Origin of the sequence: Oleiagrimonas sp. C23AA (assembly GCF_011759385.1) — a bacterium.
Lineage (GTDB): Bacteria > Pseudomonadota > Gammaproteobacteria > Xanthomonadales > Rhodanobacteraceae > Oleiagrimonas.
The window spans coordinates 1-55,705 of the sequence record NZ_JAARLY010000008.1 but is presented as its reverse complement, the minus strand read 5'-3'; the positions used below and the strand labels follow the sequence as shown (position 1 = coordinate 55,705).

At 65.7% G+C, this 55,705-nt stretch carries 54 protein-coding genes, 1 pseudogene and 1 riboswitch (1 of these 56 cut by a window edge); of the genes and pseudogenes, 31 read left to right on the top strand and 24 right to left on the bottom strand.

Features of this window, described 5'->3' with window-relative positions:
• Together prpB and HBF24_RS13590 are read right to left on the bottom strand one after the other, a co-directional pair.
• On the bottom strand, positions 1–782 hold the 5' portion of the coding sequence (gene prpB, locus HBF24_RS13595; RefSeq protein WP_167173819.1) for a methylisocitrate lyase. Its footprint begins 103 nt before the window's first position; 782 of the gene's 885 nt are visible here — the first part of the coding sequence; its start codon is at positions 780–782; its stop codon lies off the left edge, out of view.
• Positions 779–1,885, bottom strand: coding sequence for a DUF2332 domain-containing protein (locus tag HBF24_RS13590; RefSeq protein WP_167173817.1), 1,107 nt, complete (start codon positions 1,883–1,885; stop codon positions 779–781). The genes prpB and HBF24_RS13590 overlap by 4 nt, the downstream gene beginning before the upstream one ends.
• A gap of 99 nt (positions 1,886–1,984) precedes the next feature.
• Between HBF24_RS13590 and HBF24_RS13585 the strand changes: the two genes are divergently transcribed.
• Positions 1,985–3,202: a citrate synthase family protein gene (locus HBF24_RS13585; protein ID WP_240922577.1), complete on the top strand. Its 1,218-nt coding sequence runs from the start codon at positions 1,985–1,987 to the stop codon at positions 3,200–3,202.
• A gap of 49 nt (positions 3,203–3,251) precedes the next feature.
• Here HBF24_RS13585 and prpE read toward each other — a convergent pair whose 3' ends face one another.
• A complete protein-coding gene (gene prpE / locus HBF24_RS13580) occupies positions 3,252–5,156 on the bottom strand; it encodes a propionate--CoA ligase (protein WP_167173813.1) in 1,905 nt (634 codons plus the stop codon).
• A gap of 150 nt (positions 5,157–5,306) precedes the next feature.
• Between prpE and HBF24_RS13575 the strand changes: the two genes are divergently transcribed.
• The 3 genes from HBF24_RS13575 to HBF24_RS13565 are packed head-to-tail and all read left to right on the top strand — an operon-like array spanning position 5,307 to position 7,209.
• Positions 5,307–5,804 (top strand): arsenate reductase ArsC, encoded by a 498-nt coding sequence (locus HBF24_RS13575; RefSeq protein ID WP_167173811.1) that lies wholly within the window; start codon positions 5,307–5,309, stop codon positions 5,802–5,804.
• A 38-nt stretch (positions 5,805–5,842) separates the two neighbouring features.
• On the top strand, positions 5,843–6,889 hold the full coding sequence (gene arsB / locus HBF24_RS13570) for an ACR3 family arsenite efflux transporter (protein ID WP_167174162.1): 1,047 nt from the start codon (positions 5,843–5,845) through the stop codon (positions 6,887–6,889).
• A complete protein-coding gene (locus HBF24_RS13565) occupies positions 6,886–7,209 on the top strand; it encodes a metalloregulator ArsR/SmtB family transcription factor (RefSeq protein ID WP_167173809.1) in 324 nt (107 codons plus the stop codon). The genes arsB and HBF24_RS13565 overlap by 4 nt, the downstream gene beginning before the upstream one ends.
• A 12-nt stretch (positions 7,210–7,221) precedes the next feature.
• On the opposite strand, the gene HBF24_RS13560 is transcribed toward HBF24_RS13565, so the two are convergent.
• Both HBF24_RS13560 and HBF24_RS13555 read right to left on the bottom strand, forming a co-directional pair.
• A complete protein-coding gene (locus HBF24_RS13560) occupies positions 7,222–8,367 on the bottom strand; it encodes a porin (protein WP_167173807.1) in 1,146 nt (381 codons plus the stop codon).
• Between the two features lie 76 nt (positions 8,368–8,443).
• The gene (locus tag HBF24_RS13555; protein ID WP_167173805.1) at positions 8,444–9,079 is read right to left on the bottom strand and encodes a TetR/AcrR family transcriptional regulator; all 636 of its coding nucleotides are present in this window, start codon (positions 9,077–9,079) and stop codon (positions 8,444–8,446) included.
• A gap of 118 nt (positions 9,080–9,197) precedes the next feature.
• Between HBF24_RS13555 and HBF24_RS13550 the strand changes: the two genes are divergently transcribed.
• The 4 genes from HBF24_RS13550 (at position 9,198) to HBF24_RS13535 (ending at position 14,652) form a co-directional block, all read left to right on the top strand.
• Entirely contained in the window at positions 9,198–10,748 is a 1,551-nt protein-coding gene (locus tag HBF24_RS13550; protein ID WP_167173803.1) for an efflux transporter outer membrane subunit, read from the top strand.
• A complete protein-coding gene (locus HBF24_RS13545) occupies positions 10,745–12,202 on the top strand; it encodes an HlyD family efflux transporter periplasmic adaptor subunit (RefSeq protein WP_167173801.1) in 1,458 nt (485 codons plus the stop codon). Before HBF24_RS13550 ends, HBF24_RS13545 begins: the two co-directional genes overlap by 4 nt.
• 9 nt (positions 12,203–12,211) lie before the next feature.
• Positions 12,212–13,756 (top strand): DHA2 family efflux MFS transporter permease subunit, encoded by a 1,545-nt coding sequence (locus HBF24_RS13540; RefSeq protein WP_167173799.1) that lies wholly within the window; start codon positions 12,212–12,214, stop codon positions 13,754–13,756.
• A 182-nt stretch (positions 13,757–13,938) separates the two neighbouring features.
• The gene (locus tag HBF24_RS13535; RefSeq protein ID WP_167173797.1) at positions 13,939–14,652 is read left to right on the top strand and encodes an arginyltransferase; all 714 of its coding nucleotides are present in this window, start codon (positions 13,939–13,941) and stop codon (positions 14,650–14,652) included.
• A gap of 193 nt (positions 14,653–14,845) precedes the next feature.
• Here the strand turns inward: HBF24_RS13535 and HBF24_RS13530 are convergent, their stop codons facing one another.
• Both HBF24_RS13530 and purT read right to left on the bottom strand, forming a co-directional pair.
• Complete coding sequence (locus tag HBF24_RS13530) at positions 14,846–16,462, bottom strand: FMN-binding glutamate synthase family protein (protein ID WP_167173795.1); 1,617 nt, start codon at positions 16,460–16,462, stop codon at positions 14,846–14,848.
• Between the two features lie 37 nt (positions 16,463–16,499).
• Positions 16,500–17,681 (bottom strand): formate-dependent phosphoribosylglycinamide formyltransferase, encoded by a 1,182-nt coding sequence (gene purT / locus HBF24_RS13525; RefSeq protein ID WP_167173793.1) that lies wholly within the window; start codon positions 17,679–17,681, stop codon positions 16,500–16,502.
• A 128-nt stretch (positions 17,682–17,809) separates the two neighbouring features.
• Between purT and HBF24_RS13520 the strand changes: the two genes are divergently transcribed.
• From HBF24_RS13520 to HBF24_RS13505, 4 genes are all read left to right on the top strand, one after another.
• Entirely contained in the window at positions 17,810–19,303 is a 1,494-nt protein-coding gene (locus tag HBF24_RS13520; protein WP_167173791.1) for a transglutaminase-like domain-containing protein, read from the top strand.
• Positions 19,304–19,366: 63 nt separating this feature from the next.
• The gene (locus HBF24_RS13515; RefSeq protein ID WP_167173789.1) at positions 19,367–20,233 is read left to right on the top strand and encodes an SPFH domain-containing protein; all 867 of its coding nucleotides are present in this window, start codon (positions 19,367–19,369) and stop codon (positions 20,231–20,233) included.
• A gap of 83 nt (positions 20,234–20,316) precedes the next feature.
• On the top strand, positions 20,317–20,508 hold the full coding sequence (locus tag HBF24_RS13510; RefSeq protein WP_167173787.1) for an Arc family DNA binding domain-containing protein: 192 nt from the start codon (positions 20,317–20,319) through the stop codon (positions 20,506–20,508).
• Positions 20,509–20,532: 24 nt separating this feature from the next.
• Entirely contained in the window at positions 20,533–20,925 is a 393-nt protein-coding gene (locus HBF24_RS13505) for a DUF3887 domain-containing protein (RefSeq protein WP_167173786.1), read from the top strand.
• Positions 20,926–20,941: 16 nt separating this feature from the next.
• Here HBF24_RS13505 and HBF24_RS13500 read toward each other — a convergent pair whose 3' ends face one another.
• Positions 20,942–21,493, bottom strand: coding sequence for a hypothetical protein (locus HBF24_RS13500; RefSeq protein WP_167173784.1), 552 nt, complete (start codon positions 21,491–21,493; stop codon positions 20,942–20,944).
• Between the two features lie 87 nt (positions 21,494–21,580).
• On the bottom strand, positions 21,581–21,964 hold the full coding sequence (locus HBF24_RS17370) for a DUF423 domain-containing protein (protein WP_343162768.1): 384 nt from the start codon (positions 21,962–21,964) through the stop codon (positions 21,581–21,583).
• A gap of 51 nt (positions 21,965–22,015) precedes the next feature.
• Between HBF24_RS17370 and HBF24_RS13490 the strand changes: the two genes are divergently transcribed.
• Both HBF24_RS13490 and HBF24_RS13485 read left to right on the top strand, forming a co-directional pair.
• Positions 22,016–22,654 (top strand): SCO family protein, encoded by a 639-nt coding sequence (locus HBF24_RS13490; RefSeq protein WP_167173780.1) that lies wholly within the window; start codon positions 22,016–22,018, stop codon positions 22,652–22,654.
• Positions 22,651–23,112 carry a copper chaperone PCu(A)C gene (locus HBF24_RS13485; protein ID WP_167173778.1) on the top strand — a complete coding sequence of 154 codons (462 nt, stop codon included), beginning with the start codon at positions 22,651–22,653 and terminating at the stop codon, positions 23,110–23,112. Before HBF24_RS13490 ends, HBF24_RS13485 begins: the two co-directional genes overlap by 4 nt.
• 38 nt (positions 23,113–23,150) lie before the next feature.
• Here HBF24_RS13485 and HBF24_RS13480 read toward each other — a convergent pair whose 3' ends face one another.
• From HBF24_RS13480 to HBF24_RS13450, 7 genes are all read right to left on the bottom strand, one after another.
• The gene (locus tag HBF24_RS13480; RefSeq protein ID WP_167173776.1) at positions 23,151–24,026 is read right to left on the bottom strand and encodes a cytochrome c oxidase assembly protein; all 876 of its coding nucleotides are present in this window, start codon (positions 24,024–24,026) and stop codon (positions 23,151–23,153) included.
• 61 nt (positions 24,027–24,087) lie between these two features.
• Entirely contained in the window at positions 24,088–25,968 is a 1,881-nt protein-coding gene (locus HBF24_RS13475; RefSeq protein ID WP_167173774.1) for a Gldg family protein, read from the bottom strand.
• Positions 25,965–26,699, bottom strand: coding sequence for an ABC transporter permease subunit (locus HBF24_RS13470; protein ID WP_167173772.1), 735 nt, complete (start codon positions 26,697–26,699; stop codon positions 25,965–25,967). Before HBF24_RS13470 ends, HBF24_RS13475 begins: the two co-directional genes overlap by 4 nt.
• On the bottom strand, positions 26,696–27,622 hold the full coding sequence (locus tag HBF24_RS13465; protein ID WP_167174159.1) for an ABC transporter ATP-binding protein: 927 nt from the start codon (positions 27,620–27,622) through the stop codon (positions 26,696–26,698). The genes HBF24_RS13470 and HBF24_RS13465 overlap by 4 nt, the downstream gene beginning before the upstream one ends.
• A 401-nt stretch (positions 27,623–28,023) precedes the next feature.
• Positions 28,024–29,526, bottom strand: coding sequence for a polyketide cyclase (locus HBF24_RS13460; protein ID WP_167173770.1), 1,503 nt, complete (start codon positions 29,524–29,526; stop codon positions 28,024–28,026).
• Between the two features lie 203 nt (positions 29,527–29,729).
• Positions 29,730–30,371: a response regulator transcription factor gene (locus tag HBF24_RS13455; RefSeq protein WP_167173769.1), complete on the bottom strand. Its 642-nt coding sequence runs from the start codon at positions 30,369–30,371 to the stop codon at positions 29,730–29,732.
• 63 nt (positions 30,372–30,434) lie between these two features.
• Positions 30,435–31,697 (bottom strand): sensor histidine kinase, encoded by a 1,263-nt coding sequence (locus HBF24_RS13450; protein ID WP_167173767.1) that lies wholly within the window; start codon positions 31,695–31,697, stop codon positions 30,435–30,437.
• A 281-nt stretch (positions 31,698–31,978) separates the two neighbouring features.
• Between HBF24_RS13450 and HBF24_RS13445 the strand changes: the two genes are divergently transcribed.
• From HBF24_RS13445 to HBF24_RS13425, 5 genes are all read left to right on the top strand, one after another.
• A complete protein-coding gene (locus HBF24_RS13445) occupies positions 31,979–32,569 on the top strand; it encodes a GNAT family N-acetyltransferase (RefSeq protein ID WP_167173765.1) in 591 nt (196 codons plus the stop codon).
• Positions 32,566–33,357 carry a septum site-determining protein MinC gene (minC, locus tag HBF24_RS13440; protein ID WP_167173764.1) on the top strand — a complete coding sequence of 264 codons (792 nt, stop codon included), beginning with the start codon at positions 32,566–32,568 and terminating at the stop codon, positions 33,355–33,357. The genes HBF24_RS13445 and minC overlap by 4 nt, the downstream gene beginning before the upstream one ends.
• Positions 33,358–33,508: 151 nt before the next feature.
• Positions 33,509–34,321 carry a septum site-determining protein MinD gene (gene minD / locus HBF24_RS13435; RefSeq protein WP_167173762.1) on the top strand — a complete coding sequence of 271 codons (813 nt, stop codon included), beginning with the start codon at positions 33,509–33,511 and terminating at the stop codon, positions 34,319–34,321.
• A gap of 3 nt (positions 34,322–34,324) precedes the next feature.
• Positions 34,325–34,588, top strand: coding sequence for a cell division topological specificity factor MinE (gene minE / locus HBF24_RS13430; RefSeq protein WP_167173760.1), 264 nt, complete (start codon positions 34,325–34,327; stop codon positions 34,586–34,588).
• Between the two features lie 10 nt (positions 34,589–34,598).
• Complete coding sequence (locus HBF24_RS13425; RefSeq protein ID WP_167173758.1) at positions 34,599–35,096, top strand: hypothetical protein; 498 nt, start codon at positions 34,599–34,601, stop codon at positions 35,094–35,096.
• 111 nt (positions 35,097–35,207) lie between these two features.
• Here HBF24_RS13425 and HBF24_RS13420 read toward each other — a convergent pair whose 3' ends face one another.
• The gene (locus HBF24_RS13420) at positions 35,208–35,672 is read right to left on the bottom strand and encodes a DUF3887 domain-containing protein (protein WP_167173757.1); all 465 of its coding nucleotides are present in this window, start codon (positions 35,670–35,672) and stop codon (positions 35,208–35,210) included.
• Between the two features lie 182 nt (positions 35,673–35,854).
• Complete coding sequence (locus tag HBF24_RS13415; protein ID WP_167173755.1) at positions 35,855–37,114, bottom strand: multidrug effflux MFS transporter; 1,260 nt, start codon at positions 37,112–37,114, stop codon at positions 35,855–35,857.
• A gap of 126 nt (positions 37,115–37,240) precedes the next feature.
• Positions 37,241–37,334: riboswitch (Fluoride riboswitch) on the top strand.
• A 79-nt stretch (positions 37,335–37,413) separates the two neighbouring features.
• Here HBF24_RS13415 and crcB point away from each other — a divergent pair.
• The 4 genes from crcB (at position 37,414) to HBF24_RS13395 (ending at position 41,175) form a co-directional block, all read left to right on the top strand.
• Positions 37,414–37,800, top strand: coding sequence for a fluoride efflux transporter CrcB (crcB, locus tag HBF24_RS13410; protein WP_167173753.1), 387 nt, complete (start codon positions 37,414–37,416; stop codon positions 37,798–37,800).
• Positions 37,801–37,816: 16 nt separating this feature from the next.
• Entirely contained in the window at positions 37,817–38,164 is a 348-nt protein-coding gene (locus HBF24_RS13405; RefSeq protein ID WP_167173751.1) for a DUF190 domain-containing protein, read from the top strand.
• A gap of 82 nt (positions 38,165–38,246) precedes the next feature.
• Entirely contained in the window at positions 38,247–39,365 is a 1,119-nt protein-coding gene (cfa, locus tag HBF24_RS13400; RefSeq protein ID WP_167173749.1) for a cyclopropane fatty acyl phospholipid synthase, read from the top strand.
• Between the two features lie 235 nt (positions 39,366–39,600).
• Positions 39,601–41,175: a GGDEF domain-containing phosphodiesterase gene (locus HBF24_RS13395; RefSeq protein ID WP_167173747.1), complete on the top strand. Its 1,575-nt coding sequence runs from the start codon at positions 39,601–39,603 to the stop codon at positions 41,173–41,175.
• Positions 41,176–41,306: 131 nt separating this feature from the next.
• Here the strand turns inward: HBF24_RS13395 and HBF24_RS13390 are convergent, their stop codons facing one another.
• The 3 genes from HBF24_RS13390 to HBF24_RS13380 are packed head-to-tail and all read right to left on the bottom strand — an operon-like array spanning position 41,307 to position 42,202.
• On the bottom strand, positions 41,307–41,627 hold the full coding sequence (locus tag HBF24_RS13390) for a hypothetical protein (RefSeq protein WP_167173745.1): 321 nt from the start codon (positions 41,625–41,627) through the stop codon (positions 41,307–41,309).
• A gap of 27 nt (positions 41,628–41,654) precedes the next feature.
• On the bottom strand, positions 41,655–42,038 hold the full coding sequence (locus HBF24_RS13385) for a cupin domain-containing protein (protein ID WP_167173743.1): 384 nt from the start codon (positions 42,036–42,038) through the stop codon (positions 41,655–41,657).
• Positions 42,035–42,202, bottom strand: a complete 168-nt coding sequence (locus HBF24_RS13380) for a hypothetical protein (RefSeq protein ID WP_167173741.1) — start codon at positions 42,200–42,202, stop codon at positions 42,035–42,037. Before HBF24_RS13380 ends, HBF24_RS13385 begins: the two co-directional genes overlap by 4 nt.
• Before the next feature lie 129 nt (positions 42,203–42,331).
• Here HBF24_RS13380 and HBF24_RS13375 point away from each other — a divergent pair, with 129 nt between their 5' ends.
• From HBF24_RS13375 to HBF24_RS13355, 5 genes are all read left to right on the top strand, one after another.
• Positions 42,332–43,225, top strand: coding sequence for a TraB/GumN family protein (locus HBF24_RS13375; protein ID WP_240922576.1), 894 nt, complete (start codon positions 42,332–42,334; stop codon positions 43,223–43,225).
• Positions 43,226–43,373: 148 nt separating this feature from the next.
• Positions 43,374–45,614 (top strand): DNA topoisomerase IV subunit A, encoded by a 2,241-nt coding sequence (gene parC, locus HBF24_RS13370; RefSeq protein WP_167173739.1) that lies wholly within the window; start codon positions 43,374–43,376, stop codon positions 45,612–45,614.
• A 141-nt stretch (positions 45,615–45,755) separates the two neighbouring features.
• On the top strand, positions 45,756–46,031 hold the full coding sequence (locus HBF24_RS13365) for a biotin--protein ligase (RefSeq protein WP_167173738.1): 276 nt from the start codon (positions 45,756–45,758) through the stop codon (positions 46,029–46,031).
• The gene (locus HBF24_RS13360; RefSeq protein WP_167173735.1) at positions 46,028–46,804 is read left to right on the top strand and encodes a biotin/lipoate A/B protein ligase family protein; all 777 of its coding nucleotides are present in this window, start codon (positions 46,028–46,030) and stop codon (positions 46,802–46,804) included. The genes HBF24_RS13365 and HBF24_RS13360 overlap by 4 nt, the downstream gene beginning before the upstream one ends.
• A gap of 14 nt (positions 46,805–46,818) precedes the next feature.
• Positions 46,819–49,176, top strand: coding sequence for a penicillin acylase family protein (locus HBF24_RS13355; RefSeq protein ID WP_240922575.1), 2,358 nt, complete (start codon positions 46,819–46,821; stop codon positions 49,174–49,176).
• Positions 49,177–50,394: 1,218 nt separating this feature from the next.
• Here the strand turns inward: HBF24_RS13355 and HBF24_RS13350 are convergent.
• Positions 50,395–50,883, bottom strand: a complete 489-nt coding sequence (locus HBF24_RS13350) for an 8-oxo-dGTP diphosphatase (protein WP_167173731.1) — start codon at positions 50,881–50,883, stop codon at positions 50,395–50,397.
• 139 nt (positions 50,884–51,022) lie between these two features.
• Here HBF24_RS13350 and HBF24_RS13345 point away from each other — a divergent pair, with 139 nt between their 5' ends.
• A complete protein-coding gene (locus HBF24_RS13345) occupies positions 51,023–51,844 on the top strand; it encodes a phosphodiester glycosidase family protein (RefSeq protein ID WP_167173729.1) in 822 nt (273 codons plus the stop codon).
• On the opposite strand, the gene dbpA is transcribed toward HBF24_RS13345, so the two are convergent.
• Positions 51,841–53,235, bottom strand: a complete 1,395-nt coding sequence (gene dbpA / locus HBF24_RS13340) for an ATP-dependent RNA helicase DbpA (protein WP_167173727.1) — start codon at positions 53,233–53,235, stop codon at positions 51,841–51,843. The genes HBF24_RS13345 and dbpA overlap by 4 nt on opposite strands.
• Positions 53,236–53,687: 452 nt before the next feature.
• Here dbpA and HBF24_RS13335 point away from each other — a divergent pair, with 452 nt between their 5' ends.
• The gene (locus HBF24_RS13335) at positions 53,688–54,944 is read left to right on the top strand and encodes a phospholipase D-like domain-containing protein (protein WP_167173726.1); all 1,257 of its coding nucleotides are present in this window, start codon (positions 53,688–53,690) and stop codon (positions 54,942–54,944) included.
• A gap of 7 nt (positions 54,945–54,951) precedes the next feature.
• Here the strand turns inward: HBF24_RS13335 and HBF24_RS17365 are convergent.
• Positions 54,952–55,169 (bottom strand): annotated as a pseudogene (locus tag HBF24_RS17365) (transcriptional regulator).
• Between the two features lie 321 nt (positions 55,170–55,490).
• On the opposite strand from HBF24_RS17365, the gene HBF24_RS13320 reads away from it, so the two are divergent.
• A partial coding sequence (locus HBF24_RS13320; RefSeq protein WP_206064338.1) for a transposase occupies positions 55,491–55,705 on the top strand: 215 nt, incomplete at its 3' end.

Sequence of the window (55,705 nt, the reverse complement as noted above, 5' to 3'; positions counted from 1 at the left end):
CGCTGATGGCCATCCTGACGAATGGCGCCGTACACATTGAGGGCGGCGCGCGCCATGGCGCGGAAAGCGGACAGCGGGTACAGCACCATGTCCACGCCCACTTCGCCCAGTTCCTCGACGCTCCACAGCGGGGTCTTGCCGAACTCGGTGATGTTGGCGAGCACCGGCACGCCCACGGCATCCTTGAACTGGCGGTACATGGGCAGCTCGGTCACGGCCTCGGCGAAGATCATGTCGGCGCCGGCCTCCACGCACAGCTTGGCGCGCTCGATGGCCGCTTCCAGGCCGTCGACGGCAATCGCATCGGTGCGCGCCATGATGACGAAATCATCGTCCTGGCGCGCATCTGCCGCGGCCTTGATGCGATCGGCCATTTCCTGCGCCGACACCAGCGCCTTGCCGGGACGATGCCCGCAGCGCTTGGCCGCGACCTGGTCCTCGATATGCACAGCGCCGGCGCCGGCACGCTCCATGGTGCGGATGGTACGGGCTATGTTGAAGGCACTGCCCCAGCCAGTATCGATGTCCACCAGCACCGGCTGCTCGACCACGCTGGCCAGGCGCTCGACGTCGATGGCGACATCTTCCATGGTGGTGATGCCAAGATCGGGAATGCCCCGGCTGGACGCGGCCACGCCCCCGCCGGACACGTACAGCGCCTTGAAGCCCTGGCTCGCGGCCAGAATGCCGGCGTAGGCGTTGATCGCGCCAACGATCTGCAGCGGAGATTCCTCGGCCAGCGCCGCGCGAAAGCGCGCGCCGGCGGACGGACGTTTGCTCATGGGGCGTCCTCCAAATGTTCGATGGTAGAAGAAGTTTCGACAAGCGGCTGTGCACGCCATTCAATGCGGCCGCCGTGGGCGTCGGTTTCGGCCAGCAGGCGCGTTTCGCCGCCGGGCCAGGTGGTCAGGGTCAGCTGCGGACGCGCCATGTCATCACCCGGCTCAAGACGCATCCAGGCCAGCGGCGCGCGGGCATCGGCGCGGCTGCCGGCCTGTGTCATGGCCGCCTGGATACGTTCGCGCGTGGCCTCGGGCAGGTAGTCCCAGACCAGCGAGTGGAACACCACGGTGAGCTGGCCGGGCACCGCAGTGGCCAGTTGCGACTCCAGCCACAGCGCGGCATCGGCACCTTGCAGCAACGGCAACTTGTCACCGACCTCATCCAGCGCCAGCTCCAGGCGGCGCAGGCGGGGGCGCTGATCGGCCCAGATGTAGGCGCGCAGGCGCAGCCGCGCTTCGGCCTCGGACACATCCACCGGGAACAGGTCGCAGCCGGCGCGCTGGGCCACGCGCAAGGGTGCACCCACATCCGGCAGCTCGCCCTCCCAGCGCGGACGCATGTGCACGCGGCTGCCGACCGGCCCCCAGTGCGCATCGCCCATGGAATAGCGATAGTGGTCAAACATCAGGTTGAGTCCGGCACTGGCGCCCAGCTCCAGCAGCCGCAACGGCATGCGGTAGCGACGGGCCAGATGCAGAAAACCACCGACGAACGCCGCCGAGCGCCCCACCTCGTTGGTCTGCGGCACGCTGGCCAGATAACCGGCAGCGTAGCTCACATGATTGCGCCAGGCCGACTCGATGCGAAAGCGCAGCGATTCATCATCGCACCAGGCTTCGGCGCCGCCGGGATAGACCTCGGCCAGCGCGGGGGCTCGCCCGGAAAGCACCAGGCCGTGCAGCGCCGCGGCAACGCGCAATGGCAGCGCGTCGTAACCACCGGCGCTGGGAAGCTCGGCCACCGACGCCATCGGTGAGGCAGGAGCCTGCAGCGACACCACGACCTGCCGCAGTACGCGGGCGGTAAACGGTGAACCCAGCCGCTCGCACCACTCGATCTGGCGCGTAAAGGCCTCAACAAGCGCATCGGAAACCGTAGACATGGAAAGCATACCCACTGTGATGGCGGCGAATTGCCATATTTACTATCGCGCCAACGAATAATGTTGATCAATCTTGATTGCATCAATCAATATGAATCCATGAGCGCTTACCTATCCGCCACTGAAGCGGCACGCCGACTGGGGGTCAGCAACGCCACGCTGTATGCCTATGTCTCACGCGGCCTGGTGCAGTCACGCCCTGGCACCGATCATCGACGCCGCGAATATCGCGCCGAGGACATCGAGCGCCTGTTGCGCAAGCGCCGCGCCGGCAGCGGCCCCTCGCAGGGCGCCGCGCAAAGTCTGAGCTGGGGCTTGCCGGTGCTTGAGACGCGCATCAGCGCGATTGGGCCGGATGGTCCGCACTATCGTGGCCAGTCGGCCTTGCAGCTGGCCGACAGCGGCGCCGGTCTGGAGCAGGTAGCCTGTCTGCTGTGGGATGCCTCGGGCGATTCGCCCTTCGCCGCCGAGCCACCCGGCCAGTGGCCCAGTGTGGTGCGTGCCCTGCTCGATGCGCCCGGTCGCTCGCCTTTGGCGCGCACGCAGGCGGCGATGCCCTTGCTGGAAGCCGGTTCCAGCCGGCACTTGAGTCCGGCGCCCGGCCCTCGGCAAGCTGCCGCGGCCACGCTGACCCGCCAGACCTGCGCTCTGCTGCTGGGGCGCACGCCCTCGGCCGAGCCCATTCACCAGCAATTGGCCGATGCCTGGCGTGCCGGTGACCAAACACTGGCCGAGCACCTGCGCGTGGCGCTGGTGCTGTGCGCGGATCACGAGTTGAATGCGTCTTCCTTTACCGCGCGCGTGGTCGCCTCCACGGGTGCCAGTCTGCACGCGGCCGTGGCCGCCGGACTTTCGGCGCTTTCCGGGCCACTGCACGGTGGTGCCACGGCCCGCGCCGGAGCGCTGATACGCGCCGCACAAGCCAGCCATGATGTGCATGCCATGGTGCTGGCGCGCTGGCAGCGTGGCGAACCGTTACCGGGATTTGGCCACCCGCTGTACCCGGCAGGCGATCCACGCGGCGCCATGCTGGTCGAACGCCTGCGCCATGGCGCCACACCCCATGACGGAGCACCGGTCTGGGCACTGCTCGATGCCGTCGAAGCGATCACCGGACACAAGCCCAGCATCGACTTTGGGCTGGCCGCACTGATGGCGCTTTACGGCCAGGCGCCGGAAATGGGCCTTAGCCTGTTCGCCGCCAGCCGCGTTACCGGCTGGCTGGCGCATGCCATTGAGCAGCAGGTGCAGGGCGACCGCATTCGCCCACGCGCGCGCTATGTCGGCCCCAACCCGCAGGCCGCCACCGACCACTAGAACGTCAGCACGGATGGTAGCCGGAAGCGCACTGCGCGGAACCAGAACTCTAACCGTGACGAAGATCGGGTCCGCGCGCCAGCGCCTTGCGCACCGCTTCCAGCGCGGACGGATCATCCAGCGTGGAAAGATCGCCCGGGTCGGCCTTCTGCGCCAACGCCGACAGCGAGCGGCGCAGCAGCTTGCCCGAACGCGTCTTGGGCAGCGCATCGACGATGTAGGTGCGCGCCGGCTGTGCGATCGGCCCCAGTTGCTCGACCACCCGCGCCTGCATGGCGCTGGCCGCACGCTGACGCTCACCGGCATCGCAGCTGGCCGCCTTGAGCGTGGCGAACACAATGGGCACCTGACCCTTGATCTCGTCGGCCACACCAATCACCGCGACCTCGGCCACCTCGCCGCAGCCGGCGACCACCTCTTCGATCTCGCGCGTACCCAGGCGGTGCCCGGCCACATTGATGACATCGTCGGTGCGACCAAGGATGTAGTAGTAGCCATCCTCATCGCGAATGGCCCAGTCCAGCGAGCTGTAGAGCAGCTCCTTGAAGTGGCTGAAATAGCTTTGCACATAGCGCTGGTCATCGCCCCATACGGTGCTCAGGCAGCCCGGCGGCAACGGCGGCTGGATGGTCAGCACGCCTTTCTCGTTGGCCGCGCAATCGGCCCCAGTCACCTCGTTCACCAGGCGCAGCTTGTAGCCCAGGTTGGGCAGGCCGGGCGAGCCCAATTTCACCGGCTTCATGTCCAGCCCAGGCAGCAAGGTCAGCACCGGCCAGCCGGTTTCGGTCTGCCAGTAGTTGTCGATCACCGGACGCTTGAGTCCGTCGGTGATCCAGTGCGCGGTCGGCTCGTCCAGCGGCTCGCCGGCCAGGAACAGCCATTTGAAAGCCGAGAGGTCGTATTTCCCAAGCCAGGTCTCGTCCTGCTTTTTCAGCACGCGGATCGCAGTGGGCGAGGAAAACATGGTGCGCACGCGATAACGCTCGCACAGCTGCCACCAGATGCCCGGATCGGGACGAATCGGCAAACCTTCATATAGCAGCGAGGTGGCGCCGACCAGCAACGGCCCGTACACGTTGTACGAGTGCCCCACCGCCCAGCCGACATCGGAGGTGGAGAACATCACTTGCCCCGGGCCGACATCGAACACCATGCGCATGGAAAGAGCCAGCGCCACGGCGTGACCGCCCACATCGCGCTGCACGCCCTTGGGCTTGCCGGTGGTGCCGGAGGTATAAAGCACGTAGCTGGGTTCGTTCGACTCCAGCCACGCCACCGGCACCTCGCTGTTGGCGTGGCGGGCGGCGGCACCGGCGTAGTCGACATCGCGCCCGGCCTGCATGACCAGCTCGCGGTCCAGTCCACGGCTGACCACCAGCACATGACGCGGCGGATGCACCGCTTCCTCGCAGGCGGCATCGACCAGCGGCTTGTAGGCAATCACCTTGCCGCCGCGCATGCCGGCATCGGCGCAGATCAGCAGCGCCGGCTTGGCATCGTCAATGCGCAGCGCCAGGTTGTGCGAGGCAAAACCGCCAAAGACCACTGAGTGAATGGCGCCGATGCGCGCGCACGCCAGCATGGCGATGGCCGCTTCGGCCATGTTGGGCATGTAGATCACCACACGCTCGCCGCGGCGCACGCCCAACTCGTGCAGCACGGCGGCAAAGGTCTGCACCTCGCGGTGCAGCTGGCGATAGCTCAGCTCGCGGGTCACGCCGGTTTCGGTCGATACCGCCACCAGCGCCAGTTGATCGCCGCGATCGACCAGGTGGCGGTCGATGGCGTTGTAGCAGAGGTTGGTCAGGCCGCCGCAGAACCAGCGGCGAAACGGCGGTGCACTTTGATCGAGGATGGCATCGGGCGCACGGCGCCAGTCGATGGCCGCGGCCTGCTCGGCCCAGAACGCTTCCGGCATCTCGACGGAGCGCCGGTACAGATCCTCGTACTGCATCGCTCTTTCCCTCTCCCAGCATGCTTTCGGGCAGCGTAGATCAAGGTCTTCGCGCGATCTGCGCGACCATGGTCGAAGCGCGCTCACGGGCTTTCTTTTGTCTTCATTTCGATTATCATGGAAATATCAAAATAAACGAGAAGCCACGCCATGACGCCCTATCGCGTGCTGTTTATCTGCACCGCCAACTCGGCGCGCAGCATTCTTAGTGAAGCGGTTTTGCGCCATCGCGGTGGCGCGCGCGTGGCCGCCTTCAGCGCCGGCAGCCAGCCCGGCGGACGGGTGCACCCGATGGCGCTTGAAGTGCTGCGCGATCACGGCATCGACACCGCCGACCTGCACAGCAAGTCGTGGCAGCGCTACACCGACGCCGGCGGCCCGCCGCTGGACTTGGTGGTCACCGTGTGTGATCGCGCCGCCAGCGAAGCCTGCCCGGTGCTGTTTGGCGATTTCATCCGCGTGCACTGGGGGCTGCCCGACCCGGCGGCAGTCACCGATCCGGCCGCCCAGCGAGCCGCTTTCGAGCAAGCGCTGGCCTGTATCGAGCAACGCACCGCAGCGCTGCTCAAACTGCTGGAAATGCATCCACACCCCAGCCACGACGCGCTGGCCGCAATCGGCCATCTGACGCCGGAGACATCCGCATGAGCACGCCCACCCACGCCACGCCGGAAAAGGCGCCCCGCATGGCTTTCTTCGAACGCTTTCTGAGCATCTGGGTATTGCTGTGCATGGCCGGAGGCACCCTGCTCGGCCAGGCGCTGCCGCACACCTTCGCCCGCCTTGGCGCCATGCAAGTGGCGCACGTCAACCTGCCGGTGGCGGTGCTGATCTGGCTGATGATCGTGCCGATGCTGCTGAAGATCGACTTCGCCGCGCTGGGCCAGGTGCGCCAGCACTGGCGCGGCATCGGCGTCACGGTGTTCGTCAACTGGGCAGTGAAGCCCTTTTCCATGGCGTTGCTGGGCGCGCTGTTCCTGCGCTATCTGTTCAAATCGTGGCTGCCTGCCGATCAAATAGACGCCTATATCGCCGGCCTGATCATCCTGGCCGCGGCGCCGTGCACGGCGATGGTGTTTGTGTGGAGCCGCCTGAGTGGCGGCGATGCCCCTTTCACCTTGAGCCAGGTGGCGCTCAACGACGCCATCATGGTGCTGGCCTTCGCGCCCATCGTCGCCGCGCTGCTGGGCCTGTCTTCGATCACGGTGCCCTGGGCCACGTTGATGCTCTCGGTGCTGCTGTACATCCTGGTGCCGGTGATCGTGGCCGCACTGTGGCGCCGGCACACGCTGGCGCGTGGTGGACAGGCGGCGCTGGAGGCGCTGCTGACCCGCCTCGGGCCGGTTTCCCTGTGCGCGCTGCTGGCCACGCTGGTGCTGCTGTTTGGTTTTCAGGGGCAGCAGATCCTGGCCCAACCGCTGGTGATCGCGCTGTTGGCGGTGCCGATTCTTATCCAAGTGTATTTCAACGCCGGACTGGCCTATTGGCTCAACCGGCGCTTTGGCGTGGCACATTGCATCGCCGCGCCCTCGGCACTGATCGGTGCCAGCAATTTCTTCGAGCTGGCCGTGGCCACGGCGGTGAGTGTGTTCGGCGTGCACTCGGGCGCGGCGCTGGCCACGGTGGTCGGCGTACTGGTGGAAGTGCCGGTGATGCTGTCGGTGGTGGCACTGGTCAACCGCAGCCGGCGCTGGTACGAGGTCGGCGCCCTCCGCCATGGAGCCAAGCCATGACGCTTAACAACCAGGACCAGGCTGTGCAAATGCTCGGCGCACTGGCGCAAGGCCATCGGCTGACCGTGTATCGACTGTTGATCCAGCACGCCCCCGATGGCCTGCCCGCCGGCGACATCGGCGAAAAGCTCGGGGTGCCGGCGGCGACGTTGTCGTTTCATCTGAAAGAGCTTAGCCACGCCGGTCTGGTGACGCGCCAGCAACGCGGCCGCCAGGTGATTTATGCCGCCGCCACCCAGGCCATGCAGGCGCTGATCGGCTACCTCACCGAGAACTGCTGCCGTGGCGAGCCATGTCTGCCCACGGCGGCATGCCGCTAGTGTCCTGATCAACTAGAACGCCAGTTGCGCACGCAGATCGAGCAGATGCGGCGATAGCGCCTGCCCACGCCGATCGCTGAAGGCGCGCACGTAATTGGCCTGCAGCTTGAAGCCGAAAGGCAGGTACCAGTTCACGCCAAAGGTCCAGTCGTGCTCGCTGCCGCCCAGCACGTCGGCGTGATCCAGGTCCAGCCTGGAGTAGCGCACGGCCAGCTCCAAGGCGCCCGTGGGCGCCGCTGGCTTGATGTTGCCGAAGCCCGATTTGGCATACGGGCGCACCTCGCCGGTCAGCACCCAACTGGCACTGACGTAGCCGCCGTGACCGCGCGCATCGGGCGCGCCCTGGCGCGCGGCGCGAATACCCAGGTACTCGCCCTGCAGCAGCAGCGGTCCGGACTCCCAGCCGGCCTCGGCGCCGCTGCGATCGATGTGATCGACGCCCTGCAGGCTGCCGGTATCGACCAGGCGCACCGGCGTCAACGGCACTTCTGGACGCGCCCGCACCCGTGCCGAACCCCGGTCGCGCTGCTCACGCGAGGCGGAAACGCCCAGATGCAGCACATGACCCTTGCTGCGCCACGGCGCATACACCAACCGGGCGGCCTCGGTGTTGCCCTGGGCCGAATGATTGAGGTCGGCGTGGCCGTACCAGGCCAGTTGCCACAGCCAGGCGCCCTGCGCGGCCGTATTGCTCCACTGCACGCCGGCACGGCGTCCTTCGTACACGGCCTGCTCGGGCAGACCACGCTCGGTGAACGTGGTGGCGCTGGCCGAGGTATTGCCATCCTCCCAGCCGACCAGGGTCTTCATCTGACCGACGGTGAACGCACCGGCGCGGGTCTTCAGCGACAGCTTCACATCCAGCCAGCTCTTGCTGGCATCGTTGTAACCGGCGGCAAACGACCAGCCACGGTCATCGGTTACGTACAGATACAGATCTTTGCGCCGCCAGTCGTTGATGTCACTGAAAGTGGTACTGCCATCGGCACGACGGTCGTGACTGATATCCAGGCTATCGTATTGCAGCAGCCCCTTGAATCCGATTTGCGTGTGCTGATCCAGCGGCACGGACAGTACATGGCCGGCAAAAGCCGGGGCACAGGCGAACGCACTCAGCGCCAGCGGTAGGGCGCACAAGCGCAAACGGGCTCGACTCATTGGATGGCTTCCCTTCACTCCCCAGACACCCGCCCATGGTAGGCGGGGCCATGTTGAGCGTGAAGTGAACCGGCTCTCAGCGACGATAAAAGGCCAGGAACAGCGCCACGTTCTCGCGCGTGGCCTGCGCCCGGCGGGCATCGGTCACGCAGCCGGCGCCAATCAGGCACTCTTCCTCAAAGCGCCCCTTGGCCAGACTGACGAACTGGCGCGCCGCCGACTCCACATCCGGCACGCGCAGCACACCACGGCGATCCCACTCGGCCAGGTAGCGTTCCACCGGCTCGAACAGGCGCCGACGCAACAAACCCATGATCACCTCGGACATGCCGGGCATCTTGCCGACCTCGGCGATTATCAGTCGCCGCAGCGCCACCAGGGGCGGCGATACCGCGGTCGCCATGATGCGCATGGAAAGCTCCGGCAAGGCCTGGTCTGGCGCTCGCGACAGCATGTCGGCAGAAAACGTATCGGCGTGCAGACGCTCGGAAGTCTCGTCGATCACCGCGCGCAACAGCCCTTCCTTGTTGCCGAACAATCGATAGGCCGTGGTCAGCGACCCTCCCGCCTCCTCGACGATGGCGTTGATGGAAGTGGCGTCATAGCCATCGCTCATGAAGCGGCGCGAGGCCACCTCCAGCAACCGTGCGCGTCGCTTCTGGCCTCGTGAAATGATCGGTTCACGTTCGTATTTCTGCGGGGTCGCGGACACGTCTGCTTCATTCAGGATAGGCACAATGGAGACTATATTGTACGAATTAGTAGTAAACGCTACAGTTTTGTATATGGCGGTCGTGGTGGCCGCCGTCCGTCCTTAACGGGAACACCCTATGTCGAGTAAGCCCAATCTTCCGGGCGCACCCGCGCGCGGTCTTGCGCGACGCCTGGCCGTGCCCGCGCTGGCACTGGGGGCAAGCCTTGCGCTGGCCGCATGCGCACCGCCAACGCGCCCACCCGATGTGCACCTGCGCGACAGCGCGCCCCTGGCCGGCATCGGCGCCAGCCAGCCGGGCTGGCCGGACGCCCGGTGGTGGCAACAGTTCGGTGACGCGCAACTGGATGCGCTGATGCAGCGGGCGATGCGCGAATCGCCCAGCATGACGCTGGCCAAGACACGCTACCGCCAGGCCCGCGCTGCCATCGCCCGGCAGCGCGCCAAGCTGAGTCCGGAAGTACGTGGCCGCCTCCAGGCCAGTCACAGTTATGCCAATCCCGACATTGACGTCAATAGCGGTTCTGCGCAGGGCCAGGGGCAGAGCCAAAGTCTGATCAACCTTCCCGACAGTTCCACGCAGAGCAACGTCGGCGTGGTCGGCGCCATGTTCACCTGGGATCTGGATCTTTGGGGCCGCACGCAGGCCGCGCTGGACAGCGCCATCGATTCGGCGCACGCCGCCGAGGCCAGCCGCGCCATGGCGGCAGCCTCGCTGCAATACAACGTGGCCAACGCTTACTTCGCCTGGCAGGCCGTGCAGGCCCGGCTGCAGGTAGCCAGGCACACCTTGGCGCGCGCGCAGCGCTACGTGAAGATCGAGCAGCTGCGCGTCGGTGCCGGTGTCGATGATCCCGACCAGCTCGACCAGGCCCGTTCACAACGGGCCCAGGCACGCCAGCAGCAGGCTCAGCTCGACGGCATGGCCCGCATCCGCCGCGCGCAGCTGGCCGCGCTGATCGGCATCTCCAGCGCTGACCTGGGCAAGCTAAAGCCGATGCCGCTACCGCACCCGGACGCACACCTGCCCAGCGATGCGCGCATCGGCCTGCTCGCACGCCGCCCGGACATCGTTGCCGCCCGCTGGCAGGTGGAAGCGGCCGCGCGCGGCGTGGACGAGGCGCATGCAGCCTACTACCCGGATGTCAGCCTGACCGGGCTGGGAGCCTACCTGCGCATGTACCCGAAGCTGGGCTCGGGCGACCATGTCGGCCTCACCCTTGGCAGCTTCGGCCCGGCCGTCAGTCTGCCGATCTTTGAAGGTGGGCGCCTGGACGCGGCCTACAATGCCAGCCGCGCCAAGCTCAACCAGGCCATAGCCAAGTACAACCAGACCGTGGCCGAAGCGGCCGGCAAGGTTGCCCGCCAGGTGCTGACCATGCGCCAGCTGGTCGATGTGTCGGCGCAGCAGCGCGATCAGGAGGCTGCGGCGGCGCGCTCGTACAAGCGCGCCCAGCTGCGGGTCGAGCGCGGCGTGGATGATCCGCGCCAGGCACTCTCGGCCGGCATGAAGCTGGATAGTCAGCGTGACCAGATGCTGCAGCTTCGCGCCCAGCGGCTGTCGACACAGCTGGCCCTGATCCACGAGCTCGGCGGTGGTTATACCGCCCCCCGTTCCCTGCCCGGAAACCGTCCGGCGCATGCCCAGAACCAGGAAGCTTCCCGATGACCCGTAGCGACGAACCGACTCTCGGCGCCGATCAGCCGCACCCGTACAAGTACAAGTTCAAATACATGTACCAGTACGCCCATCCCGGCTCGCCCGAGCAGCCGGACCCTGAGGCGGCCCAAGCGCAGGCGGCATCTCCAGCGGCGTCAGGTGATGAACATGGCGATGCCTCCCCGCACGGGAACAGCCAGGCACGCGATGGCGAGCAGGCGCCGGACGAAGACCAGGGCGCCTCCGCCGACGACAAATCGGGCGGTCAGGATGGCAACGGCAAGGACGATGACGACAAGGAGTCAAAGGAGGACGAACGTCGCCGCAAGCGCAAACGCAACATTGTGCTGATCGTCATCGCCTGCGTGTTCGTACTGGCCGGCATTGGCTGGCTGCTGTACGACCAGTTGGTGCTGCAATACGAGGCGACCACCGACGATGCCTACATCCAGGGTGATCAGGTGCAGATCTCCTCGCGCGTCAACGGCACCGTGGTGCAGGTCAATGCCGAAAACACCGATCTAGTGCACGCCGGCCAGGCGCTGGTGAAGCTGGACCCGGTCGATACCCAGGTCTCGCTGATGAACGCCCGCGGCAAGCTGGCCCAGGCCGTGCGCCAGGCTCGCCAGATGCAGGCCCAGGCTGCCGAAGCCGATGCCGCCATCGCCCAACGTCAGGCGGCCTATGAGCGCGCCCGCGCCGAGTACCGCCGCCGCCTGCCGCTGCTCAAAGCCAATGCCGCCTCGAAGGAACACGTCGACTCGGCCCGGCGCCAGATGCAGCAAGCCAAGGCCGCCTATGACCAAGCCCGCGAGCAGGCCAAGGCCGCGCACGCCTCGGTCGACGGCACCACCATCAGCGACTTCCCCGCCGTGCAGCAGGCGCGCGCCAACTTCATTCACGCCTGGGTCGATGCGCGCCACAACGCCATCATCTCGCCGGTGGACGGCTACGTCGCTCAGCGCCACGTGCAGCCGGGCCAGCACATCCAGGCCGGCCAGGCACTGATGGTGGTGGTGCCGCTGCACAACCTCTGGATCGATGCCAACCTCAAGGAAACCGACATCGCCGGCGTGCGCATTGGACAGCCGGTCACCATCACCACCGACGCCTACGACGACGTCACTTTCCACGGCAAGGTGGTGGGCCTGGCCGCCGGTACCGGCAGCGCGTTCTCGCTGCTGCCGCCGGAAAATGCCTCGGGCAACTGGATCAAGGTGGTGCAGCGTCTGCCCGTGCGCATCTCGCTGGAGCCCAAGGAGCTGGACAAGCACCCGCTACGCGTGGGGCTTTCGGCCTACATCAACATCAACACACATGATCGCGACGGCCAGGTGCTGGCCTCGGCACCGCGTCGCACGCCGCTGATGACCACCGCTGTATACAACCGCGAAATGCGTGATGCGCAGAAGGCCGCCGATGCGGTCATCGCCGCCAACGCCCATGCCGGCACCTCGTCGTAAGGACCGGTCATGTCGCTGTTCAACCAGGAGCTGAAGGGACAGCCCATCCGGGGCGTGGCGCTGGCGGTTCTTACTGCCGGCGTGGCGCTGGCCACCTTCATGGAGGTGCTGGACCTTTCCATCGTCAACGTGTCGGTGCGCACCATCGCCGGCAACCTGGGCGTGAGCTATTCGGAAGGCACCATGGCGATCAGTGCCTACGCCATGGCCAGCGCAGTGATGCAGCCGCTGACCGGGTGGATCTCCAAGCGCTTTGGTGAAGTGCACACGTTCTCGGTGTCCATTTCGCTGTTCGTGCTTTTTTCGCTGATGTGCGGGCTGTCGCGCAGCATGGACATGCTGATCGTGTTCCGCCTGTGTCAGGGCGCGGTGTCCGGCCCCATGGTGCCGCTTTCGCAGACGCTGCTGATGAACAGCTACCCGCCGCAAAAGCGCACCATCGCGCTGGCACTGTGGGCGATGACAGTGGTAGTAGCACCGGTGTTCGGACCCATCCTGGGTGGCTGGATCACCGACAACTACGAGTGGCCGTGGATCTTCTTTATCAATATCCCGGTGGGCCTGTTCGCTCTGGGCGTGACCCTGGCACTGCTGCGAAAGCGCGAGTCGCACACCAAGAAAATGCCGATCGACGCCATTGGCCTGGGGTTGCTGGCGGTGGGTGTGGGCTCGCTGCAGTTCATGCTCGACAACGGCAACGACAAGGACTGGTTCTCCTCGCCGATGATCACCACGCTGGCGATTGTCGCCACTGTCTGCATTACCTTCCTGGTCGCCTGGGAGCTGTTCCACAAACACCCGGTGGTGGAGCTCAAGCTGCTGGGCAAGCGCAACTTCCTGGTTGGTACCATTTGCCTGTCGCTGGGCATGTTCGCCTTCTTCGGCGGCACCGTGGTGCTGCCGACCTGGCTGCAGCAGACCATGGGTTACACTGCGACCTGGGCCGGCTTTGCCATTGCACCCATCGGCATCCTGGCCATTGTGATGTCGCCCATCATCGGCTCGGTGCAGGATCGCTTCGACCTGCGCATTCTCAACACCATCGGCTTTGCCATCTTCGCCATCGCCTCGTTCTGGATGGCTGGATCGGCCCTGAACATGACCTTTGCCGATGTGGCCGAGCCACGTCTGTTCATGGGCGCGGGCATCGCGCTGTTCTTCGTTCCGATCAACCAGATCATCCTGTCGGGCCTGCCTGATGATGAGATCGCCTCGGCATCCGGCCTGGCCAACTTCTTTCGCACGCTGGCAAGCTCGGTGGCCACCGCCGTCAGCACCACGCTGTTCGAGCATCGCACCACCTTTCACCATGCGGTGCTGGCCGAACACACCGAACCCTCGGCCCCGGCCACGCAGCGGTATCTGCAAACGCTGCACCAGATGGGCGCCGACGGCAAAACCGCCTACGCCGCCATGGAGCACCTGATTGACCAACAAGCGGCCACGCTGGCGCTGAACGACATCTTCTGGATGTACGGGGTGATCTTCATCCTGATCATGGTGGTGATTTGGTTCGCCAAGCCGCCCTTCGCCAGCGGCGGCATGATGCACTGAGGTGTGCGCTGCAGCGCACGCCTCAGTCATCGCAGAACGCACCGGCAAGCCGCTGGCTGCTTGTGATGAGGCGCCCGACTACGCCCCGTGCATACATTCAGCTGAACTGGCGGACAGATAGCAGCGAAGGTGTGACCGGCGCCGCGCTACCGATTGCCGCCCAAGGCTTCTAGAATGGAGCCATGCGTTCCGACCGCGTCCGCCTGTTTCAGACCCTGCCCCACTCGTGCGGCTATTACGCCGGTCGCACGGCGCAGAATCTGGTCATTGATCCGGCCGCGCCGAACCTGGACCGGCTGTATCCACAGGCGCTGGAGAGCGGCTTTCGACGCGCCGGCGGGCATCTTTACCACCCGCGCTGCGAAGGCTGTCGCGCCTGCGTGCCGTGCCGCATCCCCGTCGATCGGTTCACACCCAGCCGCAGCCAACGCCGCTGCCTGGCGCGCAACGAAGACCTGGCCGTGGTCGAGACCGCGCCCGGCTACAACGAGGAACGCTACGCGCTGTACACGCGCTACCTGCACTCGCGTCATCGCAACGGCGGCATGGACGATGCGGACCCTGAAGATTTCCAGCGCTTCCTGACCGCGCCGTGGAGCCCGACGGTATTCCTGGAAATTCGCCAGGGCCGCGAGCTGGTCGGCGTCGCCGTCACCGACGTCACCGAGCGCGGGCCCTCGGCCGTCTATACGTTCTTCGAGCCCGGCCTGGGCGCGCGCAGCCTGGGCACCTTCGCCATCCTCAAGCAACTGGAACTGGCCGCGCAGATGAAGTTGCCGCACGTGTATCTGGGCTTCTGGATCGAGTCGCACCCGAAGATGGACTACAAGCGCCGCTTTCACCCACTGGAAATTCTGGTCCGCGGTGGCTGGCGCGAACTGGCCCCGCCGCGCTGATACGTCATGCCGGCGAAAGCCGGGATCCAGCGCCTTTGACTTACCCGGCGACGTAGCAGCACATCGACAAGTCACTGCATGTCAGCTTGCGCTGGCATGACGGCGAGCGAGCGATGAGGCCGGCCGGCGGCAAATGGCGGCTCCCGGGGCGCTTGACCGGCATGCGGCGCCCACACCGACATGCGGCCGCTTGCTAGTCCACGTCCACCGGCGTGAAACTGCCTGCCTGCGCTGCCTTCCAGACGCCGGCATAGAACGCGCTGGGAGTGACGCCGTCGAGCAGCTCGCCCGGCTTCATCATGTAATGCAGCTGCGCGAACATGCGCACCTCGGTGTCGCTGACGCGGCGCACCAGATGCCGGGCTTCCAGCTGCTCGGGATGACGCAGGCCAGCGGCGGCCAATATCTCGGCCAGCTCGTGCAGTGTGTGGCGATGGAAGTTGTACACGCGCTGCGCCTTGTCCGGCACCACCAGCGCCCGCTGGCGCAGCGGGTCCTGCGTGGCTACACCGGTCGGACAGCGATTGGTATGGCAGCTTTGCGACTGAATGCAGCCCACGGCAAACATGAAGCCGCGCGCAGCGTTGGCCCAGTCCGCGCCCAGTGCCAGCACCGCAGCGATATCGAACGCGCTGATGATTTTGCCGCTGGCACCGATGCGGATTTTCTCGCGCAGGTTCAGCCCGACCAGCGTGTTGTGCACGAACAACAATCCCTCGCGCAGCGGCACGCCAATGTGATCGGAAAACTCCAAAGGCGCCGCGCCAGTACCGCCTTCCTTGCCATCGACCACGATGAAGTCCGGCGTGATGCCGGTCTCCAGCATGGCCTTGGCCATGGCCATGAATTCCCACGGCTGGCCGATGCACAGTTTGAAGCCGACCGGTTTGCCACCGGACAGCTCGCGCAGACGGGCGATGAACTGCATCATTTCGATCGGCGTCTCGAACGCCGAATGCGCCGCCGGCGACACGCAATCGCGGCCCATCGGGATGCCTCGCGTCGCCGAAATTTCCGCCGTCACCTTGCGCGCCGGCAGAATGCCGCCATGGCCCGGTTTGGCGCCCTGGCTGAGCTTGAGCTCGATCATCTTCACCTGAGGATCGCGCGCCTGTGCGGCGAAACGCTCGGCGTCGAAGCGGCCATCGTCGGTGCGACAGCCAAAGTATCCGCTGGCCACCTGCCAGACCAGATCGCCACCATGCTCGCGGTGATACGGGCTGATGCTGCCCTCACCGGTATCGTGCGCGAAGCCGCCCAGGCTGGCGCCCCGATTGAGCGCGCGGATGGCGTTGGCACTGAGCGCACCAAAGCTCATCGCCGAGATATTGAGCACCGAGGCGTCATAGGGCTGCGTGCAATCGGGGCCACCAATGCGCACGCGAAACGATTCCGGATCGACGCCACTGGCCGGACGCACCGAGTGGGCAATGAACTCGAAGCCGTTGCGATACACGTTCTGCGTGGTGCCGAAGGGTTTTTCCGAAGACACGTTCTTGGCACGCCGATACACCAGCGAGCGCTGTTCGCGCGAGAACGGCAGAGCCTCGTCATCGCCTTCCAGCAGGTACTGGCGAATCTCCGGGCGAATGGCCTCGAACAGATAACGCGCATGGCCCAGCACCGGGTAGTTGCGGCGCACGGCGTGCCGCGGCTGGGCCAGATCCCAAAGACCGATCAGGCTGAGCACGCCGGCGATCACCACCAGCACCCAGGCGTCGCTCCAATGTCCGATCAAGGCAATACCAAGCGCCGTGACGGCCAGACACAAAACAAAAAAGGCATAGCGGCTGAGCAGCGACAGCGACATCGGCAGATCCTGGGAAAGAAAGGTGAGCGGAGTTCGGTCAGAACGTGATGCGCAAATGCGATGCCGCGCGCACGGTCTTGTCCCGCGCCTGCTCGACACTGGCATCGCGCGCCAGCGTCACCGCCATGCGCCGACGCCCGGACACCGCCGGCTTGCCGAAAATACGAAGATCGGTGCCGGCTTCGGCCAGTGCCTCGGCCATGCCCGCATAGCGTGGCGCGCGGCCCTCGCCCTCCATCAGCACCGCGCAGGACGCGGCCGGGCCGTGCTGGACAATGGCCGGAATCGGCAAGCCGAGGATGGCGCGCACATGCAGCGCGAATTCGGACAGATCCTGCGAGATCAGCGTGACCAGGCCGGTGTCGTGCGGGCGCGGGCTCACCTCGGAGAAGATCACCGTGTCGCCCTTGACGAAGCACTCCACGCCGAACAGGCCATGACCGCCCAATGCCTGCGTGATGGCCTGGCCGATGCGTTGCGCCTCGGCCAGCGCCGCCTCGCTCATCGGCTGCGGCTGCCAGGATTCACGGTAGTCACCATCCTCCTGGCGATGCCCGATCGGTGCGCAGAAGGCGGTGCCATCGCGATGGCGCACCGTGAGCAAGGTAATTTCGTAATCGAAATCGACGAACCCTTCGACGATCACTCTGCCCTGCCCGGCGCGGCCACCGGACTGTGCATAATCCCAGGATGGCCCTACATCGTCAGCCGAGCGCACCACGCTCTGACCCTTGCCAGAGGAACTCATCACCGGCTTGACCACACACGGCAGCCCCAGCGCACCGATGGCCTGCTCGTATTGCTCGCGCGTATCGCAGAAGCGGTACGGTGAAGTCGGCAGACCCAGTTCCTCGGCCGCCAGGCGGCGGATACCTTCGCGGTCCATGGTCAAACGCGTGGCGCGGGCGGTGGGCACCACGGTGACGCCTTCGGCCTCCAGCTCCAGCAGTGTCGGTGTATGGATGGCCTCGATTTCGGGCACCACCAGATGCGGCTTTTCCTCTTCGATCACGCGGCGCAGCGCGGCGCCATCGAGCATGTCGATGACGTGGCTGCGATGGGCTACCTGCATGGCCGGCGCATGCGCGTAGCGGTCGACCGCAATCACTTCCACGGCCAGTCGTTGCAGCTCGATGGCCACTTCCTTGCCCAGCTCGCCCGAGCCCAGCAGCAGTACCCGAAAACCCGAATCGGTAAGCGGCGTGCCAAGGTGTGTCATGCGCATTTCACGTAAGAGGAACCGGCGTCCATTCTAGGCCAAGACCAGCCCATCCGCTGTGCGCTGCAGCTTGACCGGCCGTTTACCACAGCGTATGTCGGAAACGGACACAAGCCGTGGAGAGGCACATGCGTGGTTGCGTGGTGGTGCTGATGCTTGTCGTGCTGGGCGCGGTCGGGGTGGCTCACGCACAGGACACATGGATGAGTCTGACCCTGGACGGACGCAAGGTGGGCCATATGCACGTGCAGCGCCTGGTGCAAGGCCAGCACGTGGTCACCACCACCGACATGCTGTTCCGGCTCAATCGTACGCAACGCGAAGTACCCATCGCGCACCATCAACGCGCGGAAGAAACCCTCGACGGTCAGCCGCTGGCGTTTGAGGCCCGCACACGACTCTCGGCACAGGATGAAACAAGTTCCGGAAGGCGCACTGCCAATGGCAGTTTCCGGGTGCAGACCAGTGTGGGTGGCGAGCACAACCATTACTGGCTGATATGGCCGGAGGGCGCCCTGCTCAATGAGGGCCAGCGCCTGACGATGAAGCGCCATGGTATCGCTCCGGGCACGCACTACCGGATGCAGGTGTTCAACCCATCGACACGCCAGGCGACCTGGGCCGACATGCGCGTGATCGGTCCTGAAAGCGTGGTGTTGCCAACGGGGCCACGCCAGCTGGTGCACCTTTCCCAAACCGTTCATGGCGCCACCCACGATCAGGTCATGCAACTTTGGGTGAATCGGCAGTTCACCATTCTCAAGGCCAGCCTGCCGATGTTTGGCTTCACTCTGGAAATGCTGGCCTGTGACCAGGCCTGCGCCCTGTCCCCCGACCAGCCGATCGACCTGCTGGCGCACAGCATGGTTGATGCGCCAAGGCCCATGGTGGCCGCGATCCGCGCGCAACCGGTGCGCTATCTGTTGCGCATGACTGACACCGAGCAAATGCCGCTGATCCAGACCGACGAGCAGCAACTGACCCACCTGCGCGGCCACCTGTGGCAGATGGATGTCGGCATCGTTCGGCCAGGCGAAGTGGCTGCCCCCGACGTCCTCGACACCGCGCCCACACCTTGGCTGCAATCCAATGCGCCGGCGGTGCGCGCGCTGGCCCACGAAGCGGCAGGTCAAGCCATGGGTGATCGCCGCCGCATGATCAGGCTGAAGGAATTCGTGCATCACTACATCCGTCGCCGTGGACTGGACGTCGGTTATGCCTCGGCACTGGAAACGGTGCACAGCCGTCAGGGCGACTGCACCGAACACGCCGTGCTGCTGGCCGCGCTGGCGCGAGCGCTGGGTATTCCGGCGCGTATTGTCACCGGACTGGTGTACGTCGATCGCTATGCCGGACGTAGCCATGTCTTCGTACCCCATGCCTGGGTACTGGCCTGGATCGATGGGGCGTGGCGCAGTTACGACGCCATCCAGGGCCAATTCGACTCGACACACCTGGCCATGACCGTGGGCAACGGCGACCCCTGGCACTACTTCGCGGCCATGGATGTACTCGGCTCGTTGCGTATCGAACGAGCCACCCCCGCCTCGGAGCTGCTCGACACCGGACCACCTCCGGTAGCACCGCCCGCGCCAGCGGTATCGCCCGGAGGGCCTCCGTAACCGCTTGCCAATTGATATCAATTTGATATCTAATTCGTCCATCCAACGGGTGGGAGACTCGTCATGAACGAGCACAAGGGGTTTTCGGTGGCCGGCATGCCGGCCTTGCTGGTGTACCTGCTGGCGCTGGTGGCGATTGCGCTGGGCATTGTCGGCGCGCTGCGCCCGGAGCCGTCACCGGGCATGCTGATAGCGCTGGTGCCGGCATTCGTGCTGTGGCTTTTCTGCGGCAAGGGCTTTTTCCAGGTGCAGCCCAACCAGGGCCAGGTGATGCAGTTCTTCGGCCGCTACGCCGGCACGGTGCGTGACACCGGCCTGCGCTGGACCAATCCGTTCTACAGCCGACGGCCGGTGTCGCTGCGCGTGCGCAATTTCGAAAGCGGCAAGCTCAAGGTCAACGACAACGACGGCAACCCGATCGAGATTGCCGCCGTGGTGGTTTGGAAGGTGGTCGATACCGCCGAGGCGGTGTTCTGCGTCGATGACTACGAAAACTTCGTGCACATCCAGAGCGAGTCGGCACTGCGTCAGATGGCGCAAAGCTACGCCTACGACGGCGCCGAGGGCTCACCCTCGCTGCGCAGCCACGGCAACGCCATCAACGACCACCTGGCGCGCGAAATCCAGGAGCGCCTGGCCCAGGCCGGCGTGCAGGTGATCGAGGCGCGCATCAGCCACCTGGCCTACGCCCAGGAAATCGCCCAGGCCATGCTGCAGCGCCAGCAGGCCAGCGCCATCGTGGCCGCTCGCGAGCGCATCGTGCAGGGCGCCGTCGGCATGGTCGGCATGGCGCTTGCGCAGCTGCGTGCCGAAGGCGTGGTCGAGCTGGACGAAGAGCGCAAGGCGGCGATGGTATCCAACCTGCTGGTGGTGCTGTGCGGCGATCGCGCCACCCAGCCCATCGTCAATGCCGGCACCTTGTACAACTGAGGCCGGCGAACCTGTGAGCGCCTTTGCAGTCTCAACAACCATCGACCGGCGGCGCCGCGCATACGGCGCCGCCACGGAGTGACATGGCATCTTCGAAAAAAGCCTATCCGCTGCGTATCAGCGCCACCGTGCTGGAGGCCATGCAACGCTGGTCCGAAGACGAGTTGCGCAGCCTCAATGCGCAGATCGAATATGTGCTGCGCGACGCGCTGCGAGCCCAGGGCCGGCTGACCCCGACCCGGACCGATGCGCTGCCCGATGATCCTGTCGACTAAGCCTTTTGCCGGAGAACCCAACGCATGCTGCCCTCACTGATTGCCGCCCTTGCCCTGCAGGCCATGCCTGCCGCGCCGATGCCCGACCATGGCTCCGACGACCGCGCCGGACAGGCTTGCCTGGGCCGCTCGCAGGCACTGATCGAGCACATGGCGCACGGTCGTTTCGACCTGGCCCATCAGACCTTCAGCCCGAAACTGGCCAAGGCCGTCAGCGTGCAGAAGCTGACGCAGAACTGGCAGGGCGTGGAAAAAACCGCCGGCGGTTACCGTGACGTTGGCCAGGCCAAGCTCAGCACCGAACACCGCGAACCAATGGTCACCACCACCGTGGCCTTCGCCCGCGAGCCGATTGCCGTGAGTGTGGTCTGCAATGGCGCCGGCCAGGTCGAAGGCATCTACTTCCGGCCCGGCTGAGACACGGCGACGAAACTCAGCGCGCCGCCAGCGCCTGGCGCTGCCAATCCACATGCAGGCGGCGCGTGCCCGCTCCGTCCAGACGCTGCACCTGCACCTCCATGCGATAGCGCCCGGCCCCGGCCTGGCGCACACGAAGGTCGGTGGGCCAGGCCCGCGGCCCCAGATTCACCTTGGCTACCGGCTTGAGCGCCGGCCACGACAGCACCTGCACACGATGATTCTGGCGTTCGGCGACGAACACGAACGATCCGGCGCGGGCCAGCGCCGCGATCCCGGCAAAATGCAGCCGGCCTGCCGACCCCAGACGGCGCAGCGGCGCGCCGCTGGCGGCGTCGTAGACGGTCAGCGCATCACCGCCGGGCGCGGCCACCAGAAGACGCTCAGCACCCTGCGGCGCCCGCCAGTGCAGCACATCTCCCACATGCACGGTGGATGGCGGCGCCGGTTGGATCGGGCCCGGACCACGCGCAATCACCGCGATGACCAGCAGGGCGAGCACACTCAGCGCACCTGCCCACAGGCGCGGATGACCACGGTGAGCCAGGGCAGGGGAACGGGTTGACATCGCAAATGCACTCGAACGGTACATACGGCCATGCTGCGCCGAGCCGATGACAGCTGCGTGACGCGTGCCGGGCGGGGCTGAGCTGCCTTAGCGATCGCGCCGTGGCCACATCGCCACGCCGAACGCGATCCAGCCGACGATGAACGCGGTGCCGCCAAAAGGCGTGATGATGCCGACCCAACGCGGTGCGCCCAGCGCCAGCGCATACAGGCTGCCGCTGAAGGCCAGCACGCCGAAGGCAAAGGCCACCAGGCAGACGCTTCGCGCGCGCCCCACGGGCGCCGCCACCACAGCCAGAGCAAAGGCCAGCGCATGCCAGAAGTGGTAGTCGACGCTGGTGTGCCACACCTGCATTTGCCGCGCATCCAGACTGTGCGCCAGTGCATGCGCACCGAAGGCGCCACAGATCACCGCGCTGGCGCCCAATGCGGCGAGCCAGACGGCCTGCCAGGCCGGGACATGTTGTCGCACAATCACTCCTCGCGCATCGCATCGGGGGCAACTGGCGTATCCTGCCACCTGATGAATATCAAGCACAGCCCTCATCCCCTGCTCCGTCCTTTTCTCACCCTCGGCCCGTTGCTGCTGGTGCTGACGCTGCTGCTGGCGGCCTGCAGCCAGGCGCCCAAACCCAAGTGGCGTCTGACCGACATTCAGGGCCACATGCCGGACCTGAAGTTCCAGCTCACCAACGATGACGGCAAGGCCGTCACCGCGGCTGACTACAAGGGCAAGATCACCCTGCTGTACTTCGGCTACACGCATTGCCCGGACGTGTGCCCGCTGACCATGACGCGCATGCACGTGCTGATGCAGCGCCTGGGCAAGCTGGCCGATGACACGCAGTTTCTGTTTGTCAGCGTGGACCCGGCGCGCGATACCCCCAAGGTGCTGCACCAGTACGTCACCGCCTTCGACAAGCACGCGGTGGGCCTGACCGGCTCGCGCGATGCCATCCGCGCGCTGGCCAAGCGTTACCGAGCCGCCTTTGATCGCGGCAAGGAAAAGGATCACGGTGGCTACGACGTCAACCACAGCTCGGCCATCTATATCTTCGACGCCCAGGGCCACGCGCGTTTGCTGGCCACCCCCACCAGCAGCACCGGCGACATGGTCCACGACCTTCACCTGCTCATCCAGATGGAAAAGAACGGCTCATGAAAACGCTTCTTTCACTCGTCCTGGCAAGCACACTGGCCGTGACCGCGTCGGCCGTTGCCGCCGCGCCGCAGGCCCACTCGAACGTGAGCGTCAGCCACGCCTGGATTCGCGTGCTGCCCGGCGCCCTGCCCGGTGGCGGCTACGCGACCGTGCACAACCATGGTGAGCAGGCGGTGCAGCTGGTCGGCGCCGACAGCCCCGCCTATGGCCACATCATGCTGCACAAGAGCACCACCGAAGGCGGCGTCTCGCGGATGGCGGCCGTGAAGGCCATCACGGTGCCGGCCCATGGCCAGGTGGCCTTCGCCCCGGGCGGTTATCACCTGATGATGATGCAGGCCAAGACGCCGGTGAAACCCGGCCAGAGCGTGCCGGTCACACTGCACTTTGCCAGTGGCGCCACGCTCAAGGTGCCGTTCAAGGCCCGTCCGGCCAACGCCATCGACGACACGCACTAAGCGTTGCGGCCCGCTCTTCAGGGCAGGCACGCTCGTTTCTACGTGGCACTATCCGACGCGCGGTCCGCCTGACGGGCCGCGCGTTGTTGCGTGCGCTGGCGTGGCAGACGCTTGCGCGCCGACAGCGAGGTCCAGTTGCGCAAGGCAATCAGCGCCGCGATCACACTCATCATGGCGCTGGGAATCCACAGGATCAGCCCGCCGATGCGCTGCGACTCGGCGCTGCTGATGGACGGAAACGCACGTCCGCAAATGTCGTAGATCGGGTAGAGATCGTGCCGTGAGAACACGATGAACGCGCCCAGCAGGATCTGTGGCAGCGCCACCAGCAACGACACCATGATGCGCATGCCCGCGCCCAGACGCGCCGGCGGTTTGGGTCGGCGATCAAGCACCAGCCACCAGAACAGCAGGCCGTCGACGGTCACGCTCCAGTTCATCACCCGGTACAGGCGCCAGTCGAGCATGGCCACGAAGTGGATCGACGGCACCAGCCAGATGTAGATCACGCCGACGAACAGGAACGACGCCACCCATGGATTGAACAGCACGCGAAACAGCGCACGCAGCGGCCGCCAGGCCAGGCCTGGCTTCAGCCAACGGCAGCGCCAGGACAGCGGCAAACCTTCGCGCAGGGTCGGCCCGGGATAGGCCAGCGCAATCAGGAACGGCCCCAGGTGATGCAGCAGCAGGTGCTGCAGGCGATGGATGAAGAACTCGCGCTCGGCGTAGTAATCCATGCGCGTATGCAGGGCGATGTAGATCAGCACCATGCCGATCCAGAAGCTGATCTGGCGCCCCACCGGCGGCCGCCGACGCAGACTGCCGCGCAGATACAGCACCGCGCCCAGCGCCATCAGCACAATGACGGTGGGCGAAAATTCCCAGGGTTCGAGCAGATACAGAAAACTCATGGCGCGGGCATTAGACCAGACCGGCCGGCATCACGGCACCGGACGGTGAGTTTGTGTGCGCTTATGCCGCAGGCGGCCGGCGGCTGCGGCGCGCGCGGCGCCAGGCGAAAATCAGCCCGGCCAGCACCACCAGCGCCGGCACCAGCAGAATATTGATGGCCTTGATGCGCGCACCCAGTGCGTCGATCTCGGCATCGAGCTGATGCTGCACCTCGCGCAACTGCCGGCGAATCTCCAGCTTGCGTTTCAGGTACTGGTCGATCTGATGCTTGCGGTTGGGATCATCTGGCGCGTTGCTTGCCGAGTCCTTGGCCGGCTGCAACGCCGCCAGGCTGTGTTCGGTGGCCACCAGCTCCTTTTCCAGCTCGCGCTCCTTGACGCGGAATTTCTGGTCGGCCGCGCGCCGCAGTTGCTGCACCACGGTGAACGGCCGCTGCGAAATGGCGCGGCCACGCACCGACAGCAACGCCGAAGAGCCGCTCAGGTTGTCGATGATGTTGGCCACAAAATCGGCATTGTTGGCAAACGCACTCAACAGCTGCTCGCCCAGGAACGGCGTGGACTGCACCCAGAGCCGGTCCGACAGCAGGTCGGTATCGGCCACCAGTACCACCTGCTCGGGGCCCGGCGCCTTGGACAGATGATGCTTGCCGCCGTGATCGGGGAACGCACTGTTGAACGTGCCACGCAGGCGCGCGGCCAGCACGTAGTGCTCGCCGTTGGGCTGGTAGCCGGAGAACAGCGAGGTCGGGTCGCTGGTCAGGCGCACGCGCTCGGCCGGCACCACCATGGCATCGCCCGTGGTCTGGATCAGCGGCGTCAGCCGCGAGTTGCTGTTGGCGGCCAGTTCGAAATAGCCGGCCGAGGACACGTTGATGTTCTGCAGGCTGGCCGTGATCACGTCGTCGTGATTGAGCTCCTGGGAGGTCAGCCCCAGCATCGCCGGATGACGCAGCTGCTGCGAGTCCCCCGACAGCGAAATGGACAGCGCGCGCGAACGATCCAGCACCACGCGGTCCGGGTCGTAGGCCACACCCCAGGCCTTGAACAGACGCGGCAGGTCGGAAGAGGAGCCGGCTACGGTACCGGCGATCTGTCCCACCGGGCGGGCATCCATCTCGGCATCCGGATCGACGAACACCACCAGATGGCCGCCATGCAGCACGTACTGGTCGATGGCATAGGTGGCCTGGTCAGAAAGCTGCTTGGGGTGCACCAGCAGCAGCACCTGGATCTTGTCCGGATCGATGCGGTCGCCCACCTTGGACGGCGCGATCATCTTCACATCGAACAACTGATGCAGCTGGCGCATCAGCGCCCACGGCTTGGCGCCAGTCAACGGGTCGCCATCCATCGGCAGGCTGCTGATCACGCCCACCGTCGGCTTGCTGGGGGCGTTCAACTCGTAGATCAACTTGGCGATGTCGTATTCGAGAAATGCTTCCTTGCCCGGATCGAAGAACGGGATCGACAGCGTCTGCCCCGACGCGCTGCGCCCGGCCAGACCGAAGAACACGCGCTCGCCATTGCTGCCCCCGGGGACCGCAGTCAGGCCATCGCCGAAGGCGCGATCCTCGTCGTCCGAATACGGCACCGGATCGATCACCTTCAGGTGCAGCTTGCCGTGCGCACGCGCGGCCATCTCGCGCAGCATCTCGCGCACGCGCTGTTCGTAGCTGCGCAACTGCGGCAGGTCACGCGTGGCATGCTCGGAGAAAAACAGCGACAGCTGGATCGGCTTGTGCAGATGCCCGAGGATGTGCTCGGTACCTGGCGAAAGCGTGTACAGGTGGTCCTCGGTCAGGTCCACACGCTGGTCGCGCATCCAGTGGTGGCTGGCCAGCACCACGCCGACGTAGACCATGCCCAGCGCCACCAGGCCAAGCACGGTGAAAAATGAGCGGCGCAAGCGAAGGAACTGCCGCAGGCGGGGATGACTCATCGCGCCCTCCCCAGGTCCAACAGCCACACGCCGGCGGTCAGCCAGACCACGATCGAGATCAGGAAGTACACCACGTCACGCAGGTCCAGCACGCCGCGGGCGATGGCCTGAAAGTGCTGCAGGAAGCTCAGATCGGCCACCGCATTGACCAGCGACTGCGGCAGCACGCTGGAGGCGGCCTCCAGAATGATCGGCTGTCCGGCCAGCAGCAGCATGAAACACACCGCCGCGGTCAGGATGAAGGCCACCACCTGGCTGCGCGTCAGCGTCGACAGGCAGCAACCCACGGCGATGAAGGCACCGGCCATCAGCAAGCTGCCCAGATAGCCGGCCAGGATCACGCCGTTATCCGGATTGCCCAGGTAATTCACCGTCAGCCAGATGGGAAAAGTCAGCACCAACGCCAGCGCCACGAACAGCCAGGCGGCCAGAAACTTGCCCAGCATGGCCTGGGTCAGCGTCACCGGCAGCGTCAGCAGCAACTCCAGCGTGCCGGATTTGCGCTCCTCCGCCCACAGGCGCATGGACAGCGCCGGCACCAGAAACAGGTACAGCCAGGGGTGAAAGCGGAAAAATGGCTGCAGGTCGGCCAGACCGCGCTCGTAGAAATCCCCCACGTAGAAGGTCAACGCGGCGGCCAGCAACAGAAAGATGACGATGAACACGTACGCCAGCGGCGTGACGAAATAACTGCGAAGCTCACGACGCATGATGGCCAGCACCGCGTTCATAGACGCTCTCCGGTGGTGATGCGGCGAAACACTTCGTCCAGGCGCCCGCGCTCCAGTTGCAGCTCGTGCACGGCCAATCCCTGCTCACGCAGAATGTTCTGCACCGGGTCGAGAATGGCCTCGCCCGGGTGCGGAAACACCGTCATGCGGCCGCTGGTCGGATCCACCTCCACGTTGGACACCTGCGGCAGGTGCGCAATCATCGCCCGCGCCGCGCCCGCACCACTGGCACTGAAGGAGACCGCGCCGTGATAACGCGAACGCGCCTCCAGTTCGGCCGGCGTGGCATCAGCCAGCAGCTTGCCGCCAGCAATGATGACCACGCGGCTGCACAGCGCGCCGACTTCCTCCAGCAGGTGCGTGGAAATGATGATGGTGCGGTTGCGCGCCATGGCATCGATCAGGTCGCGCACCTCGTGCTTCTGGTTCGGGTCCAGGCCGTCGGTGGGCTCATCCAGAATCAGTACCGGTGGATCATGCAAAATCGCCTGGGCCAGGCCGACACGCCGGCGAAAGCCTTTGGACAACGTATCCAGATTCTGCTCCAGCACGGCCTCCAGCTGCAGACGCTCGACCACCTCGTCCAACCGGCGGAAGGCGGCCTCGCCCTTCAAGGCACGCGCGCGGGCAACGAAATCCAGCGATTCGCGCACCGTCAGCTCGCCGTAGCACGGCGCGCCCTCGGGCAGGTAGCCCAGTGAGCGCTTGGCCTTCAGCGGCTGGCGTTGCACATCGTAGCCGCACACACTCACGCGTCCCGACGTCGGCGCCAGAAAGCCGGCAATCATGCGCATGGCGGTGGTCTTGCCGGCGCCATTGGGCCCCAGCAGCCCCAGCACCTTGCCCGGCTCGGCGCGAAGGCTCAGCGCATCGACGGCCACCAGGCTGCCGTAACGGCGGGTCAGTTGCTCGGCTTCGATCATCGCGTACGGCTCGGCGGGAACAATGCCGCGTCCGGCCAGGGCCAGAACGCAGGCCCTCCAATGTACCGCATCGCGCCACCGCGATGACATGCCACGCGGCAAGATGCCGGCCAGGCTCAGCGCCTGACCGTTCTCGCCCGCCAGCAGACGCCGAGAATCCCCGGATCGTCCTTCGCGCGATGTGAACAGGCTTGCCTAGCCGCCGCTGGCCAGTCGCACGACCCACATCGTCGTCAGGCCGGAGCGCGTGGGAGTCTGCCGCCTCGGCACCCGTGGCAGATCCCATGCGACATCACGTATGCCCGGCCTGTCCGTCGACGTGTGCTCGGGCAAACATGCAAAGAAAAAGGCCCCTCATGCGAGGGGCCTTTCTGCTTTCAAGCCTTGGCGGCTGGCGCGATTTACTGCGCGGCGCTCTCGGCCGGCGTCGGCGCGCTGCCAGCGGCGCTGGGCGCGGTACCCGCCGGGGCCGGCACGCTGCCGGCACTGGCCGGGGCGCTGCTGCCTGCGGCAGCCGGGGCGTCCAGATCGTCGCCGTGCTTGCCGGCGGTGCCCGCCTGCTGCTCAGGCGTCTGATCCGGACCCCAGGTCAGCGGCAGGAACACCGCAAACTTCTGCTGGTCGTAGGCCACTTCCTTGCCGTCAGGACCCTTGCTGCCGTAGGCCACCAGCTGCTTGTCGTACAGGCGGTCCTGCACGTCGTCGAACTTGTAGCCGTGGGTCAGCGCGTAGGCTTCCAGCATCAGGCGGGTCGGCGGCACGCCGGCCGGCGAACCGGTCCAGGTACCCGTCAGCGCCTTGCCACCGAAGGCCAGCATCGCCTTGACGTTGTCGTTGACGATCAGGTGGTTGTACTTGTCGGTGCTGCCCGGCTTCGGACCGGTGTCCTGATCCTTCTTGGCCTTGTCGCCCGCCTTGCCGCTGTCGGCATCGGCCACGCTGTCGGCCGAAGCCGGTGCGCTGGCGGCGCTGGCGGTGGAGCCGGCACCGGCCACGCTGGAATCATCGGCCGGCTCGCCGGCCGGGTTCAGCTTCGGCACCACCGGCGACTGCAGGGTGTACTGCTGATCACCGATCTTCAGCGTGTCGCTGTCGATGGGCACGGCCACGTCGAAGCTGTACTTGTCGTTGCCGTAGTTGGTGGTGAAGGTGATGCGCGGACCGACCTGATGCACGCCCAGCTTCTTCATGGTCGCGTTCAGCTGATCCATGGCCTTGGACGTGGCCGCATCGACGTCATCCAGGGTGCGCTTGGCTTCGGTGGAGACAAACAGGACCGGGGTCTTGGTGGTCTGCACGATGGCCGGACGCAGATCGCTGTAGTCGATGTTCGGCACCGAGGCCAGCACGTTCTGCAGGTTGTCCAGGCTGTACTGGATCAGCTCGTCAGGCGCGCCGTGAATGTACAGGCTCGAATAACGGTTGATCAGGTTCCAGCCGTAGGTGACATCGTAGGACCAGGTCACCTTGACCAGCTTCTGGCCGCGACCGGTGCGCTCCATGTCGATGGTGAAGTGCTTGTCGGTGCCATGCCAGCCGTTGGTCAGGTTCCAAACGATCTCGCCATGGCCGTCGGTGCCGACATCCTCGTAACCGGGCTTGGCCGAGGCAATCTCCAGGCGACCCTGGCCGACCTTGCTGTTGTCGCCGCTCCAGGTAATGGCGGCGCCGGGGCCATAAGCCTTGCCCTCGAACGAATACTTCATGGTCGGATCCTCGGCACGCAGCGTGGCGTACTCGGGGAAACGATGGAAGTTGTTCATCAGGTCATAGACGTCGCGGATGTCCTTGCTTAGGACGACCGAGCGCTCGACATGACCCGAACTGGGCAGAAAAACGCCGACCACGATGCCGAGAATGGCAACCATGACCAGGGCGACAATGAACTCAAACAGACGCATCATTTCCAGAAGTCTCCGAACGTCTCTATCCGGCGCACCCCGGCATGGGCGCCGGAATACTCCCCAGGATTCAGGTCGCGACCGATCACGGCGCGACGCCGAAGAGACTGATGTTACTGGTTCGGAGGCCATGGGGCTAGGCCTGCCAAACCGATGAAAAGAAAGAAGCCTACACGGCCTGAAAAACGCCCGCGTTAAGGTCCTGTCTACACAATACCAAGCTCGAGCGCCTTGAGAACCGCACGCGTGCGATCACGCACACCCAGCTTGGAAAGGATATTGGACACGTGGTTTTTAACCGTGCCTTCGGCCACGCGCAATGAATTGGCGATTTCCTTGTTGCTGTAACCGCCGGCCAGTAAACGCAGTATTTCAGTTTCGCGCTCGGTGAGCGGGTCGGGCTGTTCCAGACTGGAGAACTGGTTCTGGATGCGACCGACACCGGCCAGCAGGCGCTGGGTGACCACCGGCGCCACCAGCGAGCCGCCACCGGCCACGGTGCGCACCGCTTCGACCAGCTGCTCCAGCGACACATCCTTCAGCAGATAACCGCGCGCGCCGGCCTTCAGGCCCGACAGCACCAGCTGATCGTCATCAAAGGTGGTCAGGATCACCGTCGGCGGCAGCTCGTTGCGAGCCGACAGTGTCTGCAGCACTTCGATACCGGTCATGTTGGGCATGCGAAGGTCCAGCAGGACCACGTCCGGACGCGCCTTGGGAATGGCTTCGACAGCCTGCTTGCCATCGGCGCACTCGGCCACGACACGAATATCGGGCGCCAGGTCGAGCAGTGAGCGGATGCCCTGGCGTACCAGGTTCTGATCGTCAACCAGACATACGGAAATCATAGGAATCCTCGAAGCGTCGCGTGCCGGCCCTGCATTGCATCGTCGGCACCTCCCCTGAAATGATCATGCGCCAGCGTCGGGCATCGGCGCGTCACCCACGCCCGACGCGCCCTCGCCGGCGCCTGCGGCCAATGAGCGTACCGCACCCGAGCGCGACGTGGCGGCCTCCAGCGGCATATTGAGGCGTAAATGGAAACCACGCGACTTGCCGGTGATCAGCTCCAGGGAACCGCCAAACTCGGCCAACCGCTCGCGCATGCCGGTCAGGCCATTGCCCGGGCGAAGATCGCGTGCGCCGCGACCGTCGTCATGCGCATCGATACCGAGTACGCCACCGTCGTCGATGCTGAAGGTCAACCACAGGTTGCGCGCATGGGCGTGACGAACCGCATTGGTGACGATCTCCTGCACGCAGCGCAACACCACCTGCGCGCGCTGGGGATCCTCGATGGCAAAACGCGGCGGCAGCTTCAGATGCACATGGAGCGACGGCACGCCCTCGATCAGGCTGCGCAGCGCCTGGGTCAGATCCAGCTCCTCGTCCTGACGCAGCTCGCTGACCACCTCGCGCACGTCGGCCAGCAGGTGCTTGGCCGTCTTGCGCGCCATACCCACGTGCTCGGCGGCCGGCGAGGTGACCAGATGACTGGCCACTTCCAGATTCAGGCTGAGCGCGGTCAGGTGGTGGCCGACCAGATCATGCAGATCGCGCGCGATGCGCATGCGCTCGGCAATACGGCTGGACTCGGCCAACAGCGCGCGCGTGGCGCGCAATTCAGAGTTGAGCTGGCGCTGGCGCTCGCGCTCCTCGGCCTGCTGGCTGGCCACCCAGGCGGCAACGAAGGTCAGCGCCGAGCTGCCCAGATAAATGAACGACTGCACGAAGGCCAACGTCAGGCTATGCCCGTATTCGGGAAAGGTGAAGAACACCATCACCAGGCTCAGGTTCTGCACCACCATCCAGGCCACGCCGATCCAGAACGGCACCAGCAGTGGCAGCACCACAGCCACCACCACCATCAGCATCGCCGACAGGCCGCTGTGGCTATACCAGCCCACCGCAATCGAGGCCATGGTCATCGCCGCCAGACCGATCAGCTTCAGCATCCAGTAGCGGCGCGAGCCCAGATTGCGCGTCAACAGCCAGTACAGCACGCCGAACAGCAGGTAATAGGCCACCCACCACAACAGCGCCATGTTCGGGCGATGCAACAGGTTCAGGCGATGATCGGCCCATGTCGTCACCAGCGGCATGCCCACACATACATAGGTGAACAGGCCGGCGTAACGCAGAAGGCGCAGGTGATTGAACTGGGACCAGGGCATGCCCCGCATCATAGGCGCCCGGCCGCGACACGCAATCGGCCCGAAGTCATGGCCCTACACCAAGTCATCAAAACAGGCTCTTAACGCGGCGAACGTTTTTATGTATGTGTACGGGAGGGCATGCGATAATGCGCGCCGTCCCACGTAAGGCCTGCGATGGATCGGGAGGCTCGGCAGGGCGATCCGTCGCGCGATGCACGTACGCCAGAGAAGGCGACTGCGTCCGGACGGTCGCGTCCCGACACGCCCTCGTCGCCAACGATTTTCAAGCGGAGCAACGAATGGTCCTGGCCATCCGTGACGTGCGCGAGCACGACCTGGAAGCAGTGCTGGCGCTCAACAACGCCGCCGGCGCCGGTATCTTGTCGATGAGCGAAGCGCACGCGCGCCATCTCTACGACATTGCCGACTATTTCCGTGTAGCCGAAGTGGACGGTAAGGTGGCCGGCTTCCTGATCGCCGTGCGCGAAGACGCCGATCACGACAGTCCCAATTTTCTCTGGTTTCGCGAACGTTACGAGCAGTTTGTGTATATCGATCGTATTGTGGTGGGCAGCGGCTGGCGCCGTCATGGCCTGGGTCGCGTGTTTTATTGCGACGTTCAAAGTTTTGCCGAAGTGCGCGTGCCGCACCTGGCCTGTGAAGTGTTTCTCGAGCCGCGCGACGACGCGACCCTGCTGTTCCACGGCACCTATGGCTTCCAGGAAGTGGGTCAGCAGGTGATGCCGGGCAACCAGCGCCGTGTCAGCATGCAGGCCAAGGCGCTGCCCAGCTTCGACTACGTGCGCGACACCTACGGCCACGCCCTGCCCGCTCAGCCCTGGCTGAGCGAGCGCGAGCACATCCAGCAGCGTCGGGAGGCTTCCGCATGAGCACGGCCGCCCCCGCCATGGAAGCGGCCGACCTGCGCTTTGGCCAGGTCGGCATCGCCTGCGTGCGCGTGCGCCATGCCGATCCGGCCGCGCTTTGCGCCGAGCTGGAACGGCGCGTGCAGGCCGCGCCCCAGTTGTTCACCCGCGCCGCCGTGGTGCTTGACTTAAGCCACCTGCTGGACCTGCCCGGCGACGGCATGGTCGATGCGCTGCTCGAGGCGGTGCGTTCGGCCGGCATGCTGCCGGTGGGCCTGGCCTACGGCACCAAGGACACCGAAGCCCTGGCACAGCGCATGGGCCTGCCGCTGATCGCCAAGTTCCGCGCCGCCTACGAGCGCGACAACGGCGAACTGGCCGCGGCGCCTCCGCCGCCGGCCGCGCCGGCGCCTGCCCCGGCACGCGCTCCCGCTCCGGCACCCACGCCGGCGCCTGCTGCACCGGCGGCCTCCAGCGAGGGCGCCAGCACCGCGCAGCGCCACAGCCAGCCGATCCGCTCAGGTCAGCAGGTCTATGCGCGTGGGCGCGATCTGGTGGTGTCCGCGGCAGTGGCCAATGCCGCCGAGATCATTGCCGACGGCTCCATCCATATCTACGGTCCGCTGCGTGGCCGTGCGCTGGCCGGTGCCCAGGGCGACGAGGATGCGCGCATTTTCTGCAGCGACTTCCGCGCCGAACTGGTCTCCATTGCCGGCCAGTACCGCGTCTTCGAGCAGATTCCGCCGGAACTGGATGGCCAGTCCGTGCAATGCTGGCTGGAAGACGGCAAGCTTTTGATCGAACGACTTTGATGGACCACGCGCACCGCAGGGGTGTGCGCGTGATCCACGCACCGGGGCCGGCGCCGGACAGCGGCGCTACCGGCACCGGTGACCTTGAAAACCTCAACATCGTCACAGGCCATCCAAGGCCGTTGCACCCAACATTTTCGGAGACACTCCCTTGACAGAGATCATCGTCGTCACTTCGGGTAAAGGCGGAGTTGGCAAGACCACCACCAGTGCCTCGCTGGCCACGGGCCTGGCACAGGCCGGCAAGAAGGTGGCCGTAATCGACTTCGACGTCGGTCTGCGCAACCTCGACCTGATCATGGGCTGCGAGCGCCGCGTGGTTTACGACTTCGTCAACGTCATCCAGGGCGAAGCCACGCTCAAGCAGGCGCTGATCAAGGACAAGCGCAACGACAAGCTGTTCGTGCTGGCCGCCTCGCAGACCCGCGACAAGGACGCGCTGACCCAGGAAGGCGTGGAAAAGGTCCTGGACGAGCTGAAGAAGGAAGGCTTCGATTACGTGGTCTGCGATTCGCCCGCCGGTATCGAAAAGGGCGCGCATCTGGCCATGTATTTCGCCGATCACGCCATGGTGGTGGTGAACCCGGAAGTATCCTCGGTACGCGATTCGGATCGCATCCTGGGCCTTCTGGCCAGCAAGACGCGCCACGCCGAAGGCGGCCAGGCCACCGTCAAGCAACACCTGCTGCTGACCCGCTACAACCCGGTACGCGTGGAAGCGGGCGAAATGCTCTCGGTGAAGGATGTGGAAGACATCCTGGGCCTGCCGGTGGTCGGCGTGATTCCTGAATCGGAAAACGTGCTGGCTGCCTCCAACGCCGGTGAGCCGGTGATCCTGGACGCCCAGTCGATGGCCGGCCAGGCCTACGCCGATGCGGTGGCCCGTGTGCTGGGCGAGGAGCGCCCGCTGCGCTTTCTGGAAGTACCCAAGAAGGGTCTGTTCAAACGCATGTTCGGAGGCTGATCCATGGGCATTCTCGACTTTCTGCGCGCCAAGCCGAAGAACACCGCCTCCATCGCCCGCGAGCGCCTGCGCATCATCGTGGCCCAGGAACGCAGCACCCGTGGCGGTCCGGACTACCTGCCGCTGCTGCGCAGCGAGCTTCTGGAAGTGATCCGCAAGTACGTCAATATCGATCCCGAAGCGGTGCAGGTGAACCTGGAAAGCGACACCGGCCACGACGTGCTGGAGCTCTCGGTAGCCCTGCCCGACGACGAAAAGAAGAGCTGAGCGCGATCGCATGACGCACGGCACGGCCGGCACCGACGAAGCCCGCGTCACCCGCGTGGGCCAGATCGGATTCCAGACCCCGGCGGCCCTGTTGGCCGGCTACGGCCTGCGCCTGCACAGGGTCGAGGATGGCCAGCCGATTCCCGGCAGCTATTGGGGTGAACCGGAAGCGGGCATCATCGGCTGCGATGTCTATGCGCGCGATGACACGCCGGTGCACTCGCTGCTGCACGAGGCCTGCCATCTGATCGTGCTGCCGCCGGAGCGCCGCGCGGCGGTGCACACCGATGCCACCGATTCCATAGAGGAAGAGGACGCCTCCTGCTACCTGCAGATCGTGCTGGCCGATGCCCTGCCCGGTGTCGGTCGCGCGCAGCTGATGGCCGACATGGACGCCTGGGGCTACAGCTTCCGGCTGGGCTCGACCCAGGCCTGGTTCAGCCACGATGCCGACGATGCGCGGCGCTGGCTGATCGGGCACCAGCTGCTACCCGCCGACGCCGCCTGAGCGTTACCGGCTCTCGGACCAAACAAAAAGCGCCGCCCGAAAGGACGGCGCTTTTTCGTTGTGGCTGCAGTTGCTCGCTCGGGAGCAACGACTCCGTTCAACGCCCGGTGATCAGGACTTGGACGGCGCCTTCTTCATCGCGCCAATGCGGAAGGCCAGCACCTTGCCCTTGCTGTTACAGGCCACTTGCGCGCCCAGCTGTGCCTTGTTGTAGCTCATCGGCACCATCACCAGGGTGTACTTTTTGACCTTGCGCGCCTGCGGCGTGCCCAGCTCGGGGTTCTTGCCGTACTTGTCGGTCAGCTTCTTCCAGCCGGCCTGCAGCTTGGCATCGGTCATCTTGGCGTGCAGACGCGGATCGAAGTGCGATGTGGCGGCCGACACATCACCGGCATCAAGCTTGTTGATGATGTCATCGGCGGCGTTGGTGCAGGCGGATTTCTCGGCCGGCGTCGGCATGCTCATGGCGGCCTTGGAGGCGGCCTGGCCCTTCTGCGCGTTCTGAGCGGCCACGGCCGGGGTGGCGACGGCGCCGCAAGCGGCCAGGGAAAGCATCATCAGAAGCGGTTTCTTCATAGGGCTTCAAATCTCCGTTCGTTGGGTGAGTGCGCACGAAACGACGAGTGTCGCCTCGCCCGTCGAACGCGCCGGCCTCACACCGGCACGCAAGGCTGAACCTTCTCCCTAGGCTCAAGCCCATGGCCGGCAATGTCAAAGAAGCCGCGTAGCCGCGGTTCACGTTCGTCGCGTCAGCCGACTCAGCCGGACTCGCTCTCGGCGACCACGTCGAAGGCCTCGCCGTGCACCGGCCGGTCGGCCTCGCGCCCGGCCATGTGCCGATAGCCCAGCCAGGCAACCAGGCCCGTACCGGTGATGGCGCAGGCGCCCAGCGCCAGGCTCAGCATGTGCGCCGACAACAGCGGCGAGAGCACACCGGCCACCACCGCGTTGAACATCAGATTGACGCAGGCCTGCACCGAGGAGGCCGCGCCACGCGCTGCCGGAAAGCGCTCCAGCAGCAACAGCGTGATGGTCGGGAAGGCCATTTGCACGCCCAGTCCCTGCACCACCAGCGGCAGCATCGACCACGGCAGCATGGCCTGCGGCAGCGCCAGTGCCAGCACCAGGTGCGCAGCGCACGCCACCAGCATCAGCGCATAACCGATACCCACCGTGCGCGCCGTGCTGATGCGCTCGGCCAGATGACCGGAAAACCAGCTGCCGCCGACCAGCCCTATCACCACCGGCACGAACAGCCACGGGAAGCCATCCGCCCCCAACCCCAGGTGCCGAGTCACGATCACCGGCGCCGAGGCGATGAACAGGAACAACGAGCCGAAATTCACCGTCGCCGCCACCGCCAGCGGCCAGTACAGGCGATCGCCGACAATGCTGCGATAGGCCGCAAACAGCGGGCCGGGACGGAACGGACTGCGCATCGCGGCCGGGTGCGACTCTTCCAGCAGCAGGCCGCAGATCACCGCCAACACCAGCGCGAACGCCGTCAGCGCGAAGAAAATGCCGCGCCAGCCATCGATACCCAGCAGCCACGCGCCGACGATCGGCGCCAGCGCCGGCGCCACGCCGAAGATCATCATCACCTTCGACATCAGCTTTTGCGCCGCCGCGCCTTCCAGGCGGTCACGCACAATGGCGCGCCCGACCACGATGCCGGCACCGGCGCAGCCACCCTGCAGCGCCCGGCACACCAGCAGCCAGGCAAAACTGGGCGCAAACGCGCCGCCCAGCGAGGCCAGTGCATACAGCGCCATGCCGATCACGATGACCGGCTTGCGCCCGTAGGCATCGGACAGCGCGCCATGGAACAGGCTCATGCCGGCGTAGGCCACCAGGTAGGTGGCCACGGTCTGCTGCACGGCGGCCTCGGTAACGGCAAAGTCGTGACCAATGCCCGGGAAACCGGGAAAGATGGCGTCGATCGAGAACGGCCCGATCATCGAGAGGCCGGCCAGAAGGAAGGCCAGCAGTCCATGGCCTTGGGCGCGATGGCGTGTCATCAGTTGCTATCCGGTCGCATGCGGCGGCGCCCCTTCCCCGGCGTCGCCATCGAAACAGCCGCGCATTGTACGCACTTGCCTTGTCGCCCGCCGTGGCGCTGCGACGCGGCTGCGGCTAACATCGACAGGCAAGCGGGAGATGGCATGCCTCCTGTCCGGTCACGTCAGGCCGGACGAACCGCCAGGGCGAAACCCTCTGGTTGATGATGCCTGCTCCACCGGATCTGCCGGAGGCGCAGGCGCGCACGCCATTCCTCTGGCCCGATTCGACTTGTTACCTTGCACTTGAAGGAGAGCCGATGGGCATCACTGCAATCATCGCCGTGTTCAGCGGCGCCGGTCTTGGCGCATTGCTGCGCTGGTGGCTGGGCGTCGCCCTTAACCATGTTTTCCCCACGCTGCCACCGGGCACCCTGGCGGCCAATCTGCTGGGCGGCCTGATCATGGGCTGCGCCATCGCCTTTGTGGCCCATCATCAGGGCGTTCCCGCCTTCTGGCGACTGTTCGTGATGACCGGCATGCTGGGTGGCCTGACCACCTTTTCCACGTTCTCGGCCGAGGCCACCACGCTGCTGCTGCGCCAGCAGTACATGTGGTTTGCCAGCCACGTGGCCGTCCACGTGATCGGTTCGCTGGCCATGACCGTGGCTGGCCTTACGCTGACCCGCGCGCTGCTGCGCAGCTGATCGACAAGGAGCCCCCATGAGCGAGATCAACCACACCACGCGCCAGGGCACCAACCTGCGCTTTTTCATGACCTCCAACGCCAAGCACAAAGGCAAGCTGCTGTACGAATGGCTGCTGGAACTGGCGCATGACAAGCGCCTGGCCGGCGGCTCGGTGTATCGCGCCATTGCCGGCTTTGGCCGCCACGGTGTGCTGCACGAGGAGACCTTCTTCGAGCTGGCCGGCGATCAGCCGGTGAAGGTGGAATTCATCCTCACCGACGGCGAAGCCGATGCCTTGCTGGAGTCGGTCATCGAGGCTGGCGTGGAACTGGTGTACGAACGTTCCCAGGTGGAATACGGCATGTTGACGAAAGCTAGCTGATAGTTGCCAGGCTAAACCCCAAGTCGCGGCGACCGGAGCGTTGCCGGTCGCCTCTTGAGCGTGTCCATTCGAAGGAGTGTCCATGAGTCAGGATTCATTGCGAGAACGCGCCGAGGCGCTGCTGGAACATGCCGGCATCCGCATCGACGGTGACAGCCCCACCGATATCCAGGTGCACGATTCGCGTGTGTATTCACGCGTGTTCGCGCACGGCTCGCTGGGTCTGGGCGAGGCCTACATGGACGGCTGGTGGGACGCCGAGGATCTGCCCGGCTTCTTCACCAAGGTGCTGGCCTCGCATCTGGATGAACACCTGAAAACCCTGGACACCCTGCTGGCGCATCTGAAGGCGCGCTTCATCAACCTGCAGCGCGGCCAGCACGCCTGGGAAGTGGGCGCCACCCACTACGACCTCGGCAATGACCTGTTCGAGGCCATGCTCGGCCAGCGTCTGGTTTATTCCTGTGGTTACTGGGCCAATGCCACCAATATCGATGAGGCGCAGGCGGCCAAGCTCGATCTGGTCTGCCGCAAACTGCGGCTCCAGCCCGGCATGCGTGTGCTCGATATCGGCTGTGGCTGGGGCGAGGCACTGAAATACGCGGCCGAGCACTACGGGGTGCAAGGCGTCGGCGTCACCATCTCCAAGGAGCAGGCCGAATACGCGCGCGCGCTGTGCCAGGGCCTGCCGGTGGAGATTCGCCTCACCGATTACCGCGACATGGACGAGCAGTTTGACGCGGTCTATTCCATCGGCATGTTCGAGCACGTCGGGCAGAAGAACTACCGCACCTACTTCGAAGTGGTGCGCCGCTGCCTGAAACCGGAGGGACTGTCGGTGCTGCACAGCATCGGCAGCAACGGCAAGCCGTCCCAGCCCGATCCGTGGATCGAGAAATACATATTCCCCAACTCGATGATCCCAGCCGCCAGCCAGGTCAGCGCGGCGCTGGAAGAGCTGTTCGTGGTCGAGGACTGGCACAACTTTGGCCCCGACTACGACACCACGCTGATGGCCTGGAAGGCCAACTTCGACGCCGCCTGGCCCGAGCTTTCCAAGAACTACGACGAACGCTTCCGGCGCATGTGGCATTTCTACCTGGCCTGCTCGGCCGCCGTGTTCCGCAGCCGTCGCGATCAGCTCTGGCAGCTGACGCTCAGCCCGGAGGGGGTTCCCGGCGGCTACCGGGTGCCGCGCTGACACAGAGCTACTCCTGGACTTACCTGGAATGGGGGACTCTGGTATTCAGGAAAGAGCCGGACTAGTCTTGAGTCGAGCGCGTCCATGGAGGACGGCGTTGGGGGGGGATATGCCGGAAACCTTGACCACGCGGTTGATGGTGGACGATGACGACCCGGGTACAACGGCAAGGGCCGGGTTCAACGCATCCAGCGGACCGCCATTTGCCGTCCCGACCTTTGACGCGGTCGCGCGCATGGTCGCCAGCAGCGTGCACGCCAACAGCGTGGTACTGGCACTGGCCGATGGCAGCGCCTTCTGGTACATCCCTGCCGATGTTCCGGGGGAGCGTGAGCAGCTTCATCCGCTGCTCATGGAGGCGGCGCGGCGCCACTTGCCTCATGTCATTGGTGACCTGTGGAGCGCAGGCATCTCCGCCGACCGCTGCAGGACGGTGCGATTTTTCGCCAGCGAGCCGATCATCACACTGACCGGCACCCATGCCGGCGCCCTGTGCGTGCTGGACGAACAGCCACGCCCACGGCTGGAACAGGCCGAGGTCGACGCGCTGCGCGATGGTGCCGCAGTACTCGCCCAAAGCCTGGTGTTGCGCGATTACCTGGGTCGCACCGACCCGGTGACCCAGCTGCCCAATCGCGATGCGTTCTTCCAGGATCTTCGCGAACGCTTCGACGCCGGCATGCAGCGCGTGCAGGTGGCGGCCATCGAAGTGGCGCCGGTGCAGCGTTTCAATGCCTTTGTTCGCGCCATGGGGCATCTTTACAGCGACACCTTGATGCGCCAGGCCGCGGCGCGCATCTGCGCCTGGCACCGCCACGAGCACCATCTTTATCAGGTGGGCCCCTCGCGTTTTGCCATGGTGTTCAACGACGACGCGCTGCCGGGCGATGTCCAGGCGTGCGACCAGCTGGTGGCCTCACTGCGCGAACCGATCGACTGCCAGAGCATCCCGCTGACCTTGCAGCCAGGTGTGGGCCTGCTCCAGGTCGATGCCGGTGAGCTCGCCAGCGCCGACCCGCTGCGACGGCTGATGAGCGCGTCGTACATGGCCATGCTGTCGCCACGCGGCTGGGCCTACTACAGCCCCGACGATGACGACCAGCACCGCCAGTCGTTCTTTCTGGTCACCGAGCTATCGACCGCGCTGCGCGACCACAATCACGAGTTCGAGCTGCACTATCAACCACGCATCGACCTGGAAACCGGCCGTTGTGTCTCCGTGGAGGCACTGGCGCGCTGGCGCCACCCCACGCTCGGCTACATCCCGCCCAGCCAGTTCGTGGCGCTGGCCGAGCAGTCGGCACTGATGCGCATGCTGACCGACTGGGTGTTCGAGGAAGGCTGCGCGCAACTGGCACGCTGGCGCGGCGCCGGGCGCGACATCGGGCTGTCATTCAATGTCTCAAGCAACGATATCGTCAACATCCTGATCGAGCGGCTGGAAACGATCACCCGCCGTCACGGTCTGGAGCTGGATGGCCTGGAACTGGAGTTCACCGAAACCAGTCTGATGCAGCAATGCGGCGCCACGCATGAACGACTTCGGCACCGGCTACAGCAACCTGAGTTACCTGCGGCAGATGCCGGCGTCGACGCTGAAGATCGACCAGTCGTTCGTGCGCTCGATCATGGACAGTCCGGACGATGCCACCATCGTCAGTTCGGTGGCACACATGGCACGCCGACTGGGGTTCCGGGTGGTGGTCGAGGGCGTGGAAAACGAAGCGATCTTCAACATCGTGCGCGACATGGATTGCGACGAAGTGCAGGGCTACTACATCGCCCGCCCGATGCCGGCCGCGGCACTTGATCAATGGCTGGACCGCTACACTGCTGCGCCATTGCCGCCGCGACAGGCGCATAGCTTGCCGGCCTGATAAAGCGCCCGCCACCCTTTTGGCGCACCCGCGCCTTGCCACGCCAAAGCAGGCAACGAGCCAGTCAGGGCGAGGAACCGGCAGCGGGGCCTCCAGTGGCGAGTGCCAGCGCCACCTCGGCCATCTCCTGCTCCACCATCTGCCGCGCGGTGAAGGGATCGGCTCCGGTGAGCCTGCGGAACATACGTACCGCCGGCATTTTCTGGTTGCGCTCAAGATGGGGACGCACCGTCGCCAACGCCTCGGCTTCCAGCTTCACACCCTGCGCCTTGGCCAGCTGCTGTAGCTGGCGCCACATGAAAGCGTGGTGCTTTTCGCTTAACACGCCGCGCCAGGCCGTACCCACCAGCACGACCACTACCGGCCAGAACCATTCGTTGACCATCACAACAACCTCCGTGTCGACCGGACATCAAAGCCAGGCCTGATCTTCCTGCGCCACCGTTTGCGCCACCTGATGCTGACCCGTGTGCGCGGTGCTGGCCGGCTCGATCAGCACAATGTGCGTGTCGGGCGTGGCCTGCGGGCAGTGCTCGATGCCCTTCGGCACCACGTACATGTCGCCCGGCCCCAACACTACCGATGGCTCGCCATCGGGAAGCCGAAGGTGCAGGGTCAGCTCGCCCTTGATCACCAGGAACAACTCGTCCTCGTGCTCATGGGCATGCCACACAAGCCGGCCCTCGCCTTTGGCCAGTTTCACCAGCTGGCCGTTGCACTGGGCCACGATCTTCGGCGTCCAGGTTTCCTGGAACAGCGCGAACTTCTCGGCCAGCGATACCTTGCCTGCACTCATGACGTGCGCCCCGAAGCCTGCGGTTTGCGGCGCAATAGCCGCCCCCAGAAGAGTGTCTCGGCACCCATGCCCAAGGCGAAAAATACCCACGCGCCCTGGATCAGGCCGGCCAGGTAAAAACCGGCTGCCAGCAGCAGGAAGGCAAGCGTTGCCAGATGTTTCACGGATCGGCTCCTTGGATATCAACGCACTCACTATGCGTCGCCCGCCGCCGAAGCGCCAGTGTGTGGGCGATATGTGCAGCCCCTTCTAGCGGTATGCTGTCGGGCAAACAAAGACACGGATCCGGTCCCATGCGCCGATACTCGCCCCTGCCCCGTCGGTGGCTGCTCGCCTGCCTTCTGTTTCCCATGCTGTGGATGGCCAGCGGCACAGCCTTGGCCAAACCGGCACTGTGGAAGGTCAGCCAGGGCAGCAGCACGCTGTACCTGTTCGGCACTGTGCATCTGATGTCCGACAGCGCCAAGTGGGAATACCCGGCGCTGAAAAAAGCCATGGCCGCCAGCCAGGCGCTATATATCGAGATCACCGACGACAACCCCGCCAACATGCAGGCGCTGGTGATGAAGTACGGCGTGGACATGCAGCATCCGCTCTCGGACAAGCTGGACCCGGCCGACCGCAAGCGCCTGGCCGCCGCGGCCAAGAGCGCCGGCATGCCCGGCGGCATGGCTGCGCTCAACATCATGCAGCCGTGGCTGGCGGCGGTGACACTGACCGTGGTGCCGCTGGTCAAGGCTGGCCTTGACCCCAAGGCCGGCGCCGACAAGGTGATCAAGCGCCAGATGAGCGCGGCCGGCAAACCGGTGCACGGTCTGGAAACCGCCGAGCAGCAAATCCGCATGCTCGCCGACATGGCGCCGAAAACGCAGATCGCGTTCCTGAAATCGGCACTGGATGATATCGACGACGGCGCCGCCAAGCTGCGCAAGCTCACCGACGCCTGGCAGCGCGGTGACGTCAATGCCATCGCGCGCTTTGCCGATGCCGACATGCGCAAGGCCAGCCCGGTGGTCTATCAGCACCTGCTGGTCGATCGCAACAAACGCTGGGCGCCGCAGCTCAAGGCCTTGCTGGCCAAGCCCGGTACCCGCTTCGTCGCCGTCGGCGCGGCCCACCTGGCCGGCCCGGACAGCGTGCAGCATCAGCTCGCAGCGCTGGGACTGCATGCCGAACGCGTGCAATAGCCGGCCGCAAAGCACTGACCCGCGCCAGGCTCGCACGCACCGTCGCAGGCGGCGCGACAGCGCCGCGGTATCACGCTGTGCCTGCTTTCTGGCACCATCGCTCTGATTGCCTGCGCGCAAGCGTGCGCGCCTCACGATGCAAAAAATTATGAACCTGCAAGCCAATTACGAACAGATTCCGCTGAAGGAATACGCCGAGCGCGCGTATCTGGATTACTCCATGTACGTGGTGCTCGAGCGCGCGCTGCCGTTTATCGGCGATGGCCTCAAGCCCGTGCAGCGGCGCATCGTCTACGCCATGAGCGAGCTGGGCCTGGCCTCCAGCGCCAAGCCGAAAAAATCCGCGCGCACCATCGGCGATGTCATCGGCAAATTCCATCCGCACGGCGACAGCGCCTGCTACGAAGCCATGGTGCTGATGGCGCAGCCGTTCTCGTACCGCTATCCGCTGGTCGACGGCCAGGGCAACTTCGGCTCGCCGGATGACCCCAAAAGCTTCGCCGCGATGCGTTACACCGAGTCCAAGCTCAACCCCATCGCCGAAGTGCTGCTGGGCGAACTGGGCCAGGGCACGGTGGAATGGAACGCCAACTTCGATGGCACGCTGGAAGAGCCGGCCTACCTGCCGGCGCGGCTGCCGCATGTGCTGCTCAACGGCTCCATGGGTATCGCGGTGGGCATGGCCACCGACATCCCGCCGCACAATCTGCGCGAAGTGGCCGCGGCCTGCATCCATCTGCTGGACGAGCCGGAAGCCGGCATCGCCGAGTTGATGACGCATATCCGTGCGCCCGACTACCCGACCAAGGCCGAGATCATCACCCCGCGCAAGGAGCTGACGGCGCTGTATGAAACCGGCTCCGGGTCCGTGCGTACACGCGCCATCTTCCACGTCGAGGATGGCAACGTGGTGGTCACTGCGCTTCCCTATCAGGTCAGCCCGTCCAAGGTGCTCGAGCAGATCGCCGCGCAGATGCGCGCCAAGAAGCTGCCGATGCTGGAGGACCTGCGCGACGAGTCCGACCACGAAAACCTGATCCGCCTGGTGCTGGTGCCGCGTTCCAGTCGCATCGACACCGAGGCGATGATGCGCCACTTGTTCGCCACCACGGACCTGGAAAAGAGCTACCGGGTCAATCTGAACATGATTGGCCTGAACGGCCGTCCGCAGGTGAAGAACCTGCGCCAGATCCTGACCGAATGGCTGCGCTTCCGTACCGATGCGGTCACGCGCCGCCTGCAGCACCGCCTAGAGAAGGTCGAAAAGCGCCTGCACCTGCTCGATGGCCTGCGCATCGCCTTCCTGAATCTGGATGAGGTGATTCGCATCGTGCGCACCGAAGACGAGCCCAAGACGGTGCTGATGGACCGCTTCCGGCTGTCGGACGTGCAGGCCGATTACATCCTGGAAACGCGCCTGCGCCAGCTGGCCCGTCTCGAGGAAATGAAGATCAATGCCGAGACGGACAAGCTGGAGGAAGAGCGCGCGCGCATCAACGTGCTGCTGAAATCCCCGGCCAAACTGCGTGGCCTGATCAAGCAGGAACTGACCGCCGATGCCGAGAAATTCGGCGATGCGCGGCAAGCGCCACTGGTCGAACGCGAAGCGGCCCAGGCGCTGGATGAAAGCGCGCTGGTGACCTCCGAGCCGGTAACCATCGTGCTCTCGGCCAAGGGCTGGGCGCGCGCGGCCAAGGGCCACGATGTCGACGCCGAGGGGCTGAGCTATCGCGAAGGCGACCAGTGCCTGGCGTTCGCTCGCGGGCGCACCAACCTGCCGGCGATATTCATCGATTCCACCGGCCGCAGTTACTCCACGCCGGCGCACACACTGCCCTCGGCACGCGGCAATGGCGAGCCACTGACCGGACGCTTCAGTCCGCCGGCCGGAGCCGAGTTCCAGGTCATCGCCACCGGCGACAACGACACCCGGTTGGTGCTGGCCTCGGACTTTGGCTACGGCTTTGTCACCCAGGTCGGCGCCCTGGGCGGGCGCAACAAGGCCGGCAAGCAGTCGATCAGCCTTCCCAGCGGCGCGCGCGTGCTGCCGCCAGCCTATGTCGGCGACCCGGCGCGCGATCGCATCGTGGTCGCCACCAACGATGGCCACCTGCTGATGTTCTCGGTGGCCGAATTGCCTGAACTGGACAAGGGCAAGGGCAACAAGCTGATCGACATTCCCAAGGCACGCCTGAGCTCGGGTGACGAGCGCGTGGCCGGCATCACCGTGGTCAGCGAAGGCAGCGGCGAAGTCACCCTGTTCGCCGGTCAGCGCAAGCTGATCCTGAAATGGGCCGACCTGGTCGAGTACGGTGGCAACCGCGCCAGCCGTGGTGGCGTGCTGCCGCGCGGTTTCCGTCGCGTCGATCGCCTGGAAACCACCGGCTGAGCCGGGCCAGAAGACATGTGCGCCCGGTCACGCCCGGCGCCCATGGGCGGTTCCATTGGTACCCATCCTGCTGCAAGCTGTGCACCCATTGGATGGTTCGGGGGCGCGCATACGTGCCCGAACCGCATGCAGGAGCACGACATGCATGGCGAATACAAAGTCCCCGGTGGCAAGCTGGTGGTGGTGGACCTGAGCGTCCACGAAGGTCGCCTGAGCCAGGTACAGGTCTCGGGCGACTTCTTTCTGGAACCGGCTGAAACCCTGGGCGCCATCAACGCGGCGCTGGAAGGCCAGCCGGTATCGGCCGACGAGGCGGCGCTGGCGCGCCGCGTGCAAAAGGTGCTGGAACCACCGGTGGCCACCTTCGGTTTTGACGCCAACGCCGTGGCCGTGGCCGTGCGCAGGGCACTGTCATGAGCCGGCCGCGCTGGAACGATCTGGACTGGCAGCTGGTGCATGAGGCACCGCAGATGCCGGCCTTGCACATGGCGCTGGACCAGGTGCTGACCGATGCGGTGGCGCAAGGCGAGCGCCCCCCCACACTGCGCGTGTGGGAATGGGCGGGCCCGGCCGTGGTGATCGGCCGCTTCCAGTCCCTGCGCAACGAAGTGGACGCCGACGCCGCCCGCCAGCACGGCATCGATGTGGTGCGGCGCATCAGCGGCGGCGGCGCCATGTTCATTGAACCGGGCAACACCATCACCTATTCGCTGTACGCGCCGGAGAAGATGGTCGAGGGCATGTCGTTCGCCGAGTCGTACGCGCACCTGGATGCCTGGGTCATCGAGGCGCTGGGCGCGCTGGGCATCAAGGCCTGGTATCAGCCCCTCAACGACATCGCCTCGGAGATCGGCAAGATCGGTGGCGCGGCGCAGACCCGCCGCGGCGGCGCTGTGCTGCATCACGTGACCATGGCCTACGACATCGACGCGGCCAAGATGCTCAACGTGCTGCGGGTGGGTCGGGAAAAGCTGTCGGACAAGGGCACCACCAGCGCCGACAAGCGCGTGGACCCTTTGCGCAGCCAGACCGGCCTGGCCCGCGAGGCGGTGATCGACCGCATGATCGCCACCTTCCGCCAGCGCCATGGCCTGCGTGACCACGCCTTGAGCGCGCAGGAAAAAGCCCAGGCCGAGCAACTGGTCGAGGAGCGCTTCGCCACGCCGGAGTGGACCGGCATCGTGCCATGACACGCGCGCCAAGGATGGCGCTTGCCCTCGCCGGCATCGCGCTGGCACTTGCCGTGCTGGCACTGGCCGCCGGCTACCTGCTGCTGGCCGGCAGCAAGCCCGTGCTCGACGGCCGGCGTCATGTCGTCGGATTGACGGCACCGGTCACGCTGGACCGCGACGCGCTCGGCGTGGCGGTGATCCACGCCAATAACCGCACCGACGCCGCCTACGCGCTGGGCTTTGAACACGCGCAGGAACGCTACTTCGAGATGGACCTGATGCGCCGCGTGGGTGCCGGCGAGCTGGCCGCGCTGGTGGGACCGGCCGCGCTGAAGCTGGACATGGACCATCGTCGCCATCGCTTCCGCGCACGCGAACACGCTCGCATGCGCACGCTGCCACCGGCACAGCAAGCCGTGCTTGCCGCGTATACCCGTGGCGTCAACGCCGGCCTGGCCGCCCTCAGCGTGCGCCCTTGGCCTTACCTGTTGCTGCGAACTCGACCCAAGCCGTGGCGCCAGGAAGATACGCTGCTGGTGCTCGACGCCATGTTCTTCGACCTCAATGCCGGCGGCGACAACCAGCGCGAGCTGGACAACGCCCGTGCGACCGCCGCACTGCCCGCCCCGCTGTTGCGCTTTCTGACCACACGCGATGATCGCTGGGCGGCGCCGCTGGTGGGTGAAGGCGCGGCCGTGAAAATGGCGCCCATGCCGGGGCCGGATGTCATCGATCTGCGCCAGGCACCGGCCACCTCAGACCCCATGCAGGCCTCGCCTTCGCGGGCTTTTCCCGGCAGCAACAACTTTGCCGTCGGCGGCGCGCTGACCGGCGCCGGCGGCATGCTCGCCAACGACATGCATCTGGGGCTGCGCGTGCCCAACATCTGGTTTCGAGCGCAGATCAACTATCACGACGCGCAAGGCCGTGCCGTGCAGCTCAACGGCGTCACCCTGCCCGGTGCACCGATGCTGGTCGCCGGCAGCAACGGACATATCGCCTGGGGCTTCACCAACAGCTATGGCGACTGGATGGATGATGTGCGCATCCACCTGGACCCGCACGATGTCACCCGCTACCGCGTGCCAGGCGGCTGGGCACCGCTTTCCATCCACCATGAAGTGATCCACGTGAAAGGCAGCGCCGACCGCACGCTCACCGTGCGTGACACGCGTTGGGGTCCAATCATGGCGCGCGATGTCGATGGCACGCCGCTGGCCGTCGATTGGGTGGCGCAACACCCGCGCTCGCACAATCTGGATCTGCTGGCGCTGGAAACGGCCACCAGCACGGCGCAGGCGCTAGCCATCGGTCCGCACATCGGCATTCCGCCGCAGAACCTGCTGGTCGCCGACGCCAAGGGCCATATCGGCTGGACCATCACCGGCAACGCGCTACCGCTGCGCCATGGTTTCGATCCGGCGCTACCGGCCGATTTCGACACCGTCGGTACGGGTTGGACCGGTTTTGCTCGCCCCGACCAGTACCCGCACATCATCGATCCCCCCGGTGCGCGGCTATGGACGGCCAACAACCGCACCACGTCCGGCGCCTGGCTCAACCTGCTGGGTGACGGCGGCTACGCACGCGGCGCACGGGCGCGGCAAATCCGCGATGACCTTCGTGCCCGCCAGCACTTTTCGCCCACCGACCTGTTGGCGATCCAGCTGGATGATCGGGCGGTGTTTCTCGGCCGCTGGCACGATTTGCTGGCACGCCTGGTCGCCCGTCACGACACCCTGCGGCCACTGGCCGAACCCGTGGCCCACTGGCAGGCACGTGCGGCCGTGGACAGCGTGGGTTATCGCGTGGTCCGCGATTTTCGTGGCTGCGTGGCCGATGCCACATTCGCGCCATTCACCGCCCGCGTACGCAAGCGGTTCTCCGATTTCCACTGGCCCCGCCGCAGCGAAACCGCGCTTTGGCGCATGGTCAGCGAGCGGCCGATGAACCTGCTCGATACCCGCTACGCCAGTTGGGACGCATTGCTCGCCGGTTGCGGCCGGAAGGTGATGCGGCACCTTTCATCGCTGCCCGGTGGCTTGCGCGCGCAGACCTGGGGCAAGCGCAATACCGCCACCATCGACTACCCACTGGCGCGCGCCCTGCCAGGCTGGCTGGGGCGCTGGCTCGACATGCCACCCGATCAGCTGCCCGGCGACCGCGACATGCCGCGCGTGCAGGCGCCGGCCTTCGGGGCATCGGAACGCTTCGGCATCATGCCCGGCCACGAGGCGGCCAGTTACCTGCACATGCCCGGCGGTCAAAGCGACAACCCACTTTCACCGTTCTATGGCGCCGGTCACCAAGCCTGGGTAAAGGGCCGGCCCACACCGCTGCTGCCAGGCCCGATTCGCCACCACCTGACGTTGATGCCCGCCGCCCACTGAAATCACCACGTCCTGTGGCGACCCCGCGAACGGACGAGGCTGGCCGACTCAAGCTCGCCTCAACGAAGGCCCCAGCACGCACCTACCCCCACCCAACCTCCCCCTGCCAGCAGGGGGAGGAGCCAATCACCGCGCCACCCGGCACCTTGTCAGCCCAGGCCATCTGCCCCCGGCTATCGAGGGCCGACTGCCAGGTGCCAGGTGCCGGCCGATGCCACTCCCTCCCCTGCTCGCAGGGGAGGGGCCAATCACCGCGCCGCCCGGCACCTTGTCAGCCCAGACCATCGGCCCCGGCTATCGACTGCCGACTGCCAGGCGCCGGGTGACGGGTGCCGGCCGACGCCACTCCCTCCCCTGCTCGCAGGGGAGGGCCGGGGTGGGGTCACGCCCTTGCCTCAAGGCCGCCGCCCGCCGCTTGGCCACCACCTGACATTGACGCCGGCCACCTACTCAACCCGGCGACCCGGATGCTCCGTGATGCTGGGTCGAGCGGGCGAAGCCAGACGATTCAAGCTCGCCTCAACGAAGGCGTCAGCAAGCATCTACCCCCACCCAACCTCCCCCTGCCAGCAGGGGGAGGGCCAATCACCGCGCCGCCCGGCACCTTGTCAGCCCAGACCATCTGCCCCCGGCTATCGAGTGCCAGGTGCCGACCGATACCACTCCCTCCCCTGCTTGCAGGGGAGGGCCGGGGTGGGGTCACGCCCTTGCCTCAAGGCCGCCGACCACCGCTTGGCCACCACCTGACATTGACGCCGGCTGCCTACTCAAAAAAACCCGCACTCGGCGATCCGGCTGCTCCGTGATGCTGGGTCAAGCGGGCGAAGCCAGACGATTCAAGCTCGCCTCAACGAAGGCGCCAGCAAGCATCTACCCCCACCCAACCTCCCCCTGCCAGCAGGGGGAGGAGCCAATCACCGCGTCGCCCGGCACCTTGTCAGCCCAGACCATCTGCCTCCGGCTATCGAGTGCCAGGTGCCGGCCGATACCACTCCCTCCCCTGCTCGCAGGGGAGGGGCCAATCACCGTGCCGCCCGGCACCTTGTCAACCCAGACCATCTGCCCCCGGCTATCGACTGCCAGGTGCCGGCCGACGCCACTCCCTCCCCTGCTCGCAGGGGAGGGTTGGGGTGGGGTCAGGCACTTGCCTCAGGATCACCCAAGGCACGCTCCGCGGGCTCGCCATCACGACTCAATGCAGTTTTCACTCACGACGAATCAGACCCGCGAGAACGACCACGCCTGCATGCGCCCACCACGATAGGGCATCACGCCGTGGAAGGGCCGCGGGTCGTCGTCGAACACCAGCGGGATAAAATGGCGGTCGCCCTCCCACATGGGCAGTTCCATCAGCCGCTCGCGCGCCACCCATTCCAGCGTGCCCTCGCGGTTCTCGGTCTGCACCTGGCCCGAATAGCGGGTGATGATGAAGATGAAACCCAGCCAGTCCTCGCCGTGCTTGCCAAAGCCGGGCCAACTGATGGTGCCGCGCAGGTGCATGTCGTGCACCTCGATACCGGCTTCTTCGGCAATCTCGCGGCGCATGCAGGCGGCGATGTCCTCGTCGGCTTCCAGCTTGCCGCCAAGGCCGTTGTACTTGCCCAGATGATGGTCGTCCGGGCGCGCATTGCGGTGGATCATCAGCACCTGGCTGCCGTCCTCGCTGAGCACGTAGCCCAGGGTGCCGACAATGGGGGTGTAGGGCATGGCTTTCACACCTTGCGGGAAAAACGCCCAGTGTACGCCAGCGCCGTCGTGGCGCCGTAGCCTGGGTCGCCGCCATAAATGAATGCATCCGTTCAGTCTTCGCTTGCCAGCTCGACCCGCTACGGCGACCATCAAGCGCATGCGCGAACGATCCCTTCCGGCCCGTGGCCGCAATGCGCCGGTACGCTGGCTGGCCGCCGTGGCCCTGGCGTTCGGCACGGCCGCCCTGCCCGCCTGCTCGCAGCCACCCAGCGGTGTGGACAGTCGCACCGTGCGCTACAACGGGCTGGATTATCACGTAGTGCGCATCGACCTTCGCACTCAGCGCCTGGGCCTTTACTGGCGCGACCCGGGCAATGATCAGCCGTTTTCCAGCATCGATGCGCTCAAGGCCTGGGGCGAATCGGACGGGCGCCACCTGCTGTTTGCCGCCAACGCCGGCATCTACGATCACAAAGGCGCGCCGCTGGGCCTGTACGTGGAAAACGGCAAAACCCTTGTGCCGCTCAACACCGTGCATGGCGACCCGCGCGCGGGCAATTTCTCGTTGCAGCCCAACGGCGTATTCGCCATCGACGCCAACGGTCAGGCCTCGGTGATGACCACGCGCGCCTTCCATGCGGCGCGCCCGCGTGTGCGCTGGGCCACGCAGTCCGGGCCCATGCTGGTGATCGGCGGTCAGCTCAATGCGCAGTTCCTGGCCGATTCCAACAGCCTGAAATGGCGCTCGGGCGTGTGCGCGGTCACGCCACACCAGGTGGTGTTCGCCATCAGCGAGGCACCGGTGAACTTCCATACCTTCGGCGAGCTGTTCCTGAAGCGCCTGGGCTGCGACAACGCGCTGTACCTGGATGGCACCATCTCGCAGATGTATGTGGATGGCCAGGGCTACTTCGGCGCGCCGGGCTTCATGGTCAAACCCTACGCCGGCATGTTCGCGGTATTTGGCAAGCGCCGTTAGTCGAGCGCGCGCACGCGGAAACTGCGTCCCTTGATGCGGCCGCTGCGCAGGCGTGACAACGCCTGCTTGGCCTGGTCGCGGGCGATCGCCACGTAAGCACGTGTGGCGTACACGTCGATCTTGCCCAGATCCGCGCCATCCATGCCGGCCTCGCCAGTGAGTGCGCCGACGATATCGCCCGGACGCAACTTGTCGCGACGCCCGGCATCGATCACCAGCGTGCGCATCGGCGCCAGTTGCAAGGTCTTGCCAGCCGCCGCAGCCAGCTTCAGCGGATGCCAGGCAAGCGGCTCACCCGAGATCTGCTCGATGTTGGCGGCCTTGGGCCGCTCGCGTGGCGTGCACAGGGTGATGGCCAGGCCCGTCTCGCCGGCGCGACCGGTGCGACCAATGCGGTGGGTGTGCGTGTCCGGATCGTGCGCCACGTCGTAGCTGACCACCAGCGGCAAGGCGGCAATATCCAGCCCGCGCGCGGCCACGTCGGTGGCCACCAGCACGTTGCAGCTGCGGTTGGCAAAGCGCACCAGCACTTCCTCTCGGTCGCGCTGCTCCATGTCGCCATGCAAGGCCAGCGCCGAGAACCCGCGCTGATCCAGCTCGTGCGCCACGGCGTCCACATCACGGCGCATGTTGCAGAACACCAGGGCCTGCAAGCTGTCATCACCACCGCGCGGGCGGGTCAGCAACTGCGCCAGGGCGTCGGCCTTGCGCGTCGGCTCCACCTCGATGAAGCGCTGCTCGATGGCCGGCGCGGCTGCCACTTCGTCGGTCTGCACGGTCACTTGCACCGGATCGTGCTGCAGGCGGGTGCTGGCTTCACGGATGGCCGCCGGCCAGGTGGCCGAGAACAGCAGCGTCTGATGGTGCTTGGCGATGCGCTTGACGATGTCGTCGATGGCATCGGCAAAACCCATGTCCAGCATGCGGTCGGCCTCGTCCAGCACCAGCGTGCGCACGGCGCCAGCATGCAGGCTGCCGCGCTTCAGATGCTCCTGCACGCGACCGGGCGTGCCGACCACAATGTGCGGATCGTGGCTCAGCGAGGCCAGCTGTGGACCCAGCGGCATGCCGCCACACAAGGTCAACACCTTCACATTGGGAATGGCCGCAGCCAGCTTGCGCAACACCTTGCTGACCTGATCGGCCAGCTCGCGCGTGGGGCACAGCACCAGCGCCTGCATGCGCACCAGCGATACATCCAGTGCCTGCAGCACACCCAGTCCGAACGCCGCCGTTTTGCCGCTGCCCGTCTGCGCCTGGGCGATCACGTCACGTCCTGCCAGCACCGCAGGCAGGCTCTGTGCCTGCACCGGCGTCATGCGGGCATAGCCAAGGGTGGCGAGGCTGCTCAGCAGTTCCTCGCGCAGAGAGAGCGCATCAAAGGTATCCATGGCCCTATGATCGCACGGCGCGCGTTGGCACGGTGGGCCTCCATACCACCGACACGGCATGGCGGATGGCACCAGCCCCCTTGCGGAGTGCCATCGCCACACCGGACTTCGCGGCGCTTACCGGTGCCCCCAACAAGTCAACCGCCCCAAGGCAGGCAATGCGCATTCGTTGGTGTTCCCTGCCGCCTGCACACACCTCCTGCCACTCAATCCTGCGCCGGTTTGCGCCGTCCGCTGGAAGGGACAATGGCGTTGCGCGCTTTCCGTCGTGCTTTTCCGGCGGCACCCGTGAACTTGGGCCAGGCCACCCGCGGCCGGGCTTGCCGACACCACGGCACGCTTTCTGGCATCCGGACGCAAGCGTCGCCCCAACGGCCTGGCCCTTGCCGCCCATTGCGGGCGTGACCTTCAGGCGCTATAAACGTTACATTGTAACTTTCACCTGCTCACCCATGACTCTTCGCTCCCGCTGGCTGGGCTCGCTGGCCGTTCTGCTGTGCACCGCAGTGTCGGTCCATGCCGCCGATACCCGTCCCTCGTTCCAGATTGTCGAGAGCGTGCCTACCGGCACCATCTACGGCGAGCCCGGCGCGCCCCGCACGCAGGCGGTATGGCTGGACATGATCGGCCATGCGCAAAAGCGCATCGACATTGCCGCGTTCTACTTTTCGCAAAAGCCCGGCGCCAGCGGCCCGCTGGCCAGGGTGGTGCAGGCGCTGGCGGCACGCGCCAAAGCTGGCGTCAAGGTACGCATCCTGATGGGCACCACCTTCGCCAAGGAAACCCACGCCGCGCTGGCGCCGCTGGCAACACTGGCCAACGTGCAGATTCGCGAACTGCCCATGCACTCGCTTACCGGTGGCGTGCTGCATGCCAAATACATGGTGGTGGATGGCACCTCGGTGTTCGTCGGCAGCCAGAACTGGGACTGGCGCGCGCTCACTGAAATCCACGAGGTCGGCGCGCGCATCACCAATGCGCGCTTTGCGCGCACGTTTGATGCGGCGTTTGCCTTCGATTGGAATGTTGCCGCCGACCGCAGCCTGCCCAAGGCGCAGCGCCGCGCCGTCAACGCGCTCGCGTTCTCGCCCATCGGCATGGGCAACCCGGTCACGCTGACCGATACCCACGGCCAGACGCTCACCGCCTTTCCCGCGTTCAGCCCGCCTGCGCTCACACCGCGCGGATTGACCGCCGAACAACCGGCGCTGGTGCAAATGATTCGCCACGCCCGCCACTCGCTGATGATCCAGGTGATGACCTTCACCGCCATTCACGATTACGGCCCGAAGGGCTGGTGGAGCGAGGTGGACAGCGCCGTGCGCGATGCCGCTGCCCGCGGCGTCAAAGTGCGCATCATCATTGCCGACTGGGCCCTGCGCGAGCCGATGCAGGCCTACCTGAAAAGCCTGGCCGTGCTGCCCAACATCTCGGTGAAGTTCAGCCGCGTGCCGCCGGCCGCCAGCGGCTTCATCCCCTATGCCCGCGTGGAGCACGCCAAGTACGCCGTGGCCGATGACGATGCTGCCTATATCGGCACCGGCAACTGGGGCTGGAGCTACTTCAACGACACCGTGGATGCCTCCGTGTTCGTGCACGGCACAGGCCCCGCCGACACGCTGACGCGCATCTTCGATCGCGACTGGGACGGCCCGTACACCCACGTGCTGGATATCGGCACACAGTACATGCCGCCGAAAAACCACTGAGGCGCATTCAATCGCGCGACGCCCCGTACTGGAACACCCGCTCCATCGGCACACCAAACAGCTGCGCGATCATGAAGGCCACCTCCAGCGAGGGCGAATACTTGTTGCCCTCGATGGCGTTGACCGTCTGCAGGAATCAGCCTTACTAACGCTAAGGTAAGCCGACGAAAAGCCGCGCAGCGGATTATTGGTCGGCTTCAAGCACTTGTTAGGCAGGTGTTCCATAGTGCGCCTGTCTATGACAGTTGGGGCAAAGCGCGACTGCGTTTTCAACGGTGTCCGGTCCGCCATCGGCTAATCGCTCGCGGTGGTGGACCTCTAGGTAGGGCTCTCCTGTGCTCCGCCGAACAAACGGTGCGGGTTCCTTGCAAGCCTCACAATTCCCGTTTGCCCGCTCCAGCACGAATGCTGCAACTTTGGGGTCTCGGATATAGGTGGTGGCCGCAACTAGGATCTTCTCTGGAGTGACGTTACCCGAAAGGGCGTGTCCTAGATTTTGTGTAAACGGGTCCCTGGCAGGACACTGCCGACTGACCCGGAGACACCATGACCTCACGCAAGCACGACGTGCCCGAGGAGCTGCTTAGCCAGCTGCTGGCCAACTACCAGAACCCTGAAGACCTGATCGGCGAGAATGGCCTGCTCAAGGAGCTGACCAAGCGCCTGGTCGAGCGCGCCCTGGATACGGAGATGACCGAGCACCTGGGGCACGACAAGCACCAGAGCGTCGGCAACGCCAAGGGCAATACCCGCAACGGACG

Excerpts from the sequence above, each read along its gene's own strand:
- HBF24_RS13585 (WP_240922577.1), top strand. The coding sequence starts at position 1,985 with ATGAGCGCTTACCTATCCGCCACTGAAGCGGCACGCCGACTGGGGGTC.
- HBF24_RS13520 (WP_167173791.1), top strand. The coding sequence starts at position 17,810 with ATGCGTGGTTGCGTGGTGGTGCTGATGCTTGTCGTGCTGGGCGCGGTC.
- HBF24_RS13420 (WP_167173757.1), bottom strand. The coding sequence starts at position 35,672 with ATGAAGAAACCGCTTCTGATGATGCTTTCCCTGGCCGCTTGCGGCGCC.
- HBF24_RS13445 (WP_167173765.1), top strand. The coding sequence starts at position 31,979 with ATGGTCCTGGCCATCCGTGACGTGCGCGAGCACGACCTGGAAGCAGTG.
- HBF24_RS13465 (WP_167174159.1), bottom strand. The coding sequence starts at position 27,622 with ATGATCGAAGCCGAGCAACTGACCCGCCGTTACGGCAGCCTGGTGGCC.
- HBF24_RS13515 (WP_167173789.1), top strand. The coding sequence starts at position 19,367 with ATGAACGAGCACAAGGGGTTTTCGGTGGCCGGCATGCCGGCCTTGCTG.
- HBF24_RS13355 (WP_240922575.1), top strand. The coding sequence starts at position 46,819 with ATGGCGCTTGCCCTCGCCGGCATCGCGCTGGCACTTGCCGTGCTGGCA.
- HBF24_RS13540 (WP_167173799.1), top strand. The coding sequence starts at position 12,212 with ATGTCGCTGTTCAACCAGGAGCTGAAGGGACAGCCCATCCGGGGCGTG.
- arsB (WP_167174162.1), top strand. The coding sequence starts at position 5,843 with ATGGCTTTCTTCGAACGCTTTCTGAGCATCTGGGTATTGCTGTGCATG.
- HBF24_RS13365 (WP_167173738.1), top strand. The coding sequence starts at position 45,756 with ATGCATGGCGAATACAAAGTCCCCGGTGGCAAGCTGGTGGTGGTGGAC.
- HBF24_RS13425 (WP_167173758.1), top strand. The coding sequence starts at position 34,599 with ATGACGCACGGCACGGCCGGCACCGACGAAGCCCGCGTCACCCGCGTG.
- HBF24_RS13450 (WP_167173767.1), bottom strand. The coding sequence starts at position 31,697 with ATGCCCTGGTCCCAGTTCAATCACCTGCGCCTTCTGCGTTACGCCGGC.
- HBF24_RS13460 (WP_167173770.1), bottom strand. The coding sequence starts at position 29,526 with ATGATGCGTCTGTTTGAGTTCATTGTCGCCCTGGTCATGGTTGCCATT.
- HBF24_RS13560 (WP_167173807.1), bottom strand. The coding sequence starts at position 8,367 with ATGAGTCGAGCCCGTTTGCGCTTGTGCGCCCTACCGCTGGCGCTGAGT.
- HBF24_RS13475 (WP_167173774.1), bottom strand. The coding sequence starts at position 25,968 with ATGAGTCATCCCCGCCTGCGGCAGTTCCTTCGCTTGCGCCGCTCATTT.
- minC (WP_167173764.1), top strand. The coding sequence starts at position 32,566 with ATGAGCACGGCCGCCCCCGCCATGGAAGCGGCCGACCTGCGCTTTGGC.
- HBF24_RS13350 (WP_167173731.1), bottom strand. The coding sequence starts at position 50,883 with ATGCCCTACACCCCCATTGTCGGCACCCTGGGCTACGTGCTCAGCGAG.
- HBF24_RS13375 (WP_240922576.1), top strand. The coding sequence starts at position 42,332 with ATGCGCCGATACTCGCCCCTGCCCCGTCGGTGGCTGCTCGCCTGCCTT.
- HBF24_RS13550 (WP_167173803.1), top strand. The coding sequence starts at position 9,198 with ATGTCGAGTAAGCCCAATCTTCCGGGCGCACCCGCGCGCGGTCTTGCG.
- HBF24_RS13535 (WP_167173797.1), top strand. The coding sequence starts at position 13,939 with ATGCGTTCCGACCGCGTCCGCCTGTTTCAGACCCTGCCCCACTCGTGC.
- HBF24_RS13545 (WP_167173801.1), top strand. The coding sequence starts at position 10,745 with ATGACCCGTAGCGACGAACCGACTCTCGGCGCCGATCAGCCGCACCCG.
- HBF24_RS13455 (WP_167173769.1), bottom strand. The coding sequence starts at position 30,371 with ATGATTTCCGTATGTCTGGTTGACGATCAGAACCTGGTACGCCAGGGC.
- HBF24_RS13490 (WP_167173780.1), top strand. The coding sequence starts at position 22,016 with ATGAATATCAAGCACAGCCCTCATCCCCTGCTCCGTCCTTTTCTCACC.
- HBF24_RS13385 (WP_167173743.1), bottom strand. The coding sequence starts at position 42,038 with ATGAGTGCAGGCAAGGTATCGCTGGCCGAGAAGTTCGCGCTGTTCCAG.
- HBF24_RS13360 (WP_167173735.1), top strand. The coding sequence starts at position 46,028 with ATGAGCCGGCCGCGCTGGAACGATCTGGACTGGCAGCTGGTGCATGAG.
- parC (WP_167173739.1), top strand. The coding sequence starts at position 43,374 with ATGAACCTGCAAGCCAATTACGAACAGATTCCGCTGAAGGAATACGCC.
- HBF24_RS13565 (WP_167173809.1), top strand. The coding sequence starts at position 6,886 with ATGACGCTTAACAACCAGGACCAGGCTGTGCAAATGCTCGGCGCACTG.
- HBF24_RS13500 (WP_167173784.1), bottom strand. The coding sequence starts at position 21,493 with ATGTCAACCCGTTCCCCTGCCCTGGCTCACCGTGGTCATCCGCGCCTG.
- minE (WP_167173760.1), top strand. The coding sequence starts at position 34,325 with ATGGGCATTCTCGACTTTCTGCGCGCCAAGCCGAAGAACACCGCCTCC.
- HBF24_RS13485 (WP_167173778.1), top strand. The coding sequence starts at position 22,651 with ATGAAAACGCTTCTTTCACTCGTCCTGGCAAGCACACTGGCCGTGACC.
- HBF24_RS13510 (WP_167173787.1), top strand. The coding sequence starts at position 20,317 with ATGGCATCTTCGAAAAAAGCCTATCCGCTGCGTATCAGCGCCACCGTG.
- HBF24_RS13405 (WP_167173751.1), top strand. The coding sequence starts at position 37,817 with ATGAGCGAGATCAACCACACCACGCGCCAGGGCACCAACCTGCGCTTT.
- HBF24_RS13395 (WP_167173747.1), top strand. The coding sequence starts at position 39,601 with ATGGTCGCCAGCAGCGTGCACGCCAACAGCGTGGTACTGGCACTGGCC.
- HBF24_RS13480 (WP_167173776.1), bottom strand. The coding sequence starts at position 24,026 with ATGAGTTTTCTGTATCTGCTCGAACCCTGGGAATTTTCGCCCACCGTC.
- HBF24_RS13335 (WP_167173726.1), top strand. The coding sequence starts at position 53,688 with ATGACTCTTCGCTCCCGCTGGCTGGGCTCGCTGGCCGTTCTGCTGTGC.
- dbpA (WP_167173727.1), bottom strand. The coding sequence starts at position 53,235 with ATGGATACCTTTGATGCGCTCTCTCTGCGCGAGGAACTGCTGAGCAGC.
- HBF24_RS13575 (WP_167173811.1), top strand. The coding sequence starts at position 5,307 with ATGACGCCCTATCGCGTGCTGTTTATCTGCACCGCCAACTCGGCGCGC.
- HBF24_RS13470 (WP_167173772.1), bottom strand. The coding sequence starts at position 26,699 with ATGAACGCGGTGCTGGCCATCATGCGTCGTGAGCTTCGCAGTTATTTC.
- HBF24_RS13390 (WP_167173745.1), bottom strand. The coding sequence starts at position 41,627 with ATGGTCAACGAATGGTTCTGGCCGGTAGTGGTCGTGCTGGTGGGTACG.
- HBF24_RS13505 (WP_167173786.1), top strand. The coding sequence starts at position 20,533 with ATGCTGCCCTCACTGATTGCCGCCCTTGCCCTGCAGGCCATGCCTGCC.
- purT (WP_167173793.1), bottom strand. The coding sequence starts at position 17,681 with ATGACACACCTTGGCACGCCGCTTACCGATTCGGGTTTTCGGGTACTG.
- HBF24_RS13345 (WP_167173729.1), top strand. The coding sequence starts at position 51,023 with ATGCGCGAACGATCCCTTCCGGCCCGTGGCCGCAATGCGCCGGTACGC.
- cfa (WP_167173749.1), top strand. The coding sequence starts at position 38,247 with ATGAGTCAGGATTCATTGCGAGAACGCGCCGAGGCGCTGCTGGAACAT.
- prpE (WP_167173813.1), bottom strand. The coding sequence starts at position 5,156 with ATGCAGTACGAGGATCTGTACCGGCGCTCCGTCGAGATGCCGGAAGCG.
- crcB (WP_167173753.1), top strand. The coding sequence starts at position 37,414 with ATGGGCATCACTGCAATCATCGCCGTGTTCAGCGGCGCCGGTCTTGGC.
- HBF24_RS13530 (WP_167173795.1), bottom strand. The coding sequence starts at position 16,462 with ATGTCGCTGTCGCTGCTCAGCCGCTATGCCTTTTTTGTTTTGTGTCTG.
- HBF24_RS13415 (WP_167173755.1), bottom strand. The coding sequence starts at position 37,114 with ATGACACGCCATCGCGCCCAAGGCCATGGACTGCTGGCCTTCCTTCTG.
- HBF24_RS13590 (WP_167173817.1), bottom strand. The coding sequence starts at position 1,885 with ATGTCTACGGTTTCCGATGCGCTTGTTGAGGCCTTTACGCGCCAGATC.